This window comes from Streptomyces cirratus, assembly GCF_014650775.1.
Lineage (GTDB): Bacteria > Actinomycetota > Actinomycetes > Streptomycetales > Streptomycetaceae > Streptomyces > Streptomyces cirratus.
The window spans coordinates 1-57,511 of sequence record NZ_BMVP01000004.1 but is presented as its reverse complement, the minus strand read 5'-3'; the positions used below and the strand labels follow the sequence as shown (position 1 = coordinate 57,511).

Below are 57,511 nucleotides of genomic sequence, written 5' to 3'. Positions count from 1 at the left end.
AAACGGGGGCACGACGCCAGTGATCGGGCAGTACGTTTTGAATTTGCAAGAGATCGACGAGTCACAGGCCGCGCTCGTCGGCGGCAAGGCCGCACACCTGGGCGTGCTGCTGAGGATCGAAGGCATCCGCGTGCCGGGCGGCTTCTGCGTCACGACGGACGCCTTCCGGCGCATCGTGGCGCAGGCCCCGTCGATCGAGGACCAACTGGACCGGCTCTCCCGCTTGGACCCCGACGACCGGCAGGCGATCCGCACGCTCAGCGAGCGCATTCGCCGGACCATCGAAGGAATCACCGTCCCGGACGATCTCGCGGATGCGATCACCGGCGCGCTCACCCGGCTCGGCGAGGACTGCGCCTGCGCCGTCCGCTCCAGCGCGACGGCGGAAGACCTGCCGACGGCTTCCTTCGCCGGTCAGCAGGACACGTACCTGAACGTCGTCGGGCCGACGGCGGTCATCGAGCACGTGAGCCGGTGCTGGGCCTCGCTGTTCACCGAGCGGGCCGTCGCCTACCGCCAACGCAACGGCATCGACCACCGTACGGTCCACATGGCCGTGGTCGTCCAGCAGATGGTCTTCCCGCGGGCGGCCGGCGTCCTGTTCACGGCCGACCCCGTCACCGGCAACCGGAAGGTCGCCACCGTGGACGCCGGCTTCGGTCTCGGCGAGGCCCTGGTCTCCGGTCTCGTGAACCCGGACGTCTTCACGGTGCGCGACGGCGAAATCGTCGCCAAGACGATCGCCGCCAAACAGCGAGCCGTTCACGCCCTGTCAGCCGGCGGTACGCACGAGGTGACGATCGACCCGCGGCGGCAGAAGGAGCCGGCTCTGACGGATGCACAGGCCGTGGAACTGGTGCGGCTGGGCCGGCGGATCGAAGCGCACTTCGGGCGCCCCCAGGACATCGAATGGTGCCTGGCCGATGACGGTTTCCGGATCGTTCAGAGCCGGCCGATCACGACGCTGTTCCCCGTCCCCCAGAGCGGCGACCGGGAGAACCACGTCTACGTCTCCGTCGGGCACCAGCAGATGATGACCGACGCGATGAAGCCCTTGGGCCTGTCCGTGTGGCAGCTGACGGCCATGGTGGCGATGCACGAGGCCGGCGGGCGGCTGTTCGTCGACGTCACCCGGGGCCTGGGCTCGCCCGCGGGCCGCACCGCCCTGCTCGACCTGGTGGGGAGAGGCGATCCGTTGGTCAGGGACGCGCTGGAGAGCGTCCTCGACCGCGACGGTTTCGTCCCGTCGCTGCCCGACGAGGGTCGGGGCGGACCGCGGCCCGGCGCCGCGGCCGCACCGATCGAGACGGATCCGGCCATCGTCGCCGAGCTGGTCGAGCGCAGCCGGAGGTCCCTTGCCGACCTGGACCGCGGCATCCGGACGAAGACCGGACCCGCGCTGTTCGACTTCCTGCTGGAAGCCTTCGAAGAGCACAAGCGGATCGTCGGTTACCCGCTCAGCATCCAGGTGATCATGGCGGGGATGGAAGCCACGTGGTGGCTCAACGACAAGCTGTACGAGTGGCTCGGTGAGAAGAACGCAGCCGACACCCTCACGCTGTCCGCCCCCGGCAACGTCACGTCGGAGATGGGACTCGCGCTGCTCGACGTCGCGGACGTGATCCGCCCGCACAAGGAAGTGGTGGCGTTCTTGCAGGGAGTCGAGGACGAGGGCTTCCTGGACGACCTGGCGAAGCTCCCCGGCGGTGCGCAAGCGCACGACGCCATCGAGGACTACCTCGTCCGGTACGGCATGCGCTGTGCCGGCGAGATCGACATCACGAGGCCCCGTTGGCGCGAGCGCCCCACCACCCTCGTGCCGGCGATCCTCGACAACGTCAGGAACTTCGCACCGGGCGCCGCCGAGCGGCGCTTCGAGGAGGGACGGCAGAAGGCGCAGAAGAAGGAAGCGGACGTGCTGTCGCGCTTGCGGGCCCTGCCGGACGGGGACCGCAAAGCCCGCGAGACCAAGCGGATGATCGACCGGGTCCGGACCTTCATCGGGTACAGGGAGTACCCGAAGTACGACATCGTCAGCCGCTCCTTCGTCTACAAGCGGGCTCTGCTGGAAGAGGCCGAACGCCTCGTGCGCGCCGGCGTGCTGACGGAGAAGGAAGACGTCTTCTACCTCACCTTCCAGGAGTTCCACGACGTCGTACGCTCGCACCGGTTCGACGGCCGGCTCGTCGAGCAGCGCAAAGACGCGTTCCGGACGTACCGGGCCCTCACCCCGCCCCGGGTCCTCACATCGGACGGCGAGGCGGTCACCGGGGCGTACCGACGCGACGACGTGCCGGCCGGCGCGCTGGCCGGCCTGCCGGTCTCCGCGGGGACCGTCGAGGGAAGGGCCCGTGTCGTCCTCGACATGGCGCAAGCCGATCTCGAAGCGGGCGAAATCCTGGTCACGACCTTCACGGACCCCAGCTGGACACCCCTGTTCGTCGCAACCGCGGGACTGGTGACGGAGGTGGGCGGCCTGATGACGCACGGCGCGGTGATCGCCCGGGAGTACGGCTTGCCGGCCGTCGTGGGCGTGGAGGGAGCCACCAGGCTGATCCGCGACGGCCAGCGGATCCGCGTGCACGGAACCGACGGGTACGTCGAGATCCTGTCCTGACCGACCGGCACCTCCCGTGATCCGGCGGGCGTCCCGGAAGAGGAATCCAAAAATTCGCTCTGGTTCCAACACGGTTTGATCACAGGGTGGAGCCACTGTCCCCTCTGTCCGATTGATCGCGATCACGCGACGTGCGAAGGCATTAGCGTCCCCTGGTCAAACCCCTGACCAGAGGAGCCCCCAGCCAGATGAGTGCACGCCCGCCTGCCGCCGCAGGCCGACGCTCCAGGGCCTCGTCGCCATGGATGCGCCGAGCCGCGATCGTGGTCTCCGTCATCAGCACCGTGGCGGTGCTGGACGGACCGGCCGTCGCCGTACCGGCCGTCCGCACCGCCCCCGCCCCCACACCCCGCACCGCCCCCGCCGCCGCGGAGGCCCCCGACGCGGCCTCCGCGTTCCTGATGGCCCGGCTCCAGCACCGCCGCATCGAGATCACCGGTGAACGGACCGACTCGACCACCACCTACGCCCAACCGGGCGGCACCACCTCGGTGGAGAGCTTCACCGGGCCGGTACGCGTGAAGGCCGCCAACGGCGCCTGGCAGCCGATCGACACGCACCTCGTCCAGTCCGGCGGCGCCATCAAGCCCAAGGCCGCCGCGGCGGACGTCGCCCTGTCGGACGGTGGCTCCGGTAAGCCGCTCGTCGCGGTCGAGCGCGGACAGCACTCGCTCGGCATCGGCTGGACGGGCGCTCTGCCCAAGCCGGAGCTGAAGGGCTCCACCGCGACGTACAAGAACGCCGTCGCGGGCGGCGGCGACCTCGTGGTCACCGCCTTGAAGGAAGGTTTCTCCCACTCGGTCGTCCTCCACCAGCGCCCCAAGGGCCCGGTCGAGTACCGCATACCGGTCCAGGCGAGCGGCCTGCGGCTCACCGAGACCGACGACAAGCACCTGCGCTGGGAGGACGACAAGAGCCAGGCGAAGGCCACCGCCCCCGCACCGGTGATGTGGGACTCCTCCTACGACCGGGCCTCGGGCGACGCGGAACACATCGCTCCTGTCGAAGTGGACGTCGAGCAGGCCAAGGACGGCCGCGGCCAGGTCATGGTCCTCAAGCCGAGCCGGGCGTTCCTGGACGACCCCAAGCTCACGTACCCGGTGACGATCGACCCGACCGACTCCCTCATGGGGCCGGTCACCGACACCTGGATCCAGTACGACGACTACCTCACCTCGCAGCGCGGTTCGACCGAACTGAAGTCGGGCACGTACAACGGCGCCGAGAAGGCCCGCTCGTTCCTCAAGTTCAACGTCGACAAGTACAAGGGCAAGCAGATCCTGGACACGGACCTGCGCCTCTACTCCACCTACTCCTCGACCTGCTCGACGGCGAACTCCGGCAACCAGGTCCGACGGATCACCGCCGACTGGGACCCGTCGGCGATCACCTGGTCGAACCAGCCGGCCACCACGGCCACCGGAGCCGTGACCTCCACCGCGGCCAAGGGCTACAACTCCACCTGCCCGGCCGGCCTGGTGTCCTGGGACGTCGACGCGATCGTCCAGGCGTGGGCCGACGGCCAGCCCAACTACGGTGTGCGGATCGCCGCCGTGGACGAGAGCGACCCGCTCACCTGGCGCCGCTACTACTCGGCCAACCAGACGGACGGCGCGCACAACGCCGCCTACGAGCCCTCGCTCACGGTCAACTACAACACCAAGCCGGGTGCGGCGGTGGCGGTCGCGCCGCTGTCGGGTACGTCGACCAACGACACCACCCCGACGCTGACCGGCAAGGCCACCGACGCCGACGGCAACACCGTCCAGCTCTCGTACGAGATCTGGACCGCCGCCGGCACCGCCGCCCTCCAGAGCGGCAAGTCGGCCTTCACGGCCTCCGGTACGAACGCGCCCTGGACGCCGTCCACCGCGCTGGCCCCGGGCAACTACAAGTGGCGCGCCACCGTGTCCGACGGCACCACCGCCAACGGCACGTGGTCCGCCTGGCAGTCCTTCACCGTCGACACCACCAAGCCCGCCGTCACCGCCGTGTCCTCCACGGCCTTTCCGGCCGGCCAGTGGTCGGGGACCCCGGACGCAGCCGGCGACTTCACCGGCTCCTTCACCTTCACACCGCCCACCGGCGACGTGAAGGACATCCAGTACAAGCTCGACTCGGGTGCCTGGATGACCGCCGCCACCACCGGCACGGCCGTCACCAAGCCCCTCACCTTCAAGGCCGGGGCGCACACCGTCACCGCCCACACGCGTGACGCGGCCGGCAACGTCTCCGCAGACACGGCCTACACCTTCAACGCGGGCAAGGGCGCGGCCCTGACCAGCCCCGGCGACGGCGAACGCCCGGCCCGCCGCACCGGCCTGATGGCCCAGGGCGACACCTCCTATACCGGTGTCCGCTACCAGTTCCGCCGCGGTGAGACCGACCAGTGGCAGGACGTGCCGCCCGCCCACGTGCGGGTCAACTCCACCGGCGCGGCGCTCTCCGGCTGGCCGGTCGCGGTCAGCGGCGGCAAGCCCGCCCCACTGACCTGGGAGATCACGACCACCCTTCCGGAGGACGGGCCGGTCGACGTGCGCGCCGTGTTCAGCGGGGCCACCACCACCGAAGCCTCCCCGCAGGTGTCCGTCACGGTCGACCGCGCGGCCGGCGTGGCGCCCTCGCTCCCCGTGGGCCCCGGCTACGTCAACAGCCTGACCGGTGACTTCACCCTCCGGGCCACGGACGCGGACGGCGCGGGCACGGCGGTGACGCGTACCGCCTACTCGCGTGACGGCCACGCCAACGACGACGGCCAGGTGCAGATCTTCGGACCCGAGTGGGTCTCCGGCGTCTACGCCGAGATCACCGACTCCTCCTACACCGGCCTGCGCAAGACCTCCGCGACCTCCGTCGAGGTCCTGATGGAAGAGGGCGCGATCGGCTTCACCGCAACCTCCGGCGGCGGCTGGAAGCCCGAGGACGGCGCCGAACAGCTCACCCTGACCGGCCAGCTGACCGGAACCTTCACCCTGACCGACGACGACGGCGCGACCACGGTCTTCAAGAAGGTCGACCCGGCCGCCGAGACCTGGCAGGTCGAGTCCACGAAGCTGCCCACCGACAACACCACCACCCGCGTGGTCTCCGATATGGTCCCGGTGGGCACGAAGGTGCTCGCCCGGCCCAAGTACCTCATAGCCCCCAGCACCGCCGCGAACTCGGACGCCTGCGCGTCGGCCCCCGCCACCGCGGGCTGCGAGAGCCTGGAGTTCGTGTACGCCACGGCCACCACGGCGACCGGTTACACCACCGCAGCCGACTTCGGCGACTTCACCGGCCGGGTCAAGGAGATCCGCCGGTGGTCCACGGCCCCCGGCGCCACCGCGGCCACCAGCCAGGCCGTCTCGACGTACCGCTACGACAAGGACGGCCGGCTCCGCCAGCAGTGGGACCCGCGCCTGTCCCAGTCCACGCAGGTGCAGTACTCGTACGACTCGGCCCACCGCGTCTACTGGATGATGCCGGGCACCGAACTCCCGTGGACCTTCACCTACGGAAAGGCCGGTACGTCGGCGGCCGCAGGTGACGGCATGCTCCTCAAGGCGTCCCGCCCGTCCCTCGCGCAGGGCTCGAAGACGGTGACCGACGGCGGTTCCATCGCCAACTCCCTCGTCTACAACGTCCCGCTGACCGGCGCGAACGCTCCCTACAAGCTGGGCGCCGCCGACGTCGCCGCGTGGGGGCAGACCGACGCACCCACCGATGCCACCGCCGTGTTCCCGCCCGACGCCGTGCCCGCCGGGAACGACGGCTCGGCACTGACGGCCGCCGCGTACAGGCGCGCCGCGGTCACCTACGTCAACGCCTCCGGACGCGAGGTCAACACCGCCCAGCCCGGCGGCCGCATCTCCACCACCGGCTACAACGCCGGCGGCGCCGTCGTGTACGCGCTCTCGGCCGCCAACCGGGACCTGGCCCTGGCCACCTCCGGACCGGCCCTCGACCGGCTCGCGGACCTCGGCATCGCCGGCGCCGGCACCGCTGAGCGTGCCGCGCTGCTCGCCGAGACCAAGGAGTACAGCGCGGACGGTCTGCGACTGCTGCATTCCTACGGCCCGCTGCACCAGGTGGAGCTGGAACAGGGCGCCGCCGACCTGCCGGCCGGCAGCGAGGTCCCGGCGCGCCTGCACACCGCCACCGCTTACGACGAGGGCAGGCCCGCCGACGCCCCGGTCAGCGGACAGCCCACGACCGTGACGACCGGAGCCTTCGTGCCCGGCCGCGCGGGCGGTGACCTCGACACCCGCACCAGTACGACGACGTACGACTGGGCCAAGGGCCTGCCCCTCAAGGCGGCCGAGGACCCCGCGGGTCTGAACCTCGTCACCAGCACCGCCTACGACGCCCAGGGCCGCGTGGTCTCCACGACGCTCCCCAGGGGCGGCGCCGCCGCCACCCGCGTGACCTCGTACTACACGGCGACCGGTACCGGTACCTGCGGAGGCCGTCCCGAGTGGGCGGACAAGGTCTGCTCCGAGGGCCCGGCCGATCCGGCGGCCGGCACCACCTCGGTGTACGAGTACGACGCCCAAGGCGAGATCTCCAGGACGACCGAGAAGGCCGGCCCGGAGGTCCGCACCACGCAGGTCACCCGTGACGACGCCGGACGCGTCACCCGGACCGCCGTCACCGGCGGCCTCGGCACCGCGGTGCCCGAGACGGTCCGCACCTACGACCCGGTGAACGGCAAACTGACCAGCGTCGCCGCGGGCGGCAAGACGGCCGTGTACGACTACGACGCCCTCGGCCGCCAGGTCTCCTACGACGACGGCGCCGGCAACGTCACCACCACCGAGTACGACCCGCTGGGACGCGTGGTGAAGGTCGCCGACTCCGCGCCCTCCACGGTCACGTACTCCTACGACACGGCCAAGGAGCCGCGCGGACTGCCCACCTCCCTGACCGACTCGGTGGCCGGCACCTTCGGGGCCACCTACGACGCCTCCGGCGAGGTCGCGAACGAGACCCTGCCCGGCGGTTACACCCTCACCACGGTCACCGACGAAACCGGTTTCACCACCTCCCGGGCCTACACCCGCGACGCGGACGGTGCGGCGCTGCTCACCGACGTGGCCGTACCGACGGTCCACGGCCAGACCGGTTCGGGCGCCCGCAGTGCGGGCGCCAGCACGGGCCAGAGCTTCCGCTACGACCGCACCGGACGGCTCACCGACGTCGACGAGTCGGGCGCGTACGGGCAGCAGCACCGTACGTACGGCTTCGACGCCGACTCCAACCGCACGCGGCTGGTCTCGACCCGGGACCAGGGCGGAGGGCCGGCGTCCACGACGACGGACTACACGTACGACGCCTCCGACCGGCTGACCGGCACGGGCATCTCGTACGACGCCTTCGGCCGCACCCTCACCAAGCCGGACACGGTCTTCGGCTACTACGCCAACGACCTGGTCCGCCAGCAGACGTCGGGCGGCCACCGGCAGACGTGGAACCTCGACGCGCAGGGCCGCCTGGGCTCCTGGACGGCCGAGAGCCTCGACGCCCAGGGCGCCGTCACCGCGTCGGTCAACTCCGTCAACCACTACCGGGACGGGTCGGACAACCCGGCGTGGACCGTGGAGGACGTGGCCGCGAACCTGCGCAGCCGCAACGTCACCAGCCTCTCCGGGGAACTGGCCGCCGTCACCGGAACCGCCGGTGACACCGTGCTCCAGTTCACCGACCTGCACGGCGACGCGGGCGTCGCGCTGCCGCTGGACCCGCAGAAGGCGCTGTCGGTGGCCGACACGGACGAGTACGGCAACGTCCGCGAGGGAACGGCATCGGCGCGCTACAACTGGCTGGCCGCGCAACAGCGGGACTCGGGCACCCCGGCCGGGGTCGTCCTGATGGGAGTACGCCAGTACGACCCCTCCACCGGCCGTTTCCTGTCCGTGGACCCGGTGTACGGCGGCAACGCCAACCCGTACGAATACTGCTCGGGTGACGGTGTCAACTGCACGGACCTCACCGGCCAGTACGGGGCGAACAAGTGGGGCTGCGGCGCCTTCGTGGACTACCCGCACCCCTCGCACACCGTGCACGGACGCATCAACGTGCACGCCGACCTCAAGTGCAAGAAGAAGGTGCCCAGCTTCTCCATCCACATCACGCTCTACCGGTCCCGCTGGTACGGCTGGGAGAAGATGGACACCGGCTACGAGTCCGGCAACAACAAGTACAAGGCCCGCGCGGTGGCCAACTGGGCGCCGCACGGACACTGCTACTACTACGAGGGAGTGGGCGACTTCATGATCGCGAGCGGCCCGCACGGCTCGGGGCACCGGATCTACGGCACCGTCTACAACTACGACAAGCACTACCTGCAGGGCAAGAGCGAGATGTGCGTGTGACGGGCCGTCCGCAGACCGTGTGTCTGCTGCACTGGCACGGTGAGCCCCCCTACGGGCTGACCGTGCTGGGTCTGCCCGCGGACCGCCTGTCCGAGGCGGAGGAAGCGGCGGGGACGGCCCTGGCCGGCCTGGTCCTGCCCACCTCGTGGCAGGACGCGGACCCGGCGCTGCGCCGGAGCGTGGTCGCCGCGTGCCGGCCCGTTGGGGCCGTACGCCTGTGGCACGTGACGGACGAGCGGCCGGACACCGACGCGGCCCGCGCCCGGCGGGACTGCCTGCGGGCGCTCGCCGACGAGTGGCCCCAGGCCGGTCCGGTCGCGGACCAGTCCCGGTTGCCGGGCCTGAACGCCCTGCTGGGGCTGACGGCGCTCGTGTGCCGGATGCCGCCGGAGGTCTGGCTCGACGCCGAGGAGGACCTGCTGGACATCTACGACACGTACACGGTGGGCGGGCTGTGAGACCCGCCGCCTGAATACGAGAGCCGCCCCCGGCCGGAATCCCCGGCCGGGGGCGGCTCTCGTTGCCGCCCGTCCATGTGCACTCCGCGGCCGGCACTCGACGCCCCGCGGCTGCTTGCCACCGCGGGGCGCCCGGCGGTGTCAGGCGTTGGTCGTGGCTCCGGCCTGCTCGCCGACCACGACGAGGAACGCGTCCCGTTCCAGGTCCATCACCACGCGCGCCGCCTCGCCCCGTGCGCACCGCTCGGCCGCGGCCTCCTCGGCGGGCCAGCTGCCTCGCGGACCCCCGGCGGGGAAATGGGCGACCACCCTTGCGCTCGTCATGTTCAGCACCTCCAGCGTCGAAGACCCTGTCGAGCGGGTGCCCCGACGGGGAGCGGACATGCGGCGGCGCATCGCCCGTTCGGACCGGGCGGGAGGTCGGCGCTCCGCACCGCCGCTAGGTTCGGACGGTATGAAGCGCGTACCGAACCACCCCGGGCCCTCGCGGCGTGCCCTGCTCACCGTCGGGACCGGAGCGGTGCTGGCCGCAGGATGCGCTCCTGCCGGCGGACCCGCCGCGCCCGGCCCCGGCTCCAGCGGCTCCGCGTCACCCGGCCGGCCCGCCGGCGGACCCACCCCCGGCGTGATGACGCTCTTCCAGGACCCGGCGTACAACTTCAACGGCCTCTTCGCGCTCGGTGGTGCCGGCGCCGGCAGCAGCGAGGTGGGCGAGGTCCTCACCGCCGTGAACGCGATCAACCGGGCCGGCCTGTCCGCACAGACGTACGTCGACACCTTCCGCAAACTGGGCGACCGGCTCCTCAAGGCGCCCCCCGGAGCGCCGGCCGACGGCCAGACCAGGCGTTTCAGGGCGCTGCGCGCCGCCCAGTACTACGCCCAGGCGCTGTTCTTCGTCCTCGGCTCCGACGCCCCGGGCAGCGAGGAACAGCTCTACAAGTCCGGGCGAAACGCCTGGGACACCTTCTGCGACCTGTGCGAGCCGGCCGCGGTCAAGGCCACCGTCCCCTACGGGAACACGCCGCTGCCGGTGTGGTTCTTCCGGCCCGACGAGGCTGTCACCCCCCGTCCCACCGTCATCCTGACGAACGGCAGCGACGGCCAGAATGTCGACATGTGGACCTATGGCGTGCCGGCGGCGCTCGCACGCGGCTGGAACGCGCTCGTCTACGACGGTCCGGGCCAGGGGCAGTTGCTCTTCGTGGACCGGGTGGTGTTCACGCCCACCTGGGAGAAGGTCGTCAGCCCCCTCGTCGACTGGTTGACGGCCCGCCGGGACGTGGACCCCCGCAAGATCGCCCTGACCGGTCTGAGCATGGCGGGCGATCTCGCCCCTCGCGCGGCGGCCTTCGACGAGCGGATCGCGGCGCTGGTGGCCATGCCGGGCTGCATCGATCCCTGGCTCGGCTTCCCGCCCGGGATCCGCAAGATCCTCACCCCCGGCAAGCAGCAGACGAACGACATCTGGAACAAGGAGGTCGCGCCCGCGCTGCCCCCGGCCGACGCCGCGGTCATGAAGAAGCGTTTCGAGCCCTTCTCCGTGCCGGCCATGCTGGAGGCCCGTCAGGGCAAGCTGTTCACGGACTTCTACACACCCGCCACCCGCATCCGGGCCCTGGCGATCACCGACGTCGTCGGCCGCATCAAGGCACCCACCCTGGTCCTGGACTACGACGACGAGCAGTTCTACCCCGGCCAGCCGCGCCGGCTGTACGACAAGCTCACCGGGCCCAAGGACTACCTGAAGCTGACCGCGGCCGAGGGTGCGCAGCTCCACTGCTCCCCGATGGCCCCGCAACTGCACTGCGAGGTCGTCTTCGACTGGCTGCAGCACACCCTGTCCGGAAGCTGAACCCCCGGGCCGGCGCACCCGGCCGCGGACGAACGCCCTTCAGGCAGACCTGCGGCGCATGGCACGGCGGACCCCGTACAGGACCACGAGCAGCACGATGACGACGACCACGACGATCAGGAGTTTCTTGAAGAGGCCGCCCTTCTTCTTGCTCTTCTTGGTCTTCTTGTTCCCGGTGGTGGCCTTGGCCTGGGACGAGGCCGGCGCGTGGAGACCGGCGGCCACCACTCCGGCGCCGGCAGGCAGAGCGTGCTGCGGCGCCGCTGCGGCGGGGGCCTGGCGGGCGGCGGGCACGGCCGCCGTGGCTGCCGCCGCAGGGCCGAGCAGCAGCCCGGACAGTACGAAGAGCGGTATGAGTGCCGCTGCTACGGGACGCTTCCTCGGCTTGCTGTTCTTCGTCACTGTTTCCCCTGTTCTCCGACGCCCTGACCAGGCCCAGTGGAATCCGGACCGTCGGGCCTTGGAGCATCGTCGACGAAGCACGCGAGCTGCGCAACGCCATCGGGCGGGCGATCCGCTGCGCTGCCCGGCCCCCGGTCCCGTGCCGTCACCTCGGCTCGGCCGTCGGTCAGCTCCGGCGCCACCGGGGCGCCCGGCGGGGGAGTGGCTGCCCCGCGGCTGCAAATTTTGTTGAATCTGGCCCAACTGGCCGGAAATCCTGGTTGATTTGGTGATAACCGCATTGATGTTTCATCATCATGACCGCACGTCAGTTCCGGACGTGCATGCGAGAAGGCGGCCGTCAGGGCCCCGTCCCCACCGGGCGCCACCGCAGGCGGAGCCTGCGCTCCCTGCGCGCCCTGCCGGGACTCCCGTCCCGTTCCCGTGCCCCTCCGCTCCCGTTCCCGTCACCTAGGCAAAGGCCCATGTCCGCCCAGCACCTCCCGGACCTCATACGTTTCGCCCGGCACCACTCGCCCTACTACCGCGACCTGTACGCGTCCCTGCCACCGCACACCGACCGTCTCGCCGACCTGCCGGTGATCGACCAGCAGGACTTCTGGGCGGCCAACACCCTCCAGGACAACCGCGTACTGACCGGCCCGCTCAGTGAGGCCACCGTCTACAAGACCGGCGGCACCACCGGGTCCCCCAAGTTCTCCGTCTACACGCGTGACGAGTGGCGCACCTTCGTCACCTCGTTCGGGCAGGGGCTCGTGGACGCGGGCCTGCGCCCGGGGCACCGCGTGGCCGACCTCTTCTACGCCGGAGAGCTGTACGCCAGCTTCCTCTTCGTCCTCGACTCGCTCGCCCACGCGCCCGTGGACAACGTCCGCCTGCCCATCGGCGGCGGAGCACCCCTGGAATCGACGATCCCCACCCTGCGGGAACTCGCCGCACAGGTCCTGGCCGGCACGCCCACCACCCTGTGCCGGCTGGCCGAGCAGGTCGTCTCCACCGGTGTCCGGCTCGACTCGGTGGAGCTGCTCCTCTTCGGCGGCGAGGCCCTGTTCGAGGACCAGCGGCGCCTGCTGGCCACCGCGTTCCCCGGAGCCGAGGCACGCTCCATCGGATACGCGAGCGTCGACGCCGGGCTGCTCGGCCGTCCCGTACCCGGCTCCGACACCCGGGTGCACGAGCCCTTCTCGCCGTACTCGGTGGTGGAGATCCTGGACGACGTCACCGGCGAGCCCGTCACCGAGCCGGGCCGACCCGGACGGGTCGTCGTCACGAGCCTCTTCCGCCGCCTGATGCCGATCATCCGGTTCCCCGCCGGCGACCGGGCCGAATGGACCGGCACCGGCCCCGGACACTTCCGGATCCTCGGGCGCGCGGAGGAAGGCGTACGCGTCGGACCCGTCTCCCTCTACACGCAGGACGTCCAGGACGCGGTCGCCGCGGCGGACACCGCCGGGCGCGTGGTCGGCCTGCAACTCGTCGTCCGGCGCTGGGACGGCCGCGACGGGCTCGTCCTGCGGCTGGCGACGGCCCCGGGTGACGACGGCGGCGCGAGCGGTGCCCCCGGTGAAGGCGCCGACGGCCCGCGGGCTCTGGCCGAAGCCGTCATCGCCGAGCTGGAGACCGTGAGACCGCTCTACCCCGACAGCGTGCGCGCCGGATTCGTGCACCCGCTGGCCGTGGAGTGGGCACGCCACCGCGACCTCGCCGTCAACCCGCGCACGGGCAAGCTCGTCCGGGTCCTCGACGAGAGGCCGACCGCATGACCGCCGCGCCCGCGCCCCCGCCCGCGGCCGGCAATGCCGATGACGCCACCGGCCGCCGTACCCCGCTGGTCCTGCGCAACCGTGCCTTCGCCGCCGTGTGGCTCGGCCAGGTCCTCACCCAGGCCGCCGTCCGCATGTTCCAGGTCGGCGTGTCCTGGTGGATCGTCGCCTACGCCGTGCACGACGCCCGGGGCCTGGCCTCGGGCCTGTTCATGGCGGCCTGCACGCTGCCCGCCGTAGCCCTGGCGCCCGTCGTGGCCGGAGCCGTCGCCCGCTTCGCCCACCGCTCCGTGCTGCGGACCGCCGCACTCCTCGCCGGGGCCGCCTCGGGCTCCCTCGCGCTGTGGGCGCACGGCGGCGCCCTGCCCCTCACCGCCGTGTACGCCGCCGCCCTCGCCCTGGCCACCTGCCAGGCGTTCTTCGACCCCTGCCTGACCACCTCGGTGCCCGAACTCGTCGACGACGCCGACATCGAGGCGGCCACCGGCTTCGAGCTGTCGACCCAGTCCCTGGCCGGCCTCGGCGGCGCGCTGCTCGGAGCCCTGACCGTCGACCGGGCCGGCGTGGCCGGGCTGGCCGCAGGCTGCGCGGCCGCCTACCTCGGCGCCGCCCTGTTCGTCGCGAGCGCCCGTTTCCGCACCGCCGCACCACAGCCGTCCGCCGCCACAGAAGGCCCGGCAGGAGACCCGGCAACCGTGCCCCGGCGCCGCGGGCTGCTCCACATCCTGCGTGAACTGCCCTACGTGCGGCGGATCCTGGTCTGCTTCACCGCGGCGAACCTCTTCACGACCGCCGTCTTCGTCGTCATCCCCCTCTACACCCGCTCGGTCCTCTCCGGCGGCGGCGCCACCGTGGCCCTGCTGGAGGCCTCCCTCGGCACCGGCGCGCTCATCGGCGCCTTCACCGGCGCCCGGGTTCCGGGGCGGCCCACCGTCGCGGGCGCCTACTGCCTCGTCCTCATGGCACTCGCCCTGGCGCTGCCCGGGCTGGTGGCCCACCGGATGGTCATCGCGGGCTGCCTGGTCGTGGCGGGCTGGTGCGCGGGGGCCGTCAGCGTCCGCTTCGTCGCACTCTTCCAGCGCCTGGTGCCGACGGCGGACAAGCCCGGTTTCTTCGCCGTGATGCAGGCGGTACTGGGCTCCTCGCTGCCTGTGGCGTCCCTGGTCTTCGGTGCCGCCGGTGACTTCCTCTCGCCCCGCACCCTGTGCCTCGTGCAGGGCGCGGGCCTGCTCCCCGCCGCCCTCGCGCTGGCCCTCCTGGGATCCCGTACCCCCGCGCCGTCACCCGGTGCTGCGACCCCCGCGCCGTCACCCGGTGCGGCGGCAGAGCGGGACGCGGAACCCGTCGGAGGTGAGCGGTGAACCCCCTCATCACCCCGGCCACCCGCGAGGACATCGCCGAACTCCGCCAGCTGTACTACGCCGTCTACGGGCCGCACTACCCCGTGGCCCTCGGCACCGACCCGGCCGAGATGGCGCGTCTCATCACCGACCCGCACTCCCTGTGGCTCGTCGGCCGTTGCCCCGACACCCGGGCCCTGACGGCGTCCGCCGTCATCCGCGGCGACGCGGGCAGCCGCATCGGCCGCCTGGAGGGCATCGCCGTCCACCCCGGGCACCGCTCGGGGGGCCTGGCCGCCGCCCTGACCGGCGCTCTGTGCGCCGGCATGCTGGACACCGGGCGGCTGGACTCGGTCTACGCGACCGTGCGCACCGTCAGCGCCGGGCCGCAGCGCGTCGTCGCCCGCAACGGCTTCAGGCCGCTCGGCATCCTGCCCAACGCCGTGGACCTCAGTAGCCGCGAGAGCCTCGCGCTCTACGCGCGTCACTCCGCGGGGGTGCTCGACCGCAGGATCCCCGTCACCGAAGTGCCCGCCCCGCTGCTGCCGTTGCTGCGCACCTGCGAGGACGCGCTCGGCATCTCCTACCCCGGGGTCAGGGCCAGTTCCGGCCCGCTCCCGCAGCCCGCTCCCCACGGGGCCGCGGAACGGCTGGAGATGATCGAGGCCCCGGCCTTCGTACGGCGCCGCTTCCGAGAGCGGTTCCCCGGCGCCGAGGGCTGGTTCTACCCCCTGCACACCCCGAACGTACTGCTCACCCCCGAAGACGGCCGCTTCGAGGTGTACGCCTACCTCAACCGCGCCGGCGGGTACTGCTCGCTGCTGACCGCCCACCCCGGCCCCGCGGCGGCCGCTGCCCACCTCGAACCCGTCACCCGGGCCCTGGCCAGGGCCGGAGCCGGCTACGTGGAGGCCCTGGTCCCCCTCGAACACGGGGAAGCCCTCAGCGCCTTCCTGGCCCAGGGCTTCGTCGCCGGAGCCCTCTACCCGGCGATGCGCGCGGACGGCGACGGCTTCCACGACTACGCCGTCCTGTCCCGCTCCGGCGAGCGGATCGACTTCCGCGGCGTCGCCGTCGAACCCCCCCTCCAGCCGTACCTGGACTGCTACGTGTCGGCCTGGGCGTCGACGCACCTGCCCACACCATCCGAGGTTGCCCCATGAACCCCCATCTCGCGCCGGTCGCCGTACCCGACCCGGCCCTCCTGCCGCACGTGCAACGGCTGTGCGACCTGACCGACCCCTATGCCCACGGGCCCGAGCACGACGCTCTGTTCGCCGCCGCCATGGCCGAGACCAACGCCTGGCACGCCGAACGTTCCCCGTTCTTCCGCTCGTTGTACGAAGCCACCCCCGAGGCGCACCCGTACCGGGCGCCGCTGGTCCACGCGAACTTCTTCAAGCGGCACGAGGTGCTCTCCGTCGCGCGCGAGGAGGTCGAGCTGCACCTGACCTCCTCCGGAACCACCGGCCAGAAGTCGCAGATGTTCTTCGACCACTGGACCATCCGCTCCGCGCAGCGCATGGTCGCCCGGATCTTCGAGCGCAACGGGTGGATCACCCCCGACCAGGAGGTCAACTACCTCCTCTACAGCTACGAACCGGCCCCCTCCCTGAACCTCGGGACGGCCTTCACCGACAACTACCTGTGCGACTTCGCCCCGGCGCGCAGCGTCGAGTACGCCCTGCGCAACACCGGCGGCGACCACGAGTTCGACCCCTTCGGCTGCATCGCCGCGCTGCGCCGCTTCGAGCGGGAGGACGCACCGGTCCGCATCCTCGGCTTCCCCGCCTTCCTCTTCTTCACGCTGGAGCGGATGCGGGCCATGGGACTGCCCCCGTTGCGCCTGCCCGAGGGGTCCCTCGTCGTCCTCGGCGGCGGCTGGAAGGGACACGCCGACCGGCGCATCGGCAAGGAGGAGCTGTACGCGCGCGTCACCGAGCAGCTCGGCATTCCCGGCGAGCGGATCCGCGACACCTTCGGGTCGGTGGAGCACTGCATCCCGTACATCGAGTGCGACCACCACCGGCTGCACGCGCCCGTCTGGTCCCGGGTCGCGATCCTCTCCACGCGCACGCTCGAACCCCTGCCCTACGGGGAACCGGGCTACCTGCACCTCGTATCGCCGTACATCACCTCGGTACCGGCCCAGAGCGTGGTCATGGGCGACCTCGCCTCCCTCCGGCCGGGAGACGCCTGCGGGTGCGAGCTGGAGACCCCCTGGTTCACCGTCCACGGCCGCGCCGGGGTGAGCCGCAACCGCAGCTGCGCGGTGGCCGCAGCAGAACTGATGAAGGGAATGGCGTGAGCGAGATGCAGACCGCGACCGACACCGACACCGTGACTTGTCGCCAGACCGTGGCCGTGTCCCCGGACGGCCGGCACGGCACCGGCGTCGCGCACCACTACTGGCAGGGTTCCTTCATCCGCGACGAGGACGCCGCGCGCCGCCTCGCCGACCTGCCGGCGGCCGTGGAGGCGGCGCTCGCCTCGGTGCTGGAGACCGAGACCGTGCTGGCCGCCTGCGACGCCCTCGCCGCCGCCCTGTGCGACCCGGCCCACCCCGTACACGCCCGGCTCGCCGCACACCTGCCCGACGGGGAGGACCCGGCGGTCCTGGTGGAGCTCGGCGGCGCCCTCGGCCGTCGCGAGCTCACCCGCAAGCTGCGCCGGGAGCTCGGCAGCGCGACCCCCGGCCGGCTGAACCGCGCCGATCCGCGCGAAACGGTCTACGAGGCCTGGGCGCCCGTCGGCCTGGTCGCCCACATCGCCCCGGGCAACAGCGCGACCGTCGCACCACTCAGCATCGTCGAGGGCCTGCTCGCCGGAAACGTCAACATCCTCAAGACCAGCAGCGCCGACACCCTGCTGACGCAGCACCTGATGGCCGAGCTGGCCGCTCTGGACCCCAGCGGCGCCCTGGCCGCGCGGATCGTCGTCCTGCGCTTCCCGTCCTCCCGGCAGGAATGGCTGCGTCTGATGTGCGCACCCGCGGACGCCGTGGCCGTATGGGGCGGCGAAGGCGCCGTCGAAGGGGTGGCGGCGCACGTCCCGCCCGGCTGCCGGCTGGTGGAGTGGGGACACCGCATCTCCTTCGCCTACCTCACCGCCGACGCCTGGTCCGACGCCGGTACCCTCGACGCCCTCGCGGCCGATGTGTGCCTGCACGAGCAGCAGGCGTGCTCCAGCCCCCAGGTCGTCTACCTCGACACCGCGGACGAGGGCGAGGTCTTCGCCTTCGCCGGGCGATTCGCCGCGGTCCTCGCATCCCGGCCGCCCGCCGCGTCCGCGGCCGAGGCGGACGGCCCGGACCCCGCCGAGGAGGCGGAGCTGACCACCACCGAACTGGTGGCCCGGCTGGAGGAACACCTCGGTCTGACGCGTGTGTTCGCCGCCCCGGACGGCTCGTGGCGGGTCATGGCCGACACCCGCTCGCCGCTCGCCGCCTCACCGCTGCACCGCAGCGTGTGGGTCAAACCACTGCCCCGCAAGCAGTTGATCACCACCCTGCGACCGATGCGCCGTTACCTGCAGACGGCCGGCCTCGCGGGCAGCCCCACCGACATCGCCGAGCTCGCCCGTACCGCGCTGGCAGCGGGCGTCACCCGGGTGACGCCGGTCGGCTCCATGCTGGACAGCTACGCGGGTGAACCCCACGACGGCGTGTACGCCCTGCAGCGCTACAGCCGCCGCGTCGCGGTCCAGGCCGACCCGGCCCGCTTCGCCACCACCGCCTGTCTGGACGACCTCGCCCGTCCCGTCGTCCTGCCGCAGCCCGCGGGTCCGCTGGTCGGCAAGGAGGACGCTCAGGAACAGGGCCGCCGGCTGGCACGGGAGGATGCCGAGCTGTACTTCCGCAGCGGCGGGAGCACGGGCGAGCCGGCGCTGTCGCTCTTCAGCTACGACGACTACGACACCCAGATGCACGCCGCCGCCCGCGGCCTGCTCGCCGCGGGCTACGACCCGGTCGGGGACCGCACCGCCAACCTCTTCTACTGCGGCGCCATGTACGGCAGCTTCATCAGCTTCTTCTCCGTGCTGGAACGCCTGGGCGGGGTCCAGCTCCCCCTGTCCGCCGGGCCCGACCACCGGGCGACCGCCCGGGCCATCGTCGACCACGGGGCCGACACGCTGTTCGGAATGCCCTCCTACCTCTGGCAGCTCCTGCACGCGCAGGAGGAAACGCTGCGCGCGTACGGCGGCCTGCGCAAGATCTTCTACGGCGGCGAGCACTTCACGCGGGAGCAGCGCCGCGCCCTGGAGGAGAGGTTCGGCATCGAGGTCGTCCACTCGATCACCTACGGCAGCACCGATCTGGGCCCGCTGGGCTACCAGTGCACCGAGAGCTCGGGCGGCGTCCACCACCTGCACGCCGACCTGCACACGATGGAGATCGTCGACCTCGCCGAGGACCGGCCCGTGGCCCCGGGCGAAACGGGCCGGCTGGTCTTCACCACGCACGCCCGGCGCGGCCAGCAATTGGGCCGGTACCTGATAGGCGACCTCGGACGGGAAGTCCCCGGCCGGTGCGCCTGCGGGCGGCACGCGCCCCGCTTCGAGTTGATGGGGCGCACCGGTGACGTGATGCGGGTGGCGACGTACTTCCTCAACCACCGCCGCATCCTGAGCCTGGCCGAAGAACAGGGCGGCTACCGGGGTGAGTTGCAGATCCGCCTGGAGGCGGCGGACGCGCGCGAGCGGCTCACCGTGCGGGTGGAGCGCGGCGGGACGACGGATCCGGAGCGTCTCCGGGAGGTCTTCCTGACCGGCTATCCGGAACTCCGCGCGGCGGTGACCGAACGACTGCTGGACCTGGTGGTCGAGGCCGTCGACGGCGCCGCACTGGACCGCAGCCCCACGAGCGGCAAACTCCTGGCGGTGGTGGACACCCGCCGCCAGGAGCCTCGATGACGACGGCCGATCACGCTCAGACCAGGGTGGTGATGCAGAAGGGGTGGCCCGCGGGGTCCAGCAGGACCCGCCACCTGTCGGGTTCCGGCTGAACCGTGGGCTCGACGGCCCCCAGGGCGAGCAGCCAGGCCTGCGCGACCTCCAAGTCGTCGACGCCCAGTTCGATGTGCGCCTGCTTCTCCTGGGAAGGGTCCGGCCAGGTGGGACGCCGGTAGTCGGCCAGCCGGCTGAACCCCAGCCCGGCCGAGCCCTCCTGGCCGAGGAGGACGAAGTCGTCAGAGGAGTAGGCGACGGGCAGGCCGAGGGCGTCGCCGTAGAAGCGGGCCAGTTCGGCGGGGTCCGGGCAGTCGAAAGTGACGGCCGCGTAGCGGATCGCGGGTGCGGAGGTGTCTTCTGTGCTCATGGGAAGGACGCTATGACGGGACCAGGACAGTTACGGTCCTGGTCGTGCGGGACACTTCGGAGGTGATCAGCACATCCGCGCGCCTGCTGCGACTCGTCTCGCTCCTGTCCGTACGGCCGTCGTGGACCTGCGGCGAGCTGGCCGACAAGATGGCGGTCACCGAGCGCACGGTGCGGCGAGACGTCGCAAGGCTGCGAGAACTCGGCTACGGAGTCGAGTCCGACCCCGGGCCGTGGGGCGGCTACCGCCTGCGTGCCGGGACCCGGGTGCCGCCGTTGGTCCTCGACGACGAAGAGGCACTGGCCGTGGCCGTCGGGCTGCGCGAGGCCGCGCTCAGCGGCGTCCTCGGCGGCGACCAGGCCGCGCTGTCGGCCCTGCTGAAACTACGTCAGGTGCTGCCCCGCCGGATCGCGGACCGACTGGGCGAGATGGACGCCGCCTTCGTGCACACCGCGAGACCCGACGAACCGCAGATCACGCCCGGCATGCTGCTGGAACTGGCCGCCGCATGCCGCCGGGGCGAGCGCAGCCGACTGTCATACCGTGACCGGGAAGGGAAGGACACGGTCCGGGAGGTCGACCCGTACCGCCTGGTGCACACGGGACGCCGTTGGTACTTCGTCGCCCGGGACGTGACGCGGGACCAATGGCGTACCTTCCGGGCGGACCGGATCGGCCGGATACAGCCGACCGGGCGCCCGGTGGAACTCGGCGACCCACCCGACCCGGCTCTGCTCGTCTCCCAGTCCATCGCGGCCGGCGCCTACCCGCTCTACGTGACGATCCGTCTCCCTCTGCCCCTGGAACAGGCGCTTCGGCTGATCCCGGCGACGGTCGGTACGCACCGCCCGGAAGGCCCCGACGCCACGGTCGTCGACATCGGCGGCCCCGACGCGGACGGGCTCGCCAGGTACCTCCTCAGCCTGGCCACACCACTGAGGGTCCTGTCACCGGACGATGTACGGGAAGCTCTGCTGCGCCGTACCCGGGCACTGTTCGAGGACAACGACGACGAGCGGCAGAGCCGTCCCCTTCGAGCCCGGACGCGCGAACGGTGAGGGGCTGTCACCCCACGGCCGGCTTCGGGGCGGTCATGGCCTGGCCGCCGATGTCCGCCGCGTCCGCGAGCTGGTCCCGCCACCAGGCCTGCGCCGCACGGCCGTCCATCACGGCCCAGGCGGGCGTCCGCTCCACCTGGGCCCGGCCGAGCCTGCGGGCCAGGGCGACGAGTTCCCGGCCCGCGGGCCCCCGCGCCGCCCGGTAGGCGTCCAGCAGCTCGTCCCAGGAGCCCGACCGGCGCCAGGCGGTCTCGAACGCGCTGGCGTCCTGGAGGGCCTTCGCCGCCCCGCTGGTGGTGTGCGGGCGCGCGACGACCGCCGCGTCCCCCGCCAGCAGGAAGCGGCCCGCGGTGGTGTGCGCGCTCGCCAGGTCGTAGATCGGCTGGACGAAGGTGTGCTCGGCGTCGGTGAGCGAGATGACGCGGGCCCAGTACGGCGGGAAGTCGCGTTCCAGCAACTCCGGCAGCGCCGCCGCGAGTTCGGCCGTGAGCCGGCCGGGCGGGAAGCTGGTGGGGTCGTCCAGCCGCAGCCGGCCGCTCTGCGGGGGCATCGCGTACAGGACCCAGTTCACCCTGGAGCCGGCCGGGCCGGGGATGCGGTACACGACGCAGCTGCCGCCCTCGAAGCACACGGTGGTCACGGCGTCGCGCGGCCAGTCCGCCTCGCCGGTCTCCGCCAGCCGCCGGGCGTCGAAGTTCCCGCGCCAGCAGACGTACCCGGCGTACTCGGGGCGCGAGGTACGGCTGACCGCCTCCCGCACCACCGAGCGGTAGCCGTCGGCGCCGACGGCCAGGTCGTACTCCTCGACCGCCCCGTCTCCGAGCCGCACCCGGGCCCGGTCCCCGCCGGCAGCCACCCCCGTCACCGCCGCGCCCTGGCGGTAGACCACCGATTCCGGCGTCGCCTCCCGTAACCCGCTCCACAGCAGTCCCCAATGGTACGAGTGGAAGGGGAACGGCTGCTCCCAGAACGTCCGCCCGGCCGGCCCGGCGGCGGCGTCCCGGACCACCCACCGGCGCCGGGTCAGCCGGTGGGCGGCGATGCCCGGGGGCAGGGCGCCGGTCGCCGCGAGCTCGGCGGACCGATCGTCGTGGATGCACAGCCCGAGTCCGCGGTCGGCGAGCCGGCCGCGGGTACGTTCCAGCACCACCACCTCGTCCGCCCCGGCACGTGCCGCCGCCGAGGCGAACGCACACCCCGCAATGCTCCCGCCGATCACCGCGACCGTACCGCCCTGCATGGCTGCTCCCTCGCTTCGCCGCCGGTCCCCGCGCCCCGACCCCTGCCGGGACCGGCGGGGCCGTTCCTACGGGGACTCTCCGGCACGGACGACGGATCCGGCAAGGGAGCACGCGTCCGCCGACGTCCCCATCAGGCGGGATGTCGCCCGTCGCCGGGCCCGCAAGGGCGGAGTCCCGCGCAGCGAACGCGAGCACGTCGCCCTGGACCGCTCCGGGCGCGTCCGGCTCCCCCGAGGTCCCTGGAGACCCTGAGCCTGCAACACCGCGTGGCAGTCGACCTGGCCCCGGACGGCGTCGAGCTTCCGATGGACCGCTGGTGGCACCCGGCGCGCCGACGGCCACCCTCGGCCGCCCGCTCCCAAATGGCCAACGCGGCGTCATGGCCCTACGAGGACGCCGCATCGGAGACGCGCGATCCGTCCGGTTGGTGACGGTACGGTCACGTGCCGCCACATCCTCGGCGCGGCGTCGTTGGCTTGGACATGGAGCAGAGAACCGTTTCGCCTCCCGAGTGGCCCCAGCTCGTCCGCTCGCTCACGGAGTCGGGGCAGCCATCGGAAGCGCCGATCTACGACGCGGTGGAGCGGCAGTGGCTGGCCCAGGGCCGCACCGTACCCCGCCGCCCGAGCCGGCCCCGGAACAGCACCGTTCCACCGGCGAACGACGAGGACTTGTTCCACCGCGGCTGAGTCCGGCGCCCCCGCGGCCGGCACGGCCGCTCACCCGGGCGGAACCTACGGGCGGCTTCGCCGTCCCTGCCCTGGCGCCACGCCAACGCCCGCCATCCCGATGTCAGCGGCGGGTGGCCATCGGCCGGTGGCCCGAGTCGAGGTCCCCCTACGGTCACAGCGCTAGGGCGTGTTTCGAAAGTAGCGCCGGCCGCCCGAAGGGCGGGCCCCGCGGCGTCCGGTGCGTGCGATCGCAAGGCGGAGGGTCGCCCTCGTACCGGGCCGTACACGGGCGATCCCGACAACGCGGCGAGCGTGCGTGCCGGGCGTCGCGGGGCAGGCGGGACTTTCGAAACGCGCCCTAGCGGCGATGCCTGTGCCGCCGGAGGACATGGATGACACGGATCACCGCAAGAACTCCTGCGATCGAAGCCCCGGAGACCAGGAGCAGCTCGTCGACGGCAGGAGGAAGGCGCCAGGCCGCGGCCGGCCCGGCGATCGTAGAGGCGGGGATGGGGGAAGGCACCTGCCCGGTCACTTCGTACGGACGTGCTGGCTACTGCTCGCTTCATGACCTTGGGTGATCGGACCGACGCATACTGACGACCATGACGTCGACGATCCCGCCCGAGCCGAAGCGCGCAGCCATGATGGTGACCGGCCGTCGCCTGTCGTATCTCGACTTCGGTGGTCCGGGTCGTCCTCTGCTGGCGCTGCACGGGCACTTCGGAGAAGGTCGCACCTTCACGCGCCTGGCTGGGGAACTGGGGCCCTCCTGGCGCGTCATCGCGCCAGACCAGCGTGGACACGGCCGCTCCGATAGTCCTCCCGACTTCTGCCGCACCGGCTACGTCGAGGACGCTGCGGCAGTGCTGGAACACTCCGGGATCGATGGTGCGGTCGTACTCGGCCACTCCTTGGGAGGCGTCAACGCCTACCAGCTCGCGGCACGGGTCCCTGGTCTTGTGGACGCATTGATCGTCGAGGACATCGGCGCCGAGGTCGATGGCGACCTGTCCTTCGGCCTGTCCTGGCCACACCGCGCAGCGACCCGGGCTGAGCTGCTGGAAGGGCTCGGGCCGTCGGCTGGCTACCTCGAAGGCGCCGTGCGCGAGTATCCCGACGGGTGGGGCCTTGCGTCCGACCCAAAGGACATGAACGCCTCCCAGCACCACCTCAACGGGGATCACTGGAAGGATTGGCTCGCCAGTGACTGCCCGGCCTTGCTCATCCGGGGCAGCCGCAGCGTGGTGCTCGGCGCCGAACACGCGCGGGACATGGCCGCACGGCGGCCCCGTACCCGGCTCGTTGAGCTCCCGGCCGGGCACACCGTCCACGAGACGGTCCCGGTCGAGTTCGCTGCGACTGTCAGCAGGTTCCTCGGCTCGCTGTGAGCCGGTGACCCGCGGCAACGGGTCACGGAACCCGAGCCTGTCGTCAAGGCAGCCGACGGCAGGGGAGTGATCCGGCTCACATGCCGTCACAGCCCACAGCCGCGCGGTGTCTTGTGCCCGAAGCCCCTGAAGCGACGGAGAGACACCATGGTTGAGAACACTGATGTGGTCGTGATCGGCGGCGGGTACGCCGGTGTCATGGCCGCGAACCGTCTGACGCAGCGCGGTGACCTGACGGTGACGCTGGTCAACCCGCGTCCGGACTTCGTCCACCGGATCCGCCTGCACCAGCTGGTGGGAGGTTCCGACACGGCGGTCGTCGCCTACCGGGACGTCCTGGCCGAGGGCGTCCGGCTGGTGGTCGACTCCGTGGCGCGGATCGACGCGGGCGACCGCCGCCTGGCGCTGGCGTCGGGCGGCGCCCTCGGCTACGACTACCTGGTCTACGCGGTGGGCAGTGGCAGCGCCGACCCGGGTGTGCCCGGGGCCGCCGAGTCCGCCTACCCGATCGCCACGCTGGAGGACGCGCAGCGACTGCGCCCGGCCCTCGACGCCGCGCCCGCGACGACAGCTGTGACCGTGGTCGGCGCCGGCCCGACCGGCATCGAGACCGCCGCCGAGCTGGCGGAACAGGGCCGCGCGGTCACCCTGGTCTGCGGCGGGACGCTCGGCCCCTACCTCCATGCCCGGGGCCGCCGCTCGGTCGCCGCACGCCTGGCCCGGCTCGGCGTGCGCGTCCTCGACGGACCCGGCGCGAAGGTGACGGCGGTGACCCGTGACGCCGTACGGCTCGCCGACGGCCGCGAGCTGCCGAGCGGGCTGACCATCTGGACCGCCGGTTTCGGCGTGCCGGACCTGGCCGTCCGAAGCGGGCTGAGCACCGATGCCCTGGGCCGCCTGCTGACGGACGAGACGCTGACGAGTGTGGACGACGTACGCATCGTCGCGGCCGGGGACTCGGCGGCACCGTCGGGGCTGCCGCTGCGGATGAGCTGCCAGGCCGCGATCCCGCTGGGCGCGCGAGCTGCCGACACGGTACTCAGCCGGATCGCCGGCGAGCAGCCCTCGACGCTCAACCAGTCGTTCGGCGCCCAGTGCATCAGCCTGGGCCGGCACGCCGGCATCTTCCAGTTCGCCAACCGGTCCGACGTCGCAGTGTGGTTCAACATCGACGGCCGCCTGGGCGCCAAGCTCAAGGAAGTCGTCTGCAAGGGCGTCCCCAACCACCTGGCGCACGAGGCGGGCAGGCCCGGTTCGTACCGCTTGCACCTCATGCCAGGAGGTGCAACGCGCCGCCGGCTGCTCCAGGCCGAGCGCGGCGAGGCGCCGGCCCCGGCCGACCGGGTTGTCTGAATCGTCGATCCGGTCCGATGCGACCGCGACGGATCCGGGCGCTTATCGTGCGGCAACGCCATGTCGTCGGCCCCCCGCACCGGGTCGGACCGAACAGCAGCCACTGAAAGGGACCGTGCCGTGGATGCACGCTCGAAGACCGTCGCGGGTCACCGCCGTCCGCGGACACGAGGGGCAGGGGCGGGGATATGAACGAGCACGCCTCCCACCCGGCGACCGACACGTTCGTCGCCCACCGCAACCTGCTCTTCACCGTCGCGTACGAGATGCTCGGATCGGCGGCCGACGCCGAGGACGTCCTCCAGGAGACCTGGCTGCGGTGGGTCGAGGTCGACTTGGAGCAGGTGCGCGACCAGCGCGCCTACCTCGTCCGGATCACGACCCGCCAGGCCCTCAACCGGCTGCGCACCCTGACGCGCCGCAAGGAGGCCTACGTCGGCCCCTGGCTGCCGGAGCCGATGCTCACCGCGCCGGACGTGGCCGAGGACGTCGAGCTGGCCGAGAGCCTGTCGATGGCGATGATGCTCGTCCTGGAGACGCTGTCGCCGACCGAGCGCGCCGTCTTCGTACTGCGCGAGGCCTTCGGCGTCGACTACGACGAGATCGCGGCCGCCGTCGGCAAGAGTCCTGCGGCGGTCCGTCAGATCGCGCACCGCGCCCGCCGGCACGTCGATGCCCGCCGCCCTCGCCGGGCGGCCTCCGCCAGGGAGACCCGGGCGGCCGTGGAGTCGTTGCGGCGCGCGCTCGAAACCGGGGACCTCCAGGCCCTCCTCGACGTGCTCGCCCCCACGGTCGTCTACATGGGCGACGGCGGCGGCCTCAAGCACGCCGCCCCGCGGCCGGTCATCGGCGCCGACAAGGTGGGCCGACTCGTCATCGGCGGAACGGGCAGGATCAGACACGCGATCGGCTTCGGCCCCGCCGTGGTCAACGGCAACCCGGCCCTCCTCGTTCGTCTGGACGGGGAGATCGACGGCGTCATGGCGATCCGTGTGGAGGACTCCCGCATCACCGGTCTCTACTACGTCCGCAACCCGGAGAAGCTGTCCCACATCGCATCCGAGGTTCCGCTCGCCCTGCGGTGAGCGGCAGCCGGCGACCCGCTCACGCCCCTTTTCTCGATGTGGCGTACAACCATCGGCGGGCCCGACGGGTCTTGTGCCCCGTAACGCATCCGCCTCGACGACTACCGGGTGTTGATCACCAGGCTCCTCAACGGTGCCGGCCCCGGCTTGAAGGAGGGCATCAACCAGCTCTTCCGGAACGACAAGGCGACGCTGGAGCAGCTGCGCCTTCCTCCAGACGGGACGGTACCTCGCGCAGCCTCGGACGACCGGGTCGAACTCGCCCGCATCGACGAAGGCTGGGACGGCCCCGTCCTGAGCGAGGCGATCAGCAAGCTCCTCAGCACTTCGCCGACCTCGGCCGAGCTGCGCCACTTCCTGGAAGTGACCCAGTACGAGCTGCGCGACCAGGACAACCGTGTCGCGATCGCCAAGATCATCGATGGTGGCGGTCCGTAACTGGTCAAGGCCGGCCGCGCCGCGCTGGCGGGCACCCCCGCCGACCGCAGCGAGTTCCTCAAGGCGGGCCAGCACGAGGCGCGCGCCAGGGACAAGAAGGCCCAGCAGGAGAACGACAAGGGCAAGGGCAAGGGCCAGCAGGCCCACGGCAACACCGGCACCGGCGCGGGCGACTCGGTCCTGATCGCGGGCGGTGCGGGCAGCGCACTGGTCGCGGGCGCAGGCCTGCTGCTCGCCGCACGGATGCGCCGGGCCGGCTCCGCACGCTGACCCGGCACGCACCAGCAGTCGGGGGGCCGGCCGCGCTCTGCCGCGGCCGGCTCCCGCCTCCTCGCGCGGCGGAATCATCCCTGGACTCCACCCGCCGTTCGCCAGAAGTTACCTACCAACCAGTAGATATCGCGCGGTCTGTGACTGATTCTTTTCGCGTACATGCCATCCGCGACAGGAGTGAGTGACCCTGTGACCCCCATGCGCAGAGCCCACACCCGCACCACCCGCACCACCCGCACCGTCATGGGCACCGCCGCCGCTGCGGCCGTGCTGGCCCTGGCACCGGCCACCGCCGCCCACGCGGTGACCAAGGCGCCCGCGCAGGCTCCGGCCGCCGTCACCGCCTGGGCGCCCGGTGGCAACGCCGCGATCCTGGGCATCGACTACACGGCCTGGCAGCGCGATGTCGCCGCCGTCGTCGGCGCCGCGCGGCCCTACGTGGAGCAGCGCCTGGATTCCTCCCCCTCCGGGGAGAAGCCCGCCATCGTCCTCGACATCGACAACTCCTCGCTGGAGACCGACTTCCACTGGTTCTGGACGAACCCCACCCCGGCGATCGCCCCCGTCCTGGACCTCACCCGGTACGCGAACGCGCGCGGCGTCGCCGTCTTCTTCGTCACCGCTCGCCCCGGGATCCTCTACTCGCTCACCGAGCGCAACCTGACCTCGGTCGGCTACCCCGTGTCTGGACTCTACGTACGCGACCTGCCCAACCTGTTCAGCCAGGTCAGCGCCTACAAAACGGCCAAGCGCGCCGAGATCGAGAACCGCGGCTACACGATCATCGCCAACATCGGCAACAACGAGAGCGACCTCGTCGGCGGCCACGCGGAGCGCACCTTCAAACTCCCGGACTACGGCGGCAAGCTCTCCTGACGCGTATCAGGTCCGCCCGGCGGCCGGCCGTTCCCCGTCCCGGCGCAGTCGCCCCAGGACGACGCCCACGACGAGCAGCAGCACGCAGGTGCCCACCGCCGCGTGCACGAGGAGCGCGTCGAGGCGGTCCGCCGCCAGGTAGGCGCCGACGGCCAGCGCCACCAGCGCGCACACGCCGCGGTCGATGATGGACTCCACCGACAGCAGGGTCGCCCGGTAAGGGGTCGGCGGGATGGCCGCGTTGATCAGATTGCGCTGCACCGGGTACGCCAGACCGGCCGCCGCGGCGAACACGCACAGCCACAGGATCGTGCCCGGGCCCCCCGACAGCGTGGTGGCCGCGAGCGTGAGTGCCATGACCACGCTGAGGACGGTCACCACGGTGGTGTCGGACAGCCTGCCGCGCAACCAGCCGGTCCTGGCCGACCCGACGGCCTCGGCGACGGTCATCGCCGACAGCACCGCACCGTGGTCGGCGACGGGGAGGTGCTTTTCGAGGAGCAGCGGTTGGAAGAGGTTGACCTGGCAGATGCGGGCGAGCGTGAACACTGCCACGCCCTGCACCATCAACGGCCCGAGGGACCGTGACGTCCGGAGCACCTTCGCGGCCTGGCGGGCCGAGGCCAACAGCCCGACGCGCTCCGGCGGGGGGTGGGCGCCGTCGCGGGGCGCCGCGATCGCGGGGAGGGCCGCGGCGCAGGCCAGCGAACCGAGCGCGCAGAGCGCGGTCAGCACGTAAGGGGCCTCGTGCCGGACGTGCATCAGGACGCCGACCAGCGGCCAGCAAGCGATCTTCGCCCAGAGGCCGAGCGCCCGGGCGGTGCCCTCGGCCTGTACGTAGTGCGCGTCCGCACCGTGTTCGTGCAGGTACTCGTACAGGTAGGCGCTGGAGGCCCCGGACACCAACGAGCGGGCGACGGCGATGGCCAGGAAGTGCGCCATGAAGCCCGCGAAGGACGGCGAGACGACCGGGAGGAGGTTCGCCGCGGTCATCGAGGCAGCCCCGAGCTGCATGCAACGGCGCTGCCCGATCCGGTCGGCGATGAAGCCGGTGGGTATCTCCAGCAGGCAGAACGCCACGTAGTAGACGCTCTGGATCCCGAAGATCTGACTGTCCGACAGGCCTGCCCGCCTCTGGTACTCGTAGAAGACGGGCATCCACCACAGCAGGTTGAACAACAACTGGAACCCGTTGTTCAGTCGGATCACGCGCAGCACCGCGGCGGGCGGCCGGACGCGGCGTGTCGCGCGCGCACGCAGGGAGATGGGCATGGGCGGCCTTCGGCTGGGACGGTACGCGGGGACGGACTACGGACGGGTCAGGCGCTGTACGGCCGGAGCTGGAGGATGTGGAGCGCGTCTCCCGGCCCGAGCAGCCATTCGATGTCGAGCGGCCCCGCGAAGGTGTAGTCCGTGGCGAAATGGGACTGGAGCAGACGCCCCGCCAGCGCCAGCCGGCCCAGGTGGTCCCGGGTCTGCGGCGCCAGGTCCTCGGTGGCCGCGCCCAGCGAGATCGTTCGGCCGCCGCCCTCGACCGTGTTGTACAGGTACTGCAGGGGCAGCGTCCGGCCGTCGACCACATCGGCCGTGGAGCCGTGCGCGCAGTTGAGGTACACGTTGCGGAAGTCGGCCCGATTGGTCGGATTGCAGGTGACCATGACGCCTCCGAGCGGGGAGGGTTCGTAGCGCTGGACGATCACCCCCATGTACGTGTCGTCCAGGGCGATCCCGGCCTGATGGCGCAGCCGCACGCTGCGCGGGGACAGCAACGAGGCCCACACCTGGCGGACGGCGTCCAGCAGCCCCGGCAGGTCCGTGACCTTGGTGTGGGACTCGTAGATACCGGCCGCGGAGAAGCCCGGCAGGTCCTCGGCGTTCGAGGAGGACCGCACGGCGAAGCGGCTCGTGCCCGCCAGGTGCTCGACCACCTGCGCGTCCAGGGCGCGCACCAGGTCCTCGGGCACCGGAAGGGTGCGCACCAGGTGCTGCAACTGGACGCAGACGGTGTCGACGGCGTCCATGGCGTTCAGCTCCAGGGCCATCTTCAGCTTGCCGATGCTCTGTTGCACGGCCGGCGAGGAGTCCAGGAACCGCCGTTGGACGGAGAAGGGGACGGCGATGCCCGCCGGCGCCCGGACGTGGCGGCTCAGGAACTCGCCCGCGTACTGGGCGAGATCACCGTCCTCGGGCATCCCCAGCCGGGCGGCCAGGTGACCGAGCAGGTCGGCCCGCGGCGGGCGCGGCACGGAGTAGTAGCCGGTCAGCCGGGACGAGCCGTGGCGCAGCACGTGGTGCAGTTCCCCGAGGTTGGCCGCCTTGGTGCCGTAGCGGTTCCGGTCCCCGGCCCGTAACGCGGACAGCGGCACGAGCGGTACGTCCGCCACCTGCGGCGCGTCGAGGCGGACCCGCTGGGTGTGCCACGTCGGTTCGGCCAGGTCCGACGGCTCCTCGGCGCGCTCGATGACGAACCCGTGGGCGGTCACCTCGTAACGGACCCAGCAACCGTCCAGCTTCTCGTCGGCGATCGTGTCGAGGACCCCGCGGACGATGGCGTTGGGGATGCCCCAACCGGCTGCCAGCATGTTGGTGTGCGACAGCGGGGTGGTGGGCAGGGCGTTGATCAGACCGGCGAGCCGCGGGATGTCGTCGGGGACGACGGGCATGGCGACGATGTCGTACCAGGTCAGGTCCGCGCGGGCGGCCAGGTACTCCTCGCGCGAGACGAAGGCACGGAGCCGGCCGGTGGCCGAGGCGAGCGTCAACGGGACGAACGGCGCGGCCGCCGAGAGCGCGTGTCCCCGTGCACGGGGCACCACGGTCTCCGGCACCGCCGCGAGGGCGTTCTCCTGGCCGTGGTTGGCCGGTTTCAGGAGCAGCTCCAGCGCGGGATCGAGATGGGCCCGTACGAAGGCGTGGAACTCGATCAACAGGTCCGCGCCCATGGTGTCGGCCTCGGTGGTCTCCAGGACCATGAACGGCTCGCCCTGCTCGGGGCCGCCCCGGGAGTGCAGCGACAAGACGCCGAGCAGGAAGCGTCGCGCGGGGGCCTGGTAGACGTCGTGGTTGAAGCGGTCGAGTTCGGCGTCGAGCTGGTCGAGGGTCAGGCCCTGGATCTCGGTGGCTATGTAGTTGACGTGGAAGGAGTGGACGGCGCTGTCCAGGACGTGCCACACCCCCTGCTCCCGGTCCACGACGACCTTCACGTACGGGTGCCCGCCCAGCACCCCGGCCAGCTGCTCGAACAGGGGGAGTGTGAGCAGGGCGTCCACGGCGGCGCCCCGGGGGGACGGCGCGGGGGTGAGGGCGCCGGCGTTCGTCATGCGGTGCTCCCTGGCGTAGAGGGGTCGGCGGACGTGGCGGAGCGTTCGGGGGACGTGGTGGTGAGGGCCTTCGGCAGGGCGGCGAGGATGCGGCCGCAGTCGGCCAGCAGCTGCGGCCCGGACCCGGCGCTGAGGAAGCACAGCGCAGCCATGGAGTTGGCCCCTCCCGCCTCCTCGTACGGCGGGACCGGGCTGCCCGGCGCGAGACTGTGCTCGCGAACCAGCTCCACGCGGGACCCCGGTGCGATGAGGGCGCCCCAGTCGACCGCCTCGAAGTCCCAGGCCGGGAGCTCGCGCCAGGGACGGCCCTCGGGGTCGACGGCGAGGACGACGAGTGATCCGGCGGCCCCCTCGCCTTCGGTCAGCATCCGCTCCGGGTAGGCGACGTCCCGGCCGAGCAACTGGCGCACCAGCATGCCGATCATGTCGAGGCCGAAGACGGTCTCCACCTGCCGGGTGGTCATCACCCCGCCGAAGCGGGCCGCGGTCTCGATCAGCCACATGGCCCCGCCCGCGCCGAGCTTGATTTCGGTGTGGGTGGCACAGGTGTCGAGCCCGAGCGCGTCGACGGCGGCGCGCGACACCTCCTCGATCCGGCGCTGCGACGCTTCCGGGAGGGCGGCCGGAGCCAGGCTCGCCCGCTCGGTGAAGGGCGCGACGGTCGGTAATCGCCCGGTGATGCACAACGGGTGGTAGCGGCCGTCGGCGACGATCCCCTCCACGCTGACGTAGTCGCCCCAGCCGGCCCCGTCGAACCAGTCGGATGCCTGACCGGTCACGATCTCCTCCAGCAGGAAATCGCTGACGCCCTCGTCCGCGGCGTGGAGTTCCGCGTAACCCTGTGCGGAGGACGCCTCCATGACGGAGCGTCCGGTCTTCCAGGCTTCCTCGGCCTGCTGCTCGTTCCACACGGTGAGATGGGCCGTGGAGCCCGCGCTCCAGGCGGCCTTCAGGAGGAGCGGCCGCCTCAGGGTTTCGAAGGCCCTCGCGATGTCCTCCGGAGCGTGGACCTCCGTGAACCCGGGGACGGGCAGCCCGCAGTCACGCCAGATCCGGCGCATCAGACGCTTGTCCCGCGCCCCCGCGACCCGCTCGCCGGCGCCGCGCAGACCGAGCCGCAGGCTCGCGTGGGCGACGGCCACCACCGCGTACTCCGACAGGGTCAGCACCGCCGCGGCGCCGACGCGGCGGGCGTGGGAACAGATCAGATCGACCAATTCCACCCCCTCGCCCGGCGGGGCCGTGGTGACCGACGCGCACTGGGGCAGCCACACCTGTTCGCTGACACGGGGCAGCGGCGCGAGCGCCAGAACGTGAACGGCGGCATGTGCGGCGATCCTCGGGAGCGCGTACTCCAGAGGAGGGCCGCCCTTGGCATAGACGAAGAGGATCGGGGTCATGGTGCTCCTGGGGTCGAGGAGGACGCCGCGTCGCGCGACGGCGTCGTCGGCGGACGAGCCGTACGTGGTGGCACCACGTACGGACCGGGGTCAGCTAGAGCACGACGGAAACGGGGACGCACAGCTGTACGCCTACTCGGTTGAGCGTTCGTCAAACACCCGGGCCTGCCAACAGGCGCCGGAACGAGGGAGTTTCAGCCACCCGCGCGAGCCCTGGGGATCCCGTCACCCCGCCTCATTGAGACCCGAATCGCCTCAGGGGGTTTCGCCCTGGGCGACCTCGATGCCGTCGTGCAGGTCGTCGGCCGCCTGGAGGGACGCGCCGGCGGACAGGGCCAGGCAGGCCGCGACGGCGAGGGCGGCGAAGGACCGGGCGAGGGGCCGCGCGGTCCTGGGCTCGGTGCTGCTGCCGAGGAGGGCGGCGACTCGCCGGGGTACCGGCCCGGTGGTCGCCGAGAGAGCCAGAGCGGGACGCGTACGGTCGCCGGCGGAGGAGGCGCGGGCCGCCAGAGCGGCCCGGCCGATGGCCCGGGCGGTCAGACGCCGGCTGCCCACGGTGCGGGCGGCGGACTCGTCGGCACTGCGCTCCAGGGCGTAGGCGAGCGGCTCGCGCAGGATCCGGAGCGCGGGATGGCACAGGGCGGCCAGGTCGACCAGGGCGGTGAAGACGTGGTGCCGGTCCCGGAGGTGGGCGCGTTCATGGGCGAGGAGGGCTTCGCGTTCGGGCGCCGAGAGCGCGCGCAGCATGCCGGATGTGACGACGATGCGGCCGGGGCTCCCCGGGAGGGCGTAGGCGTCGGGGTGCTCGTCCGTCAGGACGACGAGCTCGCCGTCCGCCTCGGCGGCCAGTCTCGCGGCGTGCCGCAGCTGGCGCAGGCGCCGCTGCAACCCCCGCACCAGCCGGGTGGTGCACCAGGCCAGCAGGGCGCCCGCTGTGACGGCGATGGCGATGACGGCGTCGGGTGATCCGCCGTAGAGCGGAGTGAGCAGGTCGCCCAGGGCGGCGACGGCGTGCAGGTGGGTGGCGCCGGGGACGATGAGCAGGGCCAGCGCGCAGCTGCTGGCAGCGGCCAGACCGGCCGCGGTCGTCGTGAGCAGCCAGATCGCCTGCCGGGGCGGCAGGGCCGAGGCCAGCCGCCGGCTCGCCGGCGCGGCCAGGAACGGCACGAGCAGGGGAAGCCAGACGCAGTAGATCACCTGCCGTCTCCGTCCCCGTCGAGCAGTGCGCGGAGCAGGCGCTCGTCCTCGTCGCTCAGCTGGGAGACGAAGCGGCTCAGTACGGCCCCGCGGTCTTCGTCCTTGGCCAGTTCGGCGTGCATGCGCCGGGCCGTGAGGCCGGAGGCGTCCTCGGTCGGAACGTAGACGAACCCGCGGCCGGACCGCTTCCGGGTCACGGTGCCCTTCTCGTACAGGCGGGACAGGATCGTCGTCACGGTGGTGCGGGCGAGGGACCCGCCGATTATCTCCTGTACCTGGCCCGGGGTGAGGGGGCCGTCCGCCGCCCAGAGCGCCGTGAGTACGCCTGCCTCCAGCTCGCCGGCGGGGCGTCGCTCGGCGTTCTTGTCGCCCATGGGCGCGCTCCTCCACACATTGATCGTCTACAGTGATGTAGACCGTCTACGGAACTGTAGTCATCGGTCGGCGGGGTATCGTCCCGGACCCCGCCCCTCTCACCTTATGGGAGCTCTTCGACATGGCTTTGGCCGATCTCGCCGCGGCGGCGCACGCGCTCAGCCCACAGGCGGTCAACCTGCTGGACGCCGGTTCCCTCCTGTCGGCCTTCGGAGCCCTCGGCGTCGCGGTCGTCCTCTTCGCGGAGACCGGCCTCCTCGTCGGGTTCTTCCTGCCCGGCGACTCCCTCCTGTTCACCGCCGGTCTGCTCTGCGTACCGGACAACCACGGACCGGTCCACCTCTCGCTCCCGCAGGTGCTGAGCGCGGCCGTGGCCGGAGCCCTGCTCGGGGCCCAGACGGGCTACCTCCTCGGACGGCGCGGCGGACGCGCCCTGCTGGCCCGCAGCCGCAGCCGCAAACTCCACGAGGGCGCCGCGAAGGCCGAGGAACTCCTCGACCGGTACGGACACGCCAAGGCCATCGTCCTGGCCCGCTTCGTACCGATCGTGCGTACAGTCCTGAACCCGATGACGGGCGCCCTGGGCGTCCCGTCCCGCGTCTTCACGCTCTGGCAGGTCGTCGGCGGCCTGGCGTGGACGGTGGGACTGGTCCTGGCCGGATACGCGCTCGGCTCCTCGGTGCCCAACGTCGACCGTTACCTCCTGCCGATCGTCGCCCTCGTCGTCCTCGTCTCCCTCACCCCGCTCGTCGTGGAAGTGATCCGCCGACGGGGCAGCCGCACTTCGAACGGAGGCTCGCATTGAGCCTGCTCGCCCTGGACGGCCCCGCCGTCGACGGAAACCTGTACACGTGGATCACCGGCCTGGCCCAGCGGGCGCCCTCCTGGCTCGACGGCCCGCTCACCGCCTGGTCCACCTACGGCCTGGCCCTCTTCGCCGTACTCATGGTTCTCGCCTGGTGGCGGGCCCGGTCGGCAGCCGATCCGGCGAGGACCGCCATGACGCTGGCGGCGCCCTTCGTCGTGGTCGCCGCGTTCCTCGTGGACACCGGAATCAAGTCGGTCTTCCGGGAGCAGCGGCCGTGCCAGACCCTGCACGCGGTCACGCTGGAGGTGTGCCCGCCGCTCGGCGACTGGTCGTTCCCGAGCAACCACGCCGCGATCGCCGCCGCGGCGGCCGCTGCCCTGTGGGTCACCGACCGCCGGCTCGCGGCCATCGCCGTGCCGGCCGCGCTGCTGATGGCCTTCTCCCGGGTGTGGGTGGGCGCCCACTACCCCCATGACGTCGTCCTCGGCCTGGCCGTCGGAGCGGTGATCGCCTGGCTGCTGACCCGGGCAGCCCGCCGAGCGGCCCCCCTCGTACAGCGGCTGGGCACCACACCGCTGCGGCCCCTTGTCGCCACCCGGTGATGACCGCCGCACCGCGCGCCGCCCGCTGGGCCCTGGTGGCGGCGCTGTGTGCCGTCCTGTTCGCCGTGCTGGCCATTGTGGTCGCGGCGCGCAGCGGTGCCCCGTACCCCCTCGACGAGAGCGTGCACCGCTGGTCGGTGCGGCACCGTCCCGCCGTCGCTGTGGCCTTCGCGCGCGCGGTCACGGCGACCGGCAGCGGGCCCGTCCCCTACCTGTGCGCGCTCACGGCCGGGCTCGTCGCCGGCTGGGGCCGCGACACCCGCGGACGCCTGCTGACGGTCACGGGGGCGATCGGATTCCTCCTGCTCGCCCAGGGCGTGCGCTACGCCGTCATGTACGGCCTGACCCGGCCGCGCCCGCCGGTGGACGACTGGGCGGCGCCCGCCTCCGGCTTCGCCTTCCCCTCCGGCCACGCCACCACTTCGGTGCTCGCGGCCGGTCTGCTGGCCTGGGCGGTGTGGCGCGCCGCCGCCCCGGCCACCGCCCGCCTCTGCTGGTGCCTGCTCGCCTGCTGGGCGATCGCGGTCGGTCTGACCCGCGTTTATCTGGGTGTGCACTGGCCCACCGATGTCCTCGGCGGCTGGCTCTACGCCCTCACCTGGCTCGCCGCGGCCATGGCCGTGTACGGCGTGGGCGGACGGGGTCCGGTGTCCCGCGCGGCCACCGGATGAGGAGCGCTCCCTCGCGAGCCGCCGAGCGGGAGGAGGCCTGCCGCGGCATCGCCGGGTGAGCACACCAACGGTTCGCCGTCGCGCAGGAAGCCCGGAGCCGGCCGACGCATCAGGCGCGGGCGGTGAGCGCCTTGCGGAGCCCGTAGGCGGCGGCACCGGCCGCGATGACCGCGGAGCCGCTCAGTACGGAGGCCACCGGCAGGGCGAAAGCCAGGACCAGACATCCCGCGGCACCTACGACCGGCACGATCCGCGCGGGGCGCCCCTCGGCGGGGGTGAGCGTCCAGGCGGAGGCGTTGGCGACGGCGTAGTAGGCCAGGACGCCGAAGGAGGAGAAGCCGATCGCGCCGCGCACGTCCGTGGTGGCGGCCAGAACGGCGACGACCGCGCCCACCGCGAGCTCGGCGCGGTGCGGCACCTGGAACCGCGGGTGGACGGCGGCCAGCGCGTGGGGAAGGTGCCGGTCGCGGGCCATCGCCAAAGTGGTGCGCGAGACCCCTAGGACCAGTGCCAGCAGCGACCCGGTCGCGGCGACCGCCGCCCCGACGCGTACCACCGGCGCCAGGTCGGGGACACCGGCGGCGCGTACCGCCTCGGCGAGCGGGGCGGCCGTGTGGGCGAGCCGGTCGGGCCCGAGTACGGCGAGCACGGCCACGGCGACGGCCGCATAGACGACCAGCGTGAGGCCGAGCGCGAGGGGGACGGCGCGGGGGATGGTCCGCTTCGGATCGCGTACTTCCTCGCCGAGGGTGGCGATGCGCGCGTACCCGGCGAACGCGAAGAACAGCAGCCCGGCCGCCTGGAGCACGCCGTCGAAGGCGGCGTCCGTCCCGACGTCCAGCCGCGCGGCCCGCGCCGTGCCGGAAGTGAGGCAGGCGGTGACCACCGCGGCGAGCACCGCCAGGACGACCGCCACGATCCCCCGTGTCAGCCAGGCGGACTTCTGCACGCCGACGTAGTTCACCGCGGTCAGAGCCACCACCGCGGCAACCGCCACCGCGTGCGCCTGCCCCGGCCACACGTACGAACCGACGGTCAGGGCCATCGCCGCACAGGAGGCCGTCTTGCCGACCACGAAGCCCCAGCCGGCGAGGTAGCCCCAGAAGTCCCCGAGCCGCTCACGGCCGTAGATGTACGTACCGCCCGACTGCGGATAGCGCGCGGCCAGCCGCGCGGAGGAGGTGGCGTTGCAGTACGCCACCACCGCGGCCAGCAGCAGGCCCACCGGCAGGCCCGACCCCGCCGCGTCCGCCGCCGGCGCGAGCGCGGCGAAGATGCCCGCCCCCACCATCGACCCGAGCCCGATCACCACCGCGTCGAACACGCCCAGGTGCCGCCTCAGCTCCCCCGCATCGGCAGATGCCCCCGCCGTACCCATCGCTCGCTCCTCAACCACGGGCCCACGGCCGTCACGGTCCCCACACCGGCGCACGATATCGGACGGCGATGACGCGACCGCCCGGAGGCCGAGGCCGCTCGGAGGCCGCACCGTGCCACTGCCGGCCGGCCACAGGCGGGAACGATTCCGTGTGCCGCCGCGTCCTGACAGGTGATCAAGGGGATGAACTGCCCGGAGCGAGACGGCTGGTCCGGTCCGGGCGGTCACGGACAGGGAGAAGTGCTCATGGCTCTGCGCTCCAGTCGGCGTCAGGTTCTCGGCGGGGCAGCCGCCACAGCTCTGGCCGCCGTCCACCCCGCGGGGGGACGCGCCTTCGCGAAGGGCTCGGAGGAAGAGGGGATCACCGGCCGGCTGCGTGCGCTTGAGCGGGCGCATTCGGCACGACTGGGGGTCTTCGCGCGTGACGCCGTCACCGGAAGAGCGGTGCTGTACCGCGCGGACGAGCTGTTCCCCCTGTGCTCGGCCTTCAAGACGATCGCCGTGGCCGCGGTGCTGAGGGACCTCGACCGTGATGGCACGTTCCTCGCCCGGCGCATCCGGTACACGCAGAGGGACGTCACGGACTCCGGCTACGCCCCCGTCACGGGCTTGCCCGGGAACCTGGGATGCGGCATGACCGTCGCGGACCTGTGCGCGGCAGCCATCGACCACAGCGACAACACCGCCGGCAACCTCCTGCTGCGCGAGCTCGGCGGTCCGGACGCCGTCACCCGCTTCTGCCGGTCCCTCGGCGACCGGGTGACCCGGCTCGACCGGTGGGAGCCCGCACTGAACTCCGCAGAACCCGGAAGGACGACCGACACCACCAGCCCGCGCGCCATCGGCAGCACCTACGCCCGGCTCGCCGTCGGGGACGCTCTGGACGGGCCCGACCGGGAACGGCTGACCGGGTGGCTGCAGGGCAACACCACCGGCGGCAACCGCCTGCGCGCCGGACTGCCGAAGGGCTGGAAGGTCGCCGAGAAGACCGGCACCGGCAGCCATGGCACCACCAACGACGTAGGCATCGCCTGGCCGCCCGGCCGAGGACCGATCACGATCGCGGTCCTCTCCACCAAGCCCGACCCCACGGCGCCGGCCGATGAGCCCCTGCTCGCCGACACGGCTGCCGTACTGGCGGCAGCGCTGATGTGATCCCCGGACCGTTCGGTTGCCTGCCGTAGCCCGGTAGCCCCGGCCACGTCCTCCAGCAAATCTCCACCGGGGCAAGAGCCGCAAGCGCACATGCTGCAACTCTGATGACCATTCATGTGCGGCCGGCTCACCGGCCCGGAAGGAACACCGCCATGCTCACTTTGACTCCCCGCAACGGCGCGGCCCCGAGGGTCTTCGGGCCGGCCCCGCACGGCCAGGGCTCCCAGATCGCCCCGATCATGCTGCAGGAGGAGCTGTGGGAACGGATGCGCGCGTTGCCCTACGTATACATGTCCCCGACGCTCGTCTCCGTCCCGCACGCCCGTGCCCTGTTCCTGCCCGAGGGTGTCGGCTCCGGTCCGGCCGAGGCCTTCCAGCGCGGTAGGGAGTGGGCCCACATCCACCCCCACCACGACGGCTCGCTCCACCTCACGCTCCCGCCGGAGGCCGAGGAAGACGTCATCGCCGCGGGCTGGGGCGTACACCACCCGGTCCAGGCGGTGACGCTCATCTACGGGCCCAGGACCGCAGCGGAGCTGGAGACGGTCTGGAAGATCGTCCAGCTGTCGTACCGGTACGCGATCGGCGCGGGGTGAAGCGCCACGTCATACGAGAGGGGCCGAGTGCCGTGCAGCCCGGACGGGAAGGGACGAACTGAACTCCCGGCCGCCCGCACGGACCCCGAGCGTGACCCACCCGGCCGAAAGCCTGCGCGGGCCGCGCCGACGGGCCGGTGACCTACGACGAGCCGCCGGCCCCCGCGAGCGACTGCGCCCGAACTCGTCATCCGCGCGCGGGGCCGGCTGACCCGGTCGGCGTCATGCCTTCTTCAGCTCCTCGGCAAGCATCACAAGGATGCCGCTGGGACCGCGGAGGTACGTGAGCTTGTAGACGTCCCCATAGGTCGCCACACCGCGAAGCGGACGGCATCCGTGCTTCGCGGCTGCCTCAAGGGCTTCGTCGAGGTCGTCGACCGAGAAGGCGACGCGATGCATGCCGATCTCGTTGGGACGGGTGGGGTTCGACTCGATCGCTTCGGGGTGGATGTACTCGAAGAGCTCGAGACGGCCGTGACCGTCCGGCGTCCGGAGCATCGCGATCTTGGCGTGATTGCCATCAAGGCCGACGGCGGTGTCGGTCCACTCACCACTGACCGTGTCACGGCCGACGACCGTCAGGCCGAGGTCGGTGAAGAACGAGATCGTTGCTTCGAGGTCGCGAACTGCGATACCGACGTTCTCAAGTTTGATGGGCATGCTCTGCATGCTATCGAGCCGGGCCGATCGGGTGCCGGAGCCGGCATCCGATCGGCCCGGCACCGCCGCGACGCACCGAGCGGCCGCGCGGCGGGATCCGCGCGGCCCACTCGGTCAGGAGCGCGGCGACACCAGCGCGACCGCCTCGATCTCCACCAGCTGATCGGGGAACGCCAGGTCGGTGACACCGAGGATGGTGTCGGTCGTGCGGTGGTTGCCGACGTACTCCTTGTGCAGCTTCGCGGCCGTGTCGAAGTTCTTGCGCAAGTCCTTCGTGTAGATCTTCATGCTGATGATCTGGCTGCGCGGGATCCGGTAGTGGGCGAGCACCTTGTCCATGTTGGCGAACGACTGGCGCACCTGCTTCTCGAAGTCGCCGACGCCCACCAGGTTCCCGGCCTCGTCATGCGACAGCTGCCCCGAGATGTAGACCGTGTCCCCGGCTCTGACGGCCTGCGAGTACCCGTAGGACTCCTCCCACGGCACCCCGAACCCGAAGTGGTCCCAGCCGCGGCGCGCCTGGTCCTGCGCGCTGGCTCCCTGCGGTCCCGCGACGGCGATCATCACGGCCACGAACGCGGCCACCACGGCTGCGATACCGAACCTGCGCCCTGACTTGGTCATTTTCTCTTTCCTTTCGTTCCCCGGTGGAGCCTGGCGCCACGAAGTTGTCACAGCGCACGGGAGAACTCCTCGAACGGGAATCGATTGGTAATCGAATTGCCTGCCGGAATTCCGCGCCACAGCCGTCCGGCTGGTCCTCCCGGACCGTCAGTCGGTGCACCGCGTCTCCCTTCCGATGGGGGCGCGGAAGGCGCGTGGGGGCCGACCGGCCACGCGCTGGACGGTGCGGTGACGCGGTCCTCCGCCCCCTCGGCGATGGCGCGGTCCATCCCGGTCAGCATCGCGGCGGTGGAGATCCGCCGCGCAAGCGGAAAATCGGTGCGGAGACGGGCGGGTACCCCGTGCCCTGCTCGCCGCGACCCGGGCCGACCTCGTGGAGCACCTGGCCGGACAAGTAGGCGCTCCGCGGGAAAGGATGCGTGCGCAATTGGCGGACTTCGTCGGCAGGGTCCTGAGTCCCGGCCCCTTGGAGGGGTCGACGGCCGAGGACTGACGGAGGGACGGACGACCCCCCTGCTGAGCGGCCCCCCTCGCGAGCGGCCCCTGCGACAAGGCCGTAACCCTTGCCGGGCGGCGGGCGGGCGTCAGCCGACGGGGGCCGGGGACCGGCCCACCCGCCGCGGCGGTACCCGAACGGGCGGCCGCCGCGACCTCGCCACTCGGTCACCGGGTCGCGGCCGCTCGGGTCGAGGTCGAAGGTCCGGCTGCGCTTGTCGTGCGTCGGTCCGGCGACGGCCACGGGCAGGGCCTGCTCCAGCCCGGGGAGCCGCCGTACGATCACCGCGCGGTGCGCCCACGGGCAGGCGAGGACGAACACAGGAAAGGAGCATCGTCCTCATCGGAGGGGTGCCCCGACCCGCCGAGCGCCTCAGCCGACGCGGCCTTCGAGGCCCGTGACCTCTTGTGGGTCGCGGATCATGATGGGGAGCGTGCCCTCCTCGGCGAGTTCGGCGCCGCGGTCGATGATCGACTGGTTCGAGGTGTGCAGGTGGAAGCCCTGTTTGCCCCACGCGAAGACGTCCGGCGAATGGACGTGGACCTGGAAGGGGACCGGGACGAGGCCACGGCGCAGGAGATCGCTGTTGAGGGCCTCCTGCCCCTCGTTCGCCGCGAACTGACTCGTGCGGACCCAGCCGATGGGCCGGTCGGCGGGGCCGGGCACCGGTGCCGCAGTGCTCAGGGCGTGCAACTGCGTCCGGATGGAGCGGAAGTGGCGAAGCGTCACGGACTCCGATATCGCCGCGTCGAGACGGGTGCGGAGCTTGTCGAAGTGATCCTCCCCGAAGAGGAACACGACCGACCGGCCCTGCTGTCCGGGTGGCAGCCGCTTCAAGTGGGCGACGAGCTGCGCGATCACGGTGTCGTCACGCTTGGAGTCGGCGGCGGAGAGGCCGGGGGTGGTCTCCACCACCATGTTGGGCGCCGGCTGGACGGGGCTGAGGTCCCGTTCGATGACGAGGGTGACCTTGGGGTGCGAGGACAACCGCCGGATGATCTCGTCGCGCCGGTCGCTGTCGTACCGCGTGTTGTGGTGGGTCTCCGTCACGAAGATTACGAGTCGCTCGCCGACGGGTGCGCCGTGCAGAGCGAGCGCGCTCACGTCCTCGATGTCCACCTTGATGATCCAGTTGGTGGGGTGGTCGATCGTCTGCTGGATGGGCATGCCCCTGCGCTCCTGTTCTCGGATCCGGTGCGCTGTCCGTGACGCACAGGGCCTGGCGCCGCCGCCCCCGTTCGCGCCGCCATCACTGTCCTGCGGCCCGGACGGACCGACAAGTCCGGGCGGGGGAGCGGCGGTTGCGCGGTGGGGGCGCGCGGCCACAGAACGATCGGTCGGCCCATGCCGGAGCCGGGCGGAGGCGGGGCGCACCCGACGCCGACACTGCGGCGGCCGCCCGCCGAGGAGGCTGCCACGCCGCATGTAGGGTCCCAGGGCGAACAGCTCGCAAGACCCAAGCCGACGGGGGAAGAGGCGTGACGAACGCAGGCGGGAGTCCCGACGCGGGCATACGCCTGTCCGCTCTGGACGGAATCCGGTTCGTGGCAGCCCTGATGGTGGTCTTCTACCACTACTTCGCGCTCGCCTCCGCATGGGGCCGCCCAGCGTCGGCGGTCTTCCCGACGGCGCACGCGGCCGCCGAGTACGGCTGGCTCGGGGTCGAAGTGTTCTTCCTGGTCAGCGGTTTCGTGATCTGAATGAGTACCTGGGGCCGCACGGTGGGGGACTTCGTGGTGTCGCGCATCTCCCGGCTCTACCCCGCCTACTGGGCCGCCATAGCGTTCACGGCCGCCGTAGTGAGCCTGTGTCCGGAGATACGCCGCATCGACCGCTGGGGCGACGTACTGGTCAACCTCTCCATGATGCAAGGCGGACTCCACGTCAAGCACCTGGACGACGCCTACTGGACCCTCTTCGTGGAACTCAAGTTCTACGCGCTCTTCGCGCTCGTCGTCCTGCGCGGCGTGTCCTACCGCAGCTGCCTGCTGTTCTGCGGCTTCTGGACCGCTGCCGGCGTCATGGCTCCCACCACCGGCTCCGGGCTGCTCGATTTCTTCGCGATACCCCAGTTCGCCCCGTACTTCGTCGCAGGCATCGCCTTCTACCTGATGCACCGATTTAGGCAGTCGGTCCTGCTGTGGGTGATCGTCGTCCTGCAGTTCCTGCTGGCCCAGAACTACGTCGAAGCACGCATCGACTCGAACGTGGACCATGCCGCCAACGCGTGGCCGGCCCGCCTCATCATCACGCTGGCCTTCGCGGCCATGGCTGCCATCGCCCTCGGTGCCTGCGACCGCCTCCGGTGGCGCTGGCTGCGCACGGCGGGAGGCGTGACGTATCCGCTCTACCTCATCCACATGATCGCGGGGCTCACGGTCATCCACCACTTCCGTGACCGGTTCCCCGCCCTCCCGTTGGCCGGCGGTGTGACCGTCGCCATGATCACGGCCGCGTGGCTCATCCAGCGCTACGTCGAACGCCCCGCCACCCGGCTGCTGCGCTGCGGCCTGCGCCAGGGCTTGGAGGACGTCCGCCGGGCCGGCTTCCCGGAGACACGGGCCCCCGCACCCCATCCATCCGTACCGCGCCAACCGGGGCCGCCCGCCGAGGAACGCGTCAAGAGCTCCCTCTAGGGGGTTTGCGCACATCGTTCGACGTATCTCCCAGGCGGGCGACGTCAGGGCAGCGGTTTGCCGCGTGCGGCGATCCAGAGCGCGTACCACTCCTCGTGGTCCAGCTCCGGTGGCCGCCCGACCGCTTGGCCGCAGGCCCGGATCCGTGCGGGATCGGAAGTGCCGATCACCGGTGCGATGCGGGCCGGGTGTCGCTGGAGCCACCACAGCAGCACCGTCTCGGGGGTGACCTGCTTGCGTTCGGCCAGCACGGCCAGCAGTTCGGCGGCAGCCCGCTCCTGCGGCGTCTCCTGCCGCCCGGTGAACCGGCCCTGTGCCAAAGCGCCCCATGCCTGCACCTGGATGCCGTGGTCGCGGCAGTGTTCGAGAGTTCCGAGGGGGAAGCCGTTGGCTGCCGCGGCGGGAGTGTTCAGGAGTACCCCGGCCTCGACCCAGTCCCGCTTGTGCAGGCTCATTTCCAGCTGGTTGGCGACGATCGGCAGCCCGAGCCGCGCCTGGAGCGCCGCGATCTGCGCCGCGCCCATGTTGGACACACCGAACCGGCGCACCAGGCCCTGGGCGTGCAGGGAGACGAGGGCCCCGGCGAGGTCGTCCGGATCCGCCAGGGGGTCCGGACGGTGCAGCAGCAGGACGTCGATGACATCGGTGCGCAGCCGGGTCAGGCTTTCCTCGACGCGCCGCAGGACGCTCGTTCCGCGGAGGTCGTAGATGCCGGGGCGGTCGCCGTCCGCCAGGCGGATCCCGCACTTCGTCTGGAGGGTGATCCGCCCGCGCAGCGCGGAGTCGCGGGCGAGGAGTTCACCGAAGACCGCTTCGGACTTCCCGTGGCGGTAGATGTCGGCGTGGTCGAAGGTGGTGATCCCGATCTCCAGGGCGGCGGTGACCGCCGCCTCCGCGGCCTCGATCTCCGCGGCACCGTAGGGTTCCGGCCCCCAGGTGCCGCCCAAGCCCATGCACCCGTACAGCGGCCGGCTCGCATTCGTCTCCGTCACGGGCTGACCTTATGGCTTGCTGCATCCGGCCCCAAGCCGACGGCCGGCCGATCCGGCCGGCCGATCGGGCGGGCCCGCAGCGGCTCCTGACGGGCTACGGTCGGGGTTCAACGGCGGGCGCACGTCCAAGCGTCCATACCCTGCATCCGGGCCAGCCTCTTGGCGACGGCGATCTGCTGTGACTTCGTCGCCAGGTCCGCCCTCGCCGCGTATCTGAGGCCACCCGCGGCCTTCCAACTCGACTGGGTGAACTGCAGGCCCCCGTAATGCCCGTTGCCGGTGTTGGCCCGCCAGTTGCCACCGGACTCGCACTGGGCGATCGCATCCCAGTTGGCGCGAGGTTTCTCAGAGACGGCGGCCTCGGCACTGAACAGTATCGACTGCCACAGGAGCACTGCTCCCACAAGGGTGATCAGGGTGGCTCCGGTTCGCCGGTTGTCCTGGGAATGAGACATGCGGGACATTCGAGGCATTGGTCCTCCGTGTCGTCCGGAAGACCGGACCGGAAGCCCGGGCCGGTCTTGCTGCGGCCTTCGCGGCCTTGCACGCAGCACAGCACGCCATCCCGCCATGGCGGCCCATCTCACCGGGGCGAACGGGCGACGCCACCCGTACAGCGGCGGCCTCACCCTGTGCGGGCCGCAGTCCGGTGGTCGTTCCGCCCGACCGAGAAAACCGGATCCGGCGCGGCGATGAGTCCGCGGACACCCGCGGGTCTATCCCTTGACGCAGACGACCGACTCATCGGGAGCAAGCCATGGGCCTCATCCACATCGAACTGTTCGCGACCCTCGACCTCGTCGGGCAGGCCCCCGGCGGCCCCGACGAGGACCCGGCGGGGTTCCCGTTCGGGGGCTGGCAGGCGCCCCTGCTGGACCAGGTCGCCGGGGCGCAGGTCGGTGCCGCGTACGAAGGAACGGACGCCCTGCTGCTCGGCCGGCGGACGTACGACATCTTCGCCGCCTACTGGCCTCACCAGGGCAAGGACGGCCCAGACGACGAGATCGCCACGCTGTTCAACAGCGTCCCGAAGTACGTTGCCTCTCGCGGCCGGCCCGACCTCTCCTGGGCCGGGTCCACCCACTTCGGCCCGGACCTCGCCACCGCGGTGCGCGAGATCCGTGACCGCCACGAGCACGTGAAGGTCGTCGGTAGCCTGAACCTCGTACAGACGCTCCTGCACGAGAAGCTCTTCGACCGACTCGACCTCTGGCTGCACCCCATCGTGCTCGGCGTAGGCAAGAAGGTGTTCGACGGTGGCGCCGTGCCCACCAACATCACGCTCCTCGCACCCCCGGTCGCCAGCCCGAAAGGCACCGTGTACCTGCGCTACGGGCTCGCCGACGGCACTCCCGCGACGGGCGACATGAGCGCACCGGACCGCGGGGTCGCAAACGAAGACGGCTGACGCACCCCTCGCCCGGTGCGTCCGTCAGAGTGCTGTGCCCTCATTGCGCAGATATTCTGGGAAATGTGATCGAGTCTGGACGGCTGCGGCAGCGTAGGCGCCCCGGCCCGGGAAGACTTGTGCGGTTGTCGCCGGTCATCCTGACCGTCGTGATCGCCAGCCTGGCCTACGCCACTCCGCCGGAGCTGGCCTTCAGCCGCCTCCTGCCCTCGGCGCCGGCCCTCGCCGCCGCCATGTGGCCGGTGCTCCCCACCGTCCTGCTCGGCACCGTCTGCCTCCTTCTCATGATCGGCCTCAGCCTCGTCTTCCCGGACCTGGGGACGTGGTGGACGGCCGCGGGGATCATCGCGGTCACCGTCGCCGCCGCGTACGGGAGCCACGTCCGGCTCCAGCGGGAGCGCACGCTCTTCCAGGTACGACTCGTCGCCGACGCGGCGCAGCAGGTGGTGCTGAGCCCCCTGCCACGTCGCATCGGGGGCATCGAGATCGAGTCGCTGTACCTCGCGGCCGCGGCGGAGGCCCGGATCGGCGGGGATTTCTACGAGGTGGTCGACACGCCGTTCGGAGTCAGGCTGCTCATCGGTGACGTGCGGGGCAAGGGCCTGCCGGCAGTGGGGGCGGCCGCAGCGATCGTCAACGCCTTCCGGGAGGCGGCCTTCGGAGAGGCCGACTTGGTGGAGGTCGCACGCAGGCTGGACGCCAGCAGCGCCCGCTACAACGCCGCCTTTCCCCCCGAGGGGCCGATGGAGCGCTTCGCCACCGCCCTTCTCGTCGAGATCCCGCACGGGGGCAGCCACGTCGACATCCTCAACTGCGGACACCCCCCGCCGCTGCTCCTGAACCGGGGGAAGCTCCGCGTCCTCGATCCCGCCACCCCCTCGCCGCTGCTCAGCCTCGCGGAGCTGATCGGCGACCGGTACACCGTCGACAGGTACGCCTTCACCCCCGACGACCTGCTGCTCCTCTACACCGACGGGATCGCCGAGGCCCGCGCCCGCGACGGCGAGTTCTTCCCGCTGACGGCTTGGATGCGTCGACAGCCCCCGACACCGCCCCGCGAACTGCTCACCGCTCTCCACCGCGATCTCCTCCACTACAGCAGAGGACGCCTGGACGACGACATCGCCGCCCTCGCCGTACGCCTGCGCGCGCCCTGAGCCACGCCGGCCGGGGGCTACCCGCGGACCTGGGTCTTCACTGCGGGACGCGACCCATCGCTGTCCGCGCCCGGGCCCGCGAGCAGGCGCAGCCCGTCCTCGGCGGGGCCGCCGGGGGCCGCGGACAGCACCAGCAGCTCCATGCCGGATGCACCGGGCAGCGCGAGGTTCTCCCGGTGCAGTTCCCGGAGTCCGACCAGTGGGTGCCGGTACGCCTTGCGTCCATGAGCACGGGCCCGCACGTCCGCGCGGGCCCACAGCCGACGGAATCGCCCGCTGCCCATCGCCAGCTCGCCGGTCGGCGTGGCCAGGCCTCGGGGTACCTGCCGACGGCCAGGCGCAGGTGGCCCACCACGTAGAGGTGCAGTTCTCCCCGTCCGCGTACAGACCGCGCTCGGCCTCTTCGAGGAAGATGTGCCGACCGGTGTTCCAGGCCAGGCATCGGCCCGCCGAGGAGGAGCCCGGCGAGACGGTTCCCGGCGAGTACGTCCAGGCGGTGGCCCATGATCAGCGCGGGTGCGTCGGCGACCAGGTCGAGGACGCGCAGCAGCTCCGGCCGGACCCGCCCGCCCGGCGCCTTCGCCCGGCGCCGGCGCCTGCGGGCGAGCCGGTCGAGGTGCGAGGTGCTGCCGCCGTTCGTGCTGTACGGCACCGACCGGATGACGGGCGAGGACCACCCGGACGTCGCCGAGGCGTGGGAGCAGCGCCTGCTCACCCTGGAGCCGACCGAGCCGATCGCGTTCCGCCGGCAGAACTCCGGCGACCACGAGATGCCCTCCCTGCACCTGCGGGATGGGCTCGAACCCTCGGGCCGCACGGGTTTCGGGCTGCACGTACGCGGCTGGCCGCCGGCGGCGGACGGGACGAGCGGGTTGCCCCGGGGCCTTTTAGGTGGTGTCGGGGGGGCCTGTCAAGCCCCGACTTTCCGGAACGTGACCGGGGTGTGCCGGTCGGCGCTTACTTGTTGTGCGGGCCTCACCGAAAAGGAAACGAGGCAAGTCGGAAGAAACGAAATACCTCGCAGAGGATTCTTTCTCCCTTCGATTCACCGCATTCGTCCCGGAATACCGGGACGGTACATCACCCCTCAAGACAAGTAGGAGAAAGCCATGAACCGCAAGATTCGCACCAACAACGTCGCCCGTCCCAACCGCCGGGGTTTCCGCCTCGCGACGCTGGTCGCTTCGGCTGCTGTGATCACGGGCGGTATCGCCCTTCCGGCCTCCGCGGCCGTGGCCTCTCCGGTGCCCGCCCACGTGGTGGCAGCCTTCCCGACCGCCGGGGGCGCCGGCGGGGACGGTGGTGACGGCGGGGGCGGCCTCATCGGCGGCGGTGGCGGCTCCGGCGGCTCCGGGGGCGGCAGCGTCCTGGGCACCGGCGGCAACGGCGGCAACGGCGGCAAGGGCGGGGACGGGATCCTCTCCGGCGGCGGCGGTGGCGGCGGCGGTGGCGGCGGCGACGGCGTGATCGGCGGCAACGGCGGCAAGGGCGGCGACGGTGGTGGCGGCCTGTTCGGCGGCAACGCCGGTGGCGGCGGTGGCGGCGGTGACGGCGTCCTGATCGGCGGCAACGGAGGCAAGGGCGGCAAGGGCGGCGACGGCGTCTTCCAGGGCGGCAACGGAGGCAAGGGCGGCAAGGGCGGCCACGGCGTCTTCGGCGGCCTCGGCGGCGGCGGCGGCGCCGGAGGACGCAGCATCTTCTGAGCCGGCCCCCGGTCCTGGGGTGGAGGCACCCGATGCCTCCACCCCCCAACCCCCCATCCCATCGGTCCTGACCGCCGGCCCGGCGACACCCGGCACGCAGCGCCCGCAAGCGAATACCCGTGCGTAGGAAACGGAGATCCCCCATGTTCAGAAGTACCTGGCAGCGTCCGCTCATCCTGGCGGCGGCCTCCCTGGCTCTCTTCACCGGCACGGCCTGCGCCGCGCAAGCGTCCGAGCCCCACGCCCCGGCCGGCGTCAGCATCCCGGCCGCCGCCGACCACCCGAAGCCCTGCGCCGGGATCGGCAAGGGCGGAGAGGGCGGTGAAGGCGGAAAGGGTGGCGAGGGCGGAAAGCCCGGCCAGCCCGGTGAGCCCGGCCAGCCCGGCCGCTCGGGATGCCTCCGGTTCGATGACCTGCCCGACAAGCCGAAGTCGAAGCTGACCTTCGTGGACAAGGTGTACATCGTCATGGTGCTCGTCACCGACGACTCCGACGCGACGAAGGAGAAGATCGCCAAGAAGTACGACGTCTCGCACGACCAGCTCGACACCTGGAAGAAGGACTACCTCGACGGCAACTGGTTCGCCCTGATGGGCGCGGATTTCGCTTCCTGAACCGCACGGCGCGAGGGCGGTACATCGCGAGGGTGGTGAACAGGGGCGGAAAAACCTCGGGGAAGAAACGAGGCCGGCGGACCCAACCGCCGGCCTCCGCGTACAAAAAGGATCTCTACGGCAAGGGTGAATGTCATGCGTGTGCGTTCTTGGAAGTTCCGTCTCGGTCTCGTCATCTCTTCGACCCTGATCGGTGCGGGTGCCATGGCGCCGGCGGCCACGGCAGCGCCGACGTACGAGCCGGCCGCGGCATCCGTCGGCCACTCCCACGGATCGCCGTTCGCCAGCAGTGACGGTCGCCCGGGCGGGGGCCGGTTCACGGCCGGCGGCCCGGTGCTCGGCAACGTGAAACTGGGGAACGGCAGCGTCAAGGTGGGCAACGGCAGCGTCCGCGTCGGTGATCGGATATGCGCGGGCAACTGCACGGGATCGGTGAACGGCACCAAGGGCGGCAGCGGCGGCATCTGCGCCGGGCTGTGCAACGGCAGCGCCAACGGCGGCAGCGGCACGAACGGCGGGCCGGGCGGCAACGGCACGGACGGCGGCACGGGTGGCATCTGCGCCGGGGTCTGCAACGGCAGCGCCAACGGCGGTAACGGCGGCAACGGCGGGGCCGCGCTCCCCGGCGGTGACGGCGGTGACGGCGGCCGCGGCGGCAACGGCGGCATCTGCGTCGGCACCGGTTGCGAGACCAGCGGTCAAGGCGGCCGCGGCGGCAACGGCGGCGCCGGCTGACCAACGTCGGCCGGTGACCGCAGGGGGCCGCGTGTCCTGCGGTGGGGACCGCGGCTCAAGGCCCTCCGCCGCCCGGCACACGTGTGGATCACTGGATAGACTTCGGGTAGGCAACGGACCATCGAGGACGGGGTCGGCATGATCGACACCTTCACCCACGGGCACCGAAGCGGCGCTGGGCCTCCCCGGTCCGGCCGGGGGACGGGGGCGCCCGATGAGTTCGACACCTGACCTGAGCGTCTACACGGATCGGGCCTCCGGTCTGATCGGCAAGCAGATCGCGGACTACCGGGTCGACAGCATGATCGGCCGCGGGGGCATGGCCGTCGTCTACTGCGCGAAGGACCTGCGCCTGGACCGTACGGTCGCGCTCAAACTGATCGCCCCGGAACGCGCCCGCGACGACACCTTCCGGCGCCGCTTCACCCACGAGTCGAGGGTGGCGGCGCAGATCGACCACCCGCACATCGTCCCGATCTACGAGGCCGGTGAAACCGACGGCGTCCTCTACATCGCCATGCGCTACGTGGCCGGTCCGGACCTGCGGGCCCTGCTGGACCGGGACGGTCCACTCCCCGTCGCGACCGCCCTGCGCATCGGCACCCAGGTGGCATCCGCACTCGACGCGGCCCACGAGCACGACCTGGTGCACCGGGACGTCAAGCCCGGCAACATCCTGGTCACCACGGGCACCGACAGTGACCACCCCGAGCACGTCTACCTCACGGACTTCGGGCTGACGAAGAGATCACTGGCGCTCACGGGGTTCACCACCGCGGGCGAGTTCGTCGGCACGGTCGACTACATGGCGCCGGAACAGATCTCCGGCCGGCCGGTGGAAGGCAGGTGCGATCTGTACAGCCTCGCCTGTGTCGTCTACGAATCCCTCGTCGGCGGGCCGCCCTTCGAGCGTGACGACGACGTGCTGGCCCTGCTGTGGGCCCACCAGTACGACCCGCCCCCGTCCCTGACCGAAAGGCGGCCGGGGACCGCGCCCGCCGCCGATGGCGTCATGGCGAAGGCTCTGTCGAAGATCCCCGAGGACCGTTACGGCACTTGTCTGGAATTCATGGCGGCCCTGCGTGCCGCATTCGGAGCCGGCGCCGGCGTGGGGGCGGAAACCTCCCCTCCGGTGGCTTCCCGACATCCCGCGACGGTGAAGAACACGCCGCCGCCGCAGCCCCCCCGCTGGGCGCGGCCGGTCTTCCGCCACCTTCCGGGCACGGCCTAGTACCGCGCTCGCACGAACGTCCCCGTCCCACCGGATGACGGGTGGGACGGGGACGTTCGTGCGAGCGCGGGGTCGTCGGCCGGCGCCCGTTGTTCGGGAGGCCGCGGGGTCACAGACCCAGGGAGATGGCCAGTCGGGTCATTTCCGCCGTGCTGTTGATGCCGAGCTTGGCCCGGATGCGGCGGAGGTAGGCGTCGACCGTGTGCTTGGAGAGTCCCATGTGCCGGGCCGTCTGCAGGTAGGTGCACCCGGCGGCGATGTGCCGCAGCGCCTCCTGCTCTCGCGGGGCCAGCGCGGGTGCAGCGGTACGGGTGTGCGGCGTGGCGAGTGTGAGGCTCATGGGATTTCCTCCGACGGATCGGGTCGGTCATCGCTGCTCGCGCCCTCGGAAGCAGGGGACATATGCGTGAATGTCGCTTTTTGTCCCTGTTGAAAAGCTTGCTCGCGCGACGTCATGATGGTGTCCGCCGACTGTCACAGGCGCGTCACAGGGGGAAGGACCCGTGCGCGATGTCCTCAGAACGCCCCTCAGACCGTCCTCAGACCGTCCTCAGAACCCGACGAGGGACTGCTCGGCCCAGATGGTCTTGCCGACGGGGGCGTGCCGGGTGCCCCAGCGCTGGGCGAGCTGGGCGACCAGCAGCAGGCCCCGCCCTCCCTCGTCGAAGATCCGGGCACGCCTCATGTGGGGGGCAGTACTGCTGGCGTCGGAGACTTCGCAGATCAGGGTGCTGCCCTGATGGATCAGCCGCAGCTGGATCGGCGGCTCGCCGTAGCGAATGGCGTTCGTGACCAGTTCGCTGACCACGAGCTCGGTGACGAAGCCCGCCTCCTCCAGCCCCCAAGCCGTCAGCTGTTCGGTGGTGTACCGGCGGGCCTGGGCGACGACGGAGGGATCGGAGGGCAGGTCCCAGACGACGACCTGGTCGGCATGGAGGGCTCGCGTGCGGGCGACGAGCAGGGCGACGTCGTCCTCGGGAGGGTGGGTCAGCATGGCCGTCAGGACGCGGTCGCACACCGTCTCCAGCGTGGAGGCGGGCCGGACGAGGGCTTCGAACATGTTGTCCAGGGCGTCGTCGATGTCGTGCTCGCGGGCTCGAAGCAGACCGTCGGTGTACAGGGTGAGGACGCTGCCTTCGGGAAGCTCGACCTCGGCGGCCTCGAAGGGGAGGCCCCCCAGCCCCAGCGGGGGGCCCGCGGGCACGTCGAGGAGGTAGACGGAACCCTCCGGGGAGACCACGACGGGCGGGGGATGGCCGGCCCGGGCGACGGTGCAAATCCGGGTGACCGGGTCGTAGACCACGTACAGACAGGTGGTGCCGATGCCCCCCGCGGCTTCCGCGGACGCATCCTGATCGCCCTCGTCGGCCGAAAGGTGGATGATCAGGTCGTCGAGGTAGGTGAGCAGCTCGTCGGGCGGCAGGTCGACGTCGGCCAGGGTCCGTACCGCGGTGCGCAGCCGGCCCATCGTGGCGGTGGCACGGATGCCGTGGCCGACGACATCGCCGACGACCAATGCCACCCGCGCGCCGGACAGCGGGATCACGTCGAACCAGTCGCCGCCCACGCCGGCCCCGGTACTGGCCGGCAGATAGCGCGAGGCGATCTCGAGAGCGGCCTGCGTGGGCAACGTGTGCGGGAGCAGGCTGCGCTGCAGCGTCATCGTGGTGGTGTGCTCCCGGGTGAACCGGCGTGCCTCGTGGATGCCGGCGGCCACTCTGGTCGTCAGCTCCTCGGCCAGCCACAGGTCTTCCGCCTGGAACGGCTCCCGGTGCTGGTGACGGCTGAAGAAGGCCAAACCGAACGTGATGCCGTCGGCACGCAACGGCAGGATCATCATCGAGTGGGTGCCGTCCCCGCTGATCCGGGCGGCACCCGGGTCCTGGGCAACCCAGCGCGCGATGCCCGGGTCGGCCCTCCCGTACACGGCACCCCGGCCCGCGGCCAAACACTCCACGGGCGGTGACAGCGCCGGATAGACGGTCGTCTCTCCCACCCCGGCCTCGGCTTCCGCGTCTCCCGCGAGGATCGAGCGCGCGGCGGTACGGCGCGCGGCGACCGGCCCGGCCGCCGGGCGGGAAGACGGACCGTCCTCCCGCGGGGGTGGCTCCAGCAGGTCGACGACCGCGAAGTCCGCGAGCCGGGGAACGGCGATGTCCGCGAGTTCCTGCGCGGTGCGGGCACTGTCGAGGGTGGTCCCGACGACGGGGTCCGCGTGATCCGGCACGAGCATCTCCCGGTGCTCGGCGTCGGTGGCGGTCCGGTCGTGCGCCGCAAGGTACACGGCGACGACCCGGCCGTCCGGATCCCGCACAGGGGACAGGGAGGTGGCCCAGCCGCGCTTCTCCGTGCCCGCGGCCGGGGACCGGACGAAGGCGTCCACGTCCTGGGGTTGACCCGTCTCCAGCGTCAGCCGCATACCGCGCTCGGTTTCGTCGCTCACCGGATCCGGTGCGATCTCGGGCAGGCGCAACCCGCGCATCTCGGCCTCCGTGAGGGAGAGCGTCCGCTCCATGCCGGCGTTCGCCCGTACCAGCCGCAGCTCCGTATCGAAGATCGCCAGGACGCAGGGGGACTGGGTGAACGCCCATTCGCTCAATGCGTCGTCCAAGGGCGTGTGGGCCCCGTTCGTCACTGCGCACACCACGGACCATTGGGTGGTCCCGGCGGTGGACGTCCAGCGGTGCGCGAGCACTCCCTGCTCCAGCCGTAGGCCGTTGCGGTGCCGCAGCGCCACGGTGCCGCTCCACCGTTCCTGCCCGGGCGGCAGCCGCCACGCCGTATCGGCGGCGCCGTCGGCGAGCAGGCGGGCGGCGGGCAGACCCACGACCTCGGAGGGGACGTAACCGAGCAGACGACGGGCACCCTCACTCCACTCGGTGACGGTGCCCTGATCGTTGATGCCGGCCGTGGCGGAGTACGCCGGCTCCGGGGAGGCGTCCGTCATCTCCGGGTGCTCACCGGGAGAGGTGGGAAGTGGCTCCATCGTGGCTCATCTCGCCCTCGCTCGTTTCCTGCCCGCTGTCCCACGGGAACCTGCACGGGGCTCCACTGACAAGCATCATCCGGCGGGGCGACGAGCACCAACGCAGCGCGGGGACGGTGGCCGCCGGCTGTGGACGCGCCGCGGGCCGGGCTCCTTTCCGAGAGCCCGGCCCGCGGGGCGACGGCGTGCAGTGCCGTCACCTGTCGTGCTTGTCAGTGGTGGTCGTGGTGGTCGTGGTCGTGGTGGTCGTGGTGGTGGTGGTGGTGATGGTGGTGGTGGTGGTGCCAGTTGTAGTAGTCGTAGTAGTCGTAGTAGTCGTAGTAGTCGTCGTGGTCGTCGTGGTGGTCGTGGCGCCAGTCGTGGTCGCTGGCGACGCTCGCCACCGACGTGGCGGGCATGGCCGCAACCGTCGCCGCGGAGGCCGGGAGGACGGCGGCACCGGACAGCAGGGCGCCCGAGACCAGGATCATCGCGAGGCGAGAGCCCCGACGGTTGGAACGGTCGTTGTCATTGATGTGAGCGTTGCTGGTCATGAGTTTCTCCTACCGTTGAGTGTGCCGATATTGGGGTGAGCCGGTGGACCGTCTAGGGGGCGGCGATTCGGCGAGAAGGGGCATTCTCGAAGAGGAATTACCTCTTGCCGTTCTGCCTTTTCGCTTTCCCGGTGAGGCCCGTGCTTCAAGTAGGCCCGCCCGGCCCGGCAAGGTCATGTTCCGAGGACTCGGGACTTGACGCGGTCGAGACGCCGATGTAAACGCGGCGTGAAGTGCCACGGACGAGCGACCGGGCCCCTCTGCGGCGGGCCGGCGTCGACGGCCGTCCCCATCCCTCGCCGCGCCGCTGCCCCGGGCCTCAGCCGCTTGCCGTCCACCCGAGGCCTCTCGGCCGGCGGCAAGCGAAGCGTGTCAAGTCCCGAGAAGTCGCGCCATGACGCGCCCCCGGGCCAACGGCTTACTCAAGACGTGGGCCACCGCAGAGGGTGACCCACCCGCGTCAGCTCGCTAGGGGACGGGGCCGCCGGGCTTGCGTCTTCAACTTTTTTCGCGGGTGCGGAATTTTCATGATTCACGTCCCTGGGATGTGGAGCCATAATGGCCAGAGGAGAAGGCAATGCGGATAACCATCGTTTCCCCGATGTCCCACGACGAGGGGAGAGTGTCGTGACTTCCCTACCTCCTTCGTCCGAGCGCCCCACGGGCCCCCCGTCCGGCCCGTTGTCCGCCCGGCCGACGGACGAGCAGCCATCGCCGCCCGGCCTGCCGCCGCCAGCGGGACCGCCGCCACCATCCGGGCCTCCAGCGCCGCCGACCGGCGGCGGCGAGCCGGGAGGGCCGGGAGGGCCGGCCCACAGGTGGCGGTCACGCAAAACCGTGCTGAGTGCCGGTGCGGCTGTGGGGATCGCGACGGCGGTGGCCCTCGCCTTCACAGCCGTGGGCGGGAACAAGGCGAGCGGCGGCGAGGTCTTCCTCCAAGCCAGCTCGGCGGCCGGTCTCGATCCGTTCACTCCCTCGACTGCCACGGCGTCCGAGGCGACCGAAGTCACGCCCGCCATGGCCAACACGTCGAAGACGGGCGCGAGTGAGACGCACACCCTCGAGGTCAGCGGCGCGCAGCCGGGGCTGTACGGAGGTACGCGGAACGTCACGAGCTGCAACGTCGAGAAGCAGATCCAGTTCCTTGGGCAACACACGGACAAACGGAAAGCGTTCGCCGAACCCCTGAACATCCAGGAGTCCGGCGTCCCCTCCTACCTACGGTCACTGACGCCCGTTCGGCTGAGTTGGGACACCCGGGTGACCAATCACGGGTACAAGAACGGCGCGACCACCAGTTACCAGGCGGTCCTTCAGGCAGGCACGCCCGTCCTGGTGGACAACCACGGCGTACCGCGCGTCCGCTGTGCCTGCGGCAACCCCCTGGCGCCGCCCGTCGCCGTCAAAGGCAAGCAGGCGTACAGCGGAAAGCAATGGTCTTCTTTCCGGTCCTCCGAGCTCGTTGCGGTCAAGCCCGCCGCGAAGCCGGTGAAGGCCGTCACGATGTTCGATCCGAACCACAAGGGTTGGTACGAGCGCCCGAGCGGCGACGCGCAGGGCAGGCATGACCGCGAGATTCCCGTGCCCAGCGGCCAAAAGCCCGACTCGCCGTACCCGGTCCTTCCCCCGCCCCAACAGGAACCAGTGGTGAAGCCTCCCGACACGCACCAGAACAAGGTGCCGGACCAGCCGCAGAACCCGGGCCAGGATCAGGGGAACAAGCCGGATCAGAACAAGGTGCCGGACAAG

Annotated in this window: 50 protein-coding genes and 3 pseudogenes; 32 read left to right on the top strand and 21 right to left on the bottom strand. The window is 71.7% G+C overall.

Going from position 1 to position 57,511, the window contains the following annotated elements; translation table 11 throughout:
- The first annotated feature begins 19 nt into the window (after nt 1-19).
- The 3 genes from rph (at nt 20) to IE207_RS12890 (ending at nt 9,428) form a co-directional block, all read left to right on the top strand.
- Nucleotides 20-2,617, top strand: a complete 2,598-nt coding sequence (gene rph, locus IE207_RS12900) for a rifamycin-inactivating phosphotransferase (protein ID WP_190184290.1) — start codon at nt 20-22, stop codon at nt 2,615-2,617.
- Nucleotides 2,618-2,862: 245 nt separating this feature from the next.
- Nucleotides 2,863-8,970, top strand: a complete 6,108-nt coding sequence (locus tag IE207_RS33755) for a DNRLRE domain-containing protein (RefSeq protein ID WP_268250183.1) — start codon at nt 2,863-2,865, stop codon at nt 8,968-8,970.
- On the top strand, nt 8,967-9,428 hold the full coding sequence (locus IE207_RS12890) for a hypothetical protein (protein WP_229873682.1): 462 nt from the start codon (nt 8,967-8,969) through the stop codon (nt 9,426-9,428). The genes IE207_RS33755 and IE207_RS12890 overlap by 4 nt, the downstream gene beginning before the upstream one ends.
- A gap of 141 nt (nt 9,429-9,569) precedes the next feature.
- Here the strand turns inward: IE207_RS12890 and IE207_RS12885 are convergent, their stop codons facing one another.
- Nucleotides 9,570-9,752: a DUF8839 family protein gene (locus IE207_RS12885; protein ID WP_190184289.1), complete on the bottom strand. Its 183-nt coding sequence runs from the start codon at nt 9,750-9,752 to the stop codon at nt 9,570-9,572.
- A 130-nt stretch (nt 9,753-9,882) separates the two neighbouring features.
- Here IE207_RS12885 and IE207_RS12880 point away from each other — a divergent pair, with 130 nt between their 5' ends.
- Complete coding sequence (locus tag IE207_RS12880; RefSeq protein ID WP_190184288.1) at nt 9,883-11,280, top strand: alpha/beta hydrolase family protein; 1,398 nt, start codon at nt 9,883-9,885, stop codon at nt 11,278-11,280.
- Nucleotides 11,281-11,319: 39 nt separating this feature from the next.
- Here IE207_RS12880 and IE207_RS12875 read toward each other — a convergent pair whose 3' ends face one another.
- Nucleotides 11,320-11,682, bottom strand: a complete 363-nt coding sequence (locus IE207_RS12875; protein ID WP_190184287.1) for a hypothetical protein — start codon at nt 11,680-11,682, stop codon at nt 11,320-11,322.
- Between the two features lie 464 nt (nt 11,683-12,146).
- Between IE207_RS12875 and IE207_RS12870 the strand changes: the two genes are divergently transcribed.
- From IE207_RS12870 to IE207_RS12850, 5 genes are read left to right on the top strand one after another with little or no spacing between them, the layout of a single operon-like run.
- Nucleotides 12,147-13,445 (top strand): phenylacetate--CoA ligase family protein, encoded by a 1,299-nt coding sequence (locus IE207_RS12870; RefSeq protein WP_190184286.1) that lies wholly within the window; start codon nt 12,147-12,149, stop codon nt 13,443-13,445.
- The gene (locus IE207_RS12865) at nt 13,442-14,806 is read left to right on the top strand and encodes an MFS transporter (RefSeq protein WP_190184285.1); all 1,365 of its coding nucleotides are present in this window, start codon (nt 13,442-13,444) and stop codon (nt 14,804-14,806) included. The genes IE207_RS12870 and IE207_RS12865 overlap by 4 nt, the downstream gene beginning before the upstream one ends.
- Entirely contained in the window at nt 14,803-15,948 is a 1,146-nt protein-coding gene (locus IE207_RS12860) for a GNAT family N-acetyltransferase (protein WP_190184284.1), read from the top strand. Before IE207_RS12865 ends, IE207_RS12860 begins: the two co-directional genes overlap by 4 nt.
- Nucleotides 15,945-17,093, top strand: a complete 1,149-nt coding sequence (locus IE207_RS12855) for a LuxE/PaaK family acyltransferase (protein ID WP_190184283.1) — start codon at nt 15,945-15,947, stop codon at nt 17,091-17,093. The genes IE207_RS12860 and IE207_RS12855 overlap by 4 nt, the downstream gene beginning before the upstream one ends.
- 5 nt (nt 17,094-17,098) lie before the next feature.
- The gene (locus IE207_RS12850; protein ID WP_190184700.1) at nt 17,099-19,696 is read left to right on the top strand and encodes an acyl-CoA reductase; all 2,598 of its coding nucleotides are present in this window, start codon (nt 17,099-17,101) and stop codon (nt 19,694-19,696) included.
- Nucleotides 19,697-19,712: 16 nt separating this feature from the next.
- On the opposite strand, the gene IE207_RS12845 is transcribed toward IE207_RS12850, so the two are convergent.
- A complete protein-coding gene (locus IE207_RS12845) occupies nt 19,713-20,099 on the bottom strand; it encodes a VOC family protein (RefSeq protein WP_190184282.1) in 387 nt (128 codons plus the stop codon).
- Between the two features lie 62 nt (nt 20,100-20,161).
- On the opposite strand from IE207_RS12845, the gene IE207_RS12840 reads away from it, so the two are divergent.
- On the top strand, nt 20,162-21,157 hold the full coding sequence (locus IE207_RS12840) for a helix-turn-helix transcriptional regulator (protein ID WP_190184281.1): 996 nt from the start codon (nt 20,162-20,164) through the stop codon (nt 21,155-21,157).
- Between the two features lie 7 nt (nt 21,158-21,164).
- Here IE207_RS12840 and IE207_RS12835 read toward each other — a convergent pair whose 3' ends face one another.
- Nucleotides 21,165-22,397 (bottom strand): FAD binding domain-containing protein, encoded by a 1,233-nt coding sequence (locus tag IE207_RS12835; protein WP_190184280.1) that lies wholly within the window; start codon nt 22,395-22,397, stop codon nt 21,165-21,167.
- Nucleotides 22,398-22,880: 483 nt separating this feature from the next.
- On the opposite strand from IE207_RS12835, the gene IE207_RS12830 reads away from it, so the two are divergent.
- Nucleotides 22,881-23,087, top strand: a complete 207-nt coding sequence (locus IE207_RS12830; protein ID WP_190184279.1) for a hypothetical protein — start codon at nt 22,881-22,883, stop codon at nt 23,085-23,087.
- Nucleotides 23,088-23,427: 340 nt separating this feature from the next.
- On the opposite strand, the gene IE207_RS34080 is transcribed toward IE207_RS12830, so the two are convergent.
- Nucleotides 23,428-23,592, bottom strand: coding sequence for a DUF6332 family protein (locus IE207_RS34080; RefSeq protein ID WP_373304705.1), 165 nt, complete (start codon nt 23,590-23,592; stop codon nt 23,428-23,430).
- 82 nt (nt 23,593-23,674) lie between these two features.
- On the opposite strand from IE207_RS34080, the gene IE207_RS12825 reads away from it, so the two are divergent.
- From IE207_RS12825 to IE207_RS12800, 6 genes are all read left to right on the top strand, one after another.
- On the top strand, nt 23,675-24,460 hold the full coding sequence (locus IE207_RS12825; RefSeq protein WP_190184278.1) for an alpha/beta fold hydrolase: 786 nt from the start codon (nt 23,675-23,677) through the stop codon (nt 24,458-24,460).
- A gap of 147 nt (nt 24,461-24,607) precedes the next feature.
- Complete coding sequence (locus IE207_RS12820; protein ID WP_190184277.1) at nt 24,608-25,813, top strand: NAD(P)/FAD-dependent oxidoreductase; 1,206 nt, start codon at nt 24,608-24,610, stop codon at nt 25,811-25,813.
- Nucleotides 25,814-26,001: 188 nt separating this feature from the next.
- Nucleotides 26,002-26,898: an RNA polymerase sigma-70 factor gene (locus tag IE207_RS12815; RefSeq protein WP_190184276.1), complete on the top strand. Its 897-nt coding sequence runs from the start codon at nt 26,002-26,004 to the stop codon at nt 26,896-26,898.
- A 108-nt stretch (nt 26,899-27,006) separates the two neighbouring features.
- The gene (locus IE207_RS12810) at nt 27,007-27,336 is read left to right on the top strand and encodes a hypothetical protein (protein WP_190184275.1); all 330 of its coding nucleotides are present in this window, start codon (nt 27,007-27,009) and stop codon (nt 27,334-27,336) included.
- Complete coding sequence (locus tag IE207_RS34075; RefSeq protein WP_190184699.1) at nt 27,337-27,606, top strand: hypothetical protein; 270 nt, start codon at nt 27,337-27,339, stop codon at nt 27,604-27,606.
- A 201-nt stretch (nt 27,607-27,807) separates the two neighbouring features.
- Nucleotides 27,808-28,485, top strand: coding sequence for an HAD family acid phosphatase (locus tag IE207_RS12800; protein ID WP_229873681.1), 678 nt, complete (start codon nt 27,808-27,810; stop codon nt 28,483-28,485).
- A 6-nt stretch (nt 28,486-28,491) separates the two neighbouring features.
- On the opposite strand, the gene IE207_RS12795 is transcribed toward IE207_RS12800, so the two are convergent.
- The 5 genes from IE207_RS12795 to IE207_RS12775 form a co-directional block, all read right to left on the bottom strand.
- The gene (locus IE207_RS12795; RefSeq protein ID WP_229873680.1) at nt 28,492-29,694 is read right to left on the bottom strand and encodes an MFS transporter; all 1,203 of its coding nucleotides are present in this window, start codon (nt 29,692-29,694) and stop codon (nt 28,492-28,494) included.
- 110 nt (nt 29,695-29,804) lie between these two features.
- Complete coding sequence (locus IE207_RS12790) at nt 29,805-31,805, bottom strand: PEP/pyruvate-binding domain-containing protein (protein WP_229873679.1); 2,001 nt, start codon at nt 31,803-31,805, stop codon at nt 29,805-29,807.
- On the bottom strand, nt 31,802-33,205 hold the full coding sequence (locus IE207_RS12785) for an ATP-grasp domain-containing protein (protein WP_190184273.1): 1,404 nt from the start codon (nt 33,203-33,205) through the stop codon (nt 31,802-31,804). The genes IE207_RS12790 and IE207_RS12785 overlap by 4 nt, the downstream gene beginning before the upstream one ends.
- A gap of 255 nt (nt 33,206-33,460) precedes the next feature.
- Entirely contained in the window at nt 33,461-34,402 is a 942-nt protein-coding gene (locus IE207_RS12780) for a M56 family metallopeptidase (protein ID WP_190184272.1), read from the bottom strand.
- The gene (locus IE207_RS12775; RefSeq protein WP_190184271.1) at nt 34,399-34,776 is read right to left on the bottom strand and encodes a BlaI/MecI/CopY family transcriptional regulator; all 378 of its coding nucleotides are present in this window, start codon (nt 34,774-34,776) and stop codon (nt 34,399-34,401) included. Before IE207_RS12775 ends, IE207_RS12780 begins: the two co-directional genes overlap by 4 nt.
- 122 nt (nt 34,777-34,898) lie before the next feature.
- On the opposite strand from IE207_RS12775, the gene IE207_RS12770 reads away from it, so the two are divergent.
- The 3 genes from IE207_RS12770 to IE207_RS12760 are packed head-to-tail and all read left to right on the top strand — an operon-like array spanning nt 34,899 to nt 36,858.
- The gene (locus IE207_RS12770; protein WP_190184270.1) at nt 34,899-35,582 is read left to right on the top strand and encodes a DedA family protein; all 684 of its coding nucleotides are present in this window, start codon (nt 34,899-34,901) and stop codon (nt 35,580-35,582) included.
- Entirely contained in the window at nt 35,579-36,187 is a 609-nt protein-coding gene (locus IE207_RS12765) for a phosphatase PAP2 family protein (protein ID WP_190184269.1), read from the top strand. Before IE207_RS12770 ends, IE207_RS12765 begins: the two co-directional genes overlap by 4 nt.
- The gene (locus IE207_RS12760) at nt 36,187-36,858 is read left to right on the top strand and encodes a phosphatase PAP2 family protein (protein ID WP_190184268.1); all 672 of its coding nucleotides are present in this window, start codon (nt 36,187-36,189) and stop codon (nt 36,856-36,858) included. The genes IE207_RS12765 and IE207_RS12760 overlap by 1 nt, the downstream gene beginning before the upstream one ends.
- Before the next feature lie 109 nt (nt 36,859-36,967).
- Here the strand turns inward: IE207_RS12760 and IE207_RS12755 are convergent, their stop codons facing one another.
- Entirely contained in the window at nt 36,968-38,236 is a 1,269-nt protein-coding gene (locus IE207_RS12755; protein WP_190184267.1) for an APC family permease, read from the bottom strand.
- A 246-nt stretch (nt 38,237-38,482) separates the two neighbouring features.
- Here IE207_RS12755 and bla point away from each other — a divergent pair, with 246 nt between their 5' ends.
- Both bla and IE207_RS12745 read left to right on the top strand, forming a co-directional pair.
- Nucleotides 38,483-39,391, top strand: coding sequence for a class A beta-lactamase (gene bla / locus IE207_RS12750; protein ID WP_190184266.1), 909 nt, complete (start codon nt 38,483-38,485; stop codon nt 39,389-39,391).
- Between the two features lie 152 nt (nt 39,392-39,543).
- Entirely contained in the window at nt 39,544-39,987 is a 444-nt protein-coding gene (locus IE207_RS12745; protein WP_190184265.1) for a luciferase domain-containing protein, read from the top strand.
- Nucleotides 39,988-40,209: 222 nt separating this feature from the next.
- Here IE207_RS12745 and IE207_RS12740 read toward each other — a convergent pair whose 3' ends face one another.
- The 4 genes and pseudogenes from IE207_RS12740 to IE207_RS12725 form a co-directional block, all read right to left on the bottom strand.
- Nucleotides 40,210-40,647, bottom strand: coding sequence for a VOC family protein (locus IE207_RS12740; RefSeq protein WP_190184264.1), 438 nt, complete (start codon nt 40,645-40,647; stop codon nt 40,210-40,212).
- Between the two features lie 114 nt (nt 40,648-40,761).
- Complete coding sequence (locus IE207_RS12735) at nt 40,762-41,271, bottom strand: RidA family protein (RefSeq protein ID WP_229873678.1); 510 nt, start codon at nt 41,269-41,271, stop codon at nt 40,762-40,764.
- A gap of 664 nt (nt 41,272-41,935) precedes the next feature.
- A pseudogene (locus IE207_RS12730) lies at nt 41,936-42,082 on the bottom strand (glutathione S-transferase family protein); the annotation flags it as partial.
- A 57-nt stretch (nt 42,083-42,139) separates the two neighbouring features.
- Complete coding sequence (locus IE207_RS12725) at nt 42,140-42,934, bottom strand: hypothetical protein (protein ID WP_190184263.1); 795 nt, start codon at nt 42,932-42,934, stop codon at nt 42,140-42,142.
- Between the two features lie 311 nt (nt 42,935-43,245).
- On the opposite strand from IE207_RS12725, the gene IE207_RS12720 reads away from it, so the two are divergent.
- Nucleotides 43,246-43,467, top strand: a complete 222-nt coding sequence (locus IE207_RS12720; RefSeq protein ID WP_190184262.1) for an acyltransferase family protein — start codon at nt 43,246-43,248, stop codon at nt 43,465-43,467.
- Nucleotides 43,468-44,403 (top strand): acyltransferase family protein, encoded by a 936-nt coding sequence (locus IE207_RS12715; RefSeq protein WP_190184261.1) that lies wholly within the window; start codon nt 43,468-43,470, stop codon nt 44,401-44,403.
- Between the two features lie 44 nt (nt 44,404-44,447).
- Here the strand turns inward: IE207_RS12715 and IE207_RS12710 are convergent, their stop codons facing one another.
- A complete protein-coding gene (locus tag IE207_RS12710) occupies nt 44,448-45,395 on the bottom strand; it encodes an aldo/keto reductase (RefSeq protein ID WP_229873677.1) in 948 nt (315 codons plus the stop codon).
- Nucleotides 45,396-45,502: 107 nt separating this feature from the next.
- The gene (locus tag IE207_RS12705; RefSeq protein ID WP_308433585.1) at nt 45,503-45,850 is read right to left on the bottom strand and encodes a transglycosylase family protein; all 348 of its coding nucleotides are present in this window, start codon (nt 45,848-45,850) and stop codon (nt 45,503-45,505) included.
- 302 nt (nt 45,851-46,152) lie between these two features.
- On the opposite strand from IE207_RS12705, the gene IE207_RS12700 reads away from it, so the two are divergent.
- Together IE207_RS12700 and IE207_RS12695 are read left to right on the top strand one after the other, a co-directional pair.
- A complete protein-coding gene (locus IE207_RS12700; RefSeq protein ID WP_190184259.1) occupies nt 46,153-46,803 on the top strand; it encodes a dihydrofolate reductase family protein in 651 nt (216 codons plus the stop codon).
- A 119-nt stretch (nt 46,804-46,922) separates the two neighbouring features.
- The gene (locus IE207_RS12695) at nt 46,923-47,960 is read left to right on the top strand and encodes a PP2C family protein-serine/threonine phosphatase (protein WP_373304704.1); all 1,038 of its coding nucleotides are present in this window, start codon (nt 46,923-46,925) and stop codon (nt 47,958-47,960) included.
- A 17-nt stretch (nt 47,961-47,977) separates the two neighbouring features.
- Here the strand turns inward: IE207_RS12695 and IE207_RS12690 are convergent.
- Nucleotides 47,978-48,465: pseudogene (locus IE207_RS12690) on the bottom strand (MmyB family transcriptional regulator).
- Between the two features lie 115 nt (nt 48,466-48,580).
- Between IE207_RS12690 and IE207_RS33090 the strand changes: the two are divergent.
- The 5 genes and pseudogenes from IE207_RS33090 to IE207_RS12670 all read left to right on the top strand — a co-directional run.
- A pseudogene (locus tag IE207_RS33090) lies at nt 48,581-48,802 on the top strand (NAD(P)H-dependent oxidoreductase); the annotation flags it as partial.
- A gap of 267 nt (nt 48,803-49,069) precedes the next feature.
- Entirely contained in the window at nt 49,070-49,663 is a 594-nt protein-coding gene (locus tag IE207_RS12685; protein ID WP_268250182.1) for a hypothetical protein, read from the top strand.
- 143 nt (nt 49,664-49,806) lie between these two features.
- Nucleotides 49,807-50,277, top strand: coding sequence for a hypothetical protein (locus IE207_RS12680; RefSeq protein WP_190184257.1), 471 nt, complete (start codon nt 49,807-49,809; stop codon nt 50,275-50,277).
- A gap of 135 nt (nt 50,278-50,412) precedes the next feature.
- Nucleotides 50,413-51,012 (top strand): hypothetical protein, encoded by a 600-nt coding sequence (locus IE207_RS12675; protein WP_190184256.1) that lies wholly within the window; start codon nt 50,413-50,415, stop codon nt 51,010-51,012.
- 214 nt (nt 51,013-51,226) lie between these two features.
- Nucleotides 51,227-52,243, top strand: coding sequence for a serine/threonine-protein kinase (locus tag IE207_RS12670; RefSeq protein WP_190184255.1), 1,017 nt, complete (start codon nt 51,227-51,229; stop codon nt 52,241-52,243).
- Between the two features lie 109 nt (nt 52,244-52,352).
- Here IE207_RS12670 and IE207_RS12665 read toward each other — a convergent pair whose 3' ends face one another.
- The 3 genes from IE207_RS12665 to IE207_RS12655 all read right to left on the bottom strand — a co-directional run bounded on the left by IE207_RS12665 (nt 52,353) and on the right by IE207_RS12655 (nt 55,762).
- The gene (locus IE207_RS12665) at nt 52,353-52,583 is read right to left on the bottom strand and encodes a response regulator transcription factor (protein WP_190184254.1); all 231 of its coding nucleotides are present in this window, start codon (nt 52,581-52,583) and stop codon (nt 52,353-52,355) included.
- A 210-nt stretch (nt 52,584-52,793) separates the two neighbouring features.
- Nucleotides 52,794-55,229, bottom strand: coding sequence for a SpoIIE family protein phosphatase (locus IE207_RS12660; RefSeq protein ID WP_190184253.1), 2,436 nt, complete (start codon nt 55,227-55,229; stop codon nt 52,794-52,796).
- Between the two features lie 212 nt (nt 55,230-55,441).
- Nucleotides 55,442-55,762: a hypothetical protein gene (locus IE207_RS12655; RefSeq protein WP_190184755.1), complete on the bottom strand. Its 321-nt coding sequence runs from the start codon at nt 55,760-55,762 to the stop codon at nt 55,442-55,444.
- Nucleotides 55,763-56,620: 858 nt separating this feature from the next.
- Here IE207_RS12655 and IE207_RS12650 point away from each other — a divergent pair.
- A partial coding sequence (locus IE207_RS12650; protein WP_308433584.1) for a DUF6777 domain-containing protein occupies nt 56,621-57,511 on the top strand: 891 nt, incomplete at its 3' end.

Bases quoted from the DNA above. Each gene is read 5' to 3' on its own strand.
- IE207_RS33755 (WP_268250183.1), top strand. From the start codon at position 2,863: ATGCGCCGAGCCGCGATCGTGGTCTCCGTCATCAGCACCGTGGCGGTG.
- IE207_RS12885 (WP_190184289.1), bottom strand. From the start codon at position 9,752: ATGACGAGCGCAAGGGTGGTCGCCCATTTCCCCGCCGGGGGTCCGCGA.
- IE207_RS12880 (WP_190184288.1), top strand. From the start codon at position 9,883: ATGAAGCGCGTACCGAACCACCCCGGGCCCTCGCGGCGTGCCCTGCTC.
- IE207_RS12870 (WP_190184286.1), top strand. From the start codon at position 12,147: ATGTCCGCCCAGCACCTCCCGGACCTCATACGTTTCGCCCGGCACCAC.
- IE207_RS12865 (WP_190184285.1), top strand. From the start codon at position 13,442: ATGACCGCCGCGCCCGCGCCCCCGCCCGCGGCCGGCAATGCCGATGAC.
- IE207_RS12855 (WP_190184283.1), top strand. From the start codon at position 15,945: ATGAACCCCCATCTCGCGCCGGTCGCCGTACCCGACCCGGCCCTCCTG.
- IE207_RS12850 (WP_190184700.1), top strand. From the start codon at position 17,099: ATGCAGACCGCGACCGACACCGACACCGTGACTTGTCGCCAGACCGTG.
- IE207_RS12845 (WP_190184282.1), bottom strand. From the start codon at position 20,099: ATGAGCACAGAAGACACCTCCGCACCCGCGATCCGCTACGCGGCCGTC.
- IE207_RS12835 (WP_190184280.1), bottom strand. From the start codon at position 22,397: ATGCAGGGCGGTACGGTCGCGGTGATCGGCGGGAGCATTGCGGGGTGT.
- IE207_RS12830 (WP_190184279.1), top strand. From the start codon at position 22,881: ATGGAGCAGAGAACCGTTTCGCCTCCCGAGTGGCCCCAGCTCGTCCGC.
- IE207_RS12825 (WP_190184278.1), top strand. From the start codon at position 23,675: ATGACGTCGACGATCCCGCCCGAGCCGAAGCGCGCAGCCATGATGGTG.
- IE207_RS12820 (WP_190184277.1), top strand. From the start codon at position 24,608: ATGGTTGAGAACACTGATGTGGTCGTGATCGGCGGCGGGTACGCCGGT.
- IE207_RS12815 (WP_190184276.1), top strand. From the start codon at position 26,002: ATGAACGAGCACGCCTCCCACCCGGCGACCGACACGTTCGTCGCCCAC.
- IE207_RS12800 (WP_229873681.1), top strand. From the start codon at position 27,808: ATGCGCAGAGCCCACACCCGCACCACCCGCACCACCCGCACCGTCATG.
- IE207_RS12790 (WP_229873679.1), bottom strand. From the start codon at position 31,805: ATGACGAACGCCGGCGCCCTCACCCCCGCGCCGTCCCCCCGGGGCGCC.
- IE207_RS12785 (WP_190184273.1), bottom strand. From the start codon at position 33,205: ATGACCCCGATCCTCTTCGTCTATGCCAAGGGCGGCCCTCCTCTGGAG.
- IE207_RS12775 (WP_190184271.1), bottom strand. From the start codon at position 34,776: ATGGGCGACAAGAACGCCGAGCGACGCCCCGCCGGCGAGCTGGAGGCA.
- IE207_RS12770 (WP_190184270.1), top strand. From the start codon at position 34,899: ATGGCTTTGGCCGATCTCGCCGCGGCGGCGCACGCGCTCAGCCCACAG.
- IE207_RS12760 (WP_190184268.1), top strand. From the start codon at position 36,187: ATGACCGCCGCACCGCGCGCCGCCCGCTGGGCCCTGGTGGCGGCGCTG.
- IE207_RS12755 (WP_190184267.1), bottom strand. From the start codon at position 38,236: ATGGGTACGGCGGGGGCATCTGCCGATGCGGGGGAGCTGAGGCGGCAC.
- bla (WP_190184266.1), top strand. From the start codon at position 38,483: ATGGCTCTGCGCTCCAGTCGGCGTCAGGTTCTCGGCGGGGCAGCCGCC.
- IE207_RS12745 (WP_190184265.1), top strand. From the start codon at position 39,544: ATGCTCACTTTGACTCCCCGCAACGGCGCGGCCCCGAGGGTCTTCGGG.
- IE207_RS12740 (WP_190184264.1), bottom strand. From the start codon at position 40,647: ATGCCCATCAAACTTGAGAACGTCGGTATCGCAGTTCGCGACCTCGAA.
- IE207_RS12735 (WP_229873678.1), bottom strand. From the start codon at position 41,271: ATGACCAAGTCAGGGCGCAGGTTCGGTATCGCAGCCGTGGTGGCCGCG.
- IE207_RS12725 (WP_190184263.1), bottom strand. From the start codon at position 42,934: ATGCCCATCCAGCAGACGATCGACCACCCCACCAACTGGATCATCAAG.
- IE207_RS12715 (WP_190184261.1), top strand. From the start codon at position 43,468: ATGAGTACCTGGGGCCGCACGGTGGGGGACTTCGTGGTGTCGCGCATC.
- IE207_RS12705 (WP_308433585.1), bottom strand. From the start codon at position 45,850: ATGTCTCATTCCCAGGACAACCGGCGAACCGGAGCCACCCTGATCACC.
- IE207_RS12700 (WP_190184259.1), top strand. From the start codon at position 46,153: ATGGGCCTCATCCACATCGAACTGTTCGCGACCCTCGACCTCGTCGGG.
- IE207_RS12685 (WP_268250182.1), top strand. From the start codon at position 49,070: ATGAACCGCAAGATTCGCACCAACAACGTCGCCCGTCCCAACCGCCGG.
- IE207_RS12680 (WP_190184257.1), top strand. From the start codon at position 49,807: ATGTTCAGAAGTACCTGGCAGCGTCCGCTCATCCTGGCGGCGGCCTCC.
- IE207_RS12675 (WP_190184256.1), top strand. From the start codon at position 50,413: ATGCGTGTGCGTTCTTGGAAGTTCCGTCTCGGTCTCGTCATCTCTTCG.
- IE207_RS12670 (WP_190184255.1), top strand. From the start codon at position 51,227: ATGAGTTCGACACCTGACCTGAGCGTCTACACGGATCGGGCCTCCGGT.
- IE207_RS12665 (WP_190184254.1), bottom strand. From the start codon at position 52,583: ATGAGCCTCACACTCGCCACGCCGCACACCCGTACCGCTGCACCCGCG.
- IE207_RS12660 (WP_190184253.1), bottom strand. From the start codon at position 55,229: ATGGAGCCACTTCCCACCTCTCCCGGTGAGCACCCGGAGATGACGGAC.
- IE207_RS12655 (WP_190184755.1), bottom strand. From the start codon at position 55,762: ATGACCAGCAACGCTCACATCAATGACAACGACCGTTCCAACCGTCGG.